Genomic DNA, 57,671 nt, shown 5'->3' with positions numbered 1-57,671 from the left:
TCAGTGGCACGTTGATGATGGTCGGGATCGCGGGGCTGCTGGTCGATGCCCGCATGCCCGCAAGGCCTGTGGATTGACAGAGGTCTCCGCAAGGACACGCACTTGCCATCATTCGCGGCGTGCCCGGGGCGTTCCGGCGGCCCGCCCGCTGGCCACGGCGAGCAGGGTCTGCACCACCTCGCGCGGCGCGGCGCCCTTACGGCGCACCGCGCGCAGGCGGCGATGCAGGTCCACACCGACGGTGGGGACTTCGACCAGGCGGCCGTCGCGCAACTCGGCCGCGACGGCGAGTTCGCTGAGCACGGCGGCCCGGCCGCCCGCCGCGACCATGATCTTCACCGCGGCATTCGTGCCGAGCGCCACCGACCTCGGGTTCGGGGCGAGGCCCACGCGGCGCAGGGCGACATCGAGGGCGTCGCGGGTCCCGGCGCCCGACTCGCGGGTGACGAGCAGCAGCTCCGCGAGTTCGGCGGCGGTGACGGGCCGGTCGTCGCGCCGCCGGGTGAGGACCTCGCCGGGTGCCGTCACGAGGACCAGCCGGTCGGTCCGGACGGTCCGCGCGGCGAGGTCGTCGGGCACCGTCGGGCCCTCGATGAAGCCGAGGTCGGCGACGTGGGCACGGACATCGGCGATCACCGCCGCCGAGTTGCCGACGGTGAGATGCACCGGCTCATCCGTGTGCTCGCGCAGCCGGGCGAGCCAGGCGGGCATGAGGTATTCGGCGATCGTCTGACTGCACGCGATCCGCACGGTGTGGTCGAAGCGGAGCGCCTCCGCCCCCGTCTGCAGGGCCGACATCGCGGTGACGACGGTGCGCGCCCACTCGGTGACGGCCGCCCCCTCGGGCGTGAGCTCCGCACCGCGGGTGCGCCGGTCCAGAAGGTCCAGGCGGAGTTGCCGTTCCAGGTGACGCAATCGCGAACTCGCGCTCGGCTGCGTGATGCCGCACTCGCGGGCGGCGGCCGAGATCGATCCGAGGTCCGCGACCGCGACGAGCAGGCGCAGCGACTCCACCGACGGCATGTCCATAGCTTCACTCTATGGGTAGATAGCTGATCCATGGCTACCGCCGGCCCGCGCTCCGCGCGAGAGTCGAAGACATGAGCATCCCCACCGCACCGTCGAACACCCGCACAGCGCGGCCCTCCCGCGTCCGTCGCGCTTTCCCCGGAGCGGCGCTGGCGCTGGCGGTGGCCGCGGTCGCGACGGCCATCGGTCGCGCGCTCCCCGTCCTGGGCGCCCCCGTCGCGGCCGTCCTGCTCGGGGCCGCGCTCGCCACCGCGCTGCGGCCCGCCCGGCGCTGGCGCAGTACGCCGACCGGCTTCGCACTGACCGGCGGCATCGCCCTGCAGGTGGCGGTCGTGCTGCTCGGGTCGCAGCTCTCGCTCGGGCAGGCATGGGCGGTCGGCCGGTCGTCGATCCCGGTGATGTTCGGGACGATGGCGGTCTGCTTCGGCGCCGCGGCGGTGTTCGGCTCGTGGCTCGGTGTCGAGCCGACGCTCCGCGCGCTGCTGGGCGTGGGTACCGCCATCTGCGGGGCGTCGGCCATCGCGGCGGTCACGCCCGTGCTGCGCCCGAGGCCCTCGACGGTCGCCTACGCGCTGTCGACGGTGTTCGTCTTCAACGTCGCGGCGGTGCTCACTTTCCCCTGGCTCGGCCACCTGCTCGGGATGGGGCAGCACGCGTTCGGCGTCTTCGCGGGCACCGCGGTCAACGACACCTCGTCCGTGGTCGCGGCCGCCGTGACCTACGGCGACGAGGCCACCCGCACCGCCGTGGTGGTCAAGCTGAGCCGGGCCCTGATGATCGTTCCCGTCGTCCTCGTGCTGGCCTACGCAGTCGCCCGGCGCCGGCCCGCGACCGCGGACGCACCCCGCCCCCGGGCGATCACGCTCGTCCCGTGGTTCCTCGTCGGCTTCGTCGCCCTCGCGGGCCTGAACTCGCTCGTCCCGTTCCCGGCCGACCTGCGATCGGCGCTCGGATCGGCGTCGACGCTGCTCATTACCTGGGCACTCGCCGCGATCGGGCTGTCGACGGACCTGAGCGCGCTGCGCCGCACCGGGTGGACGCCCCTGCTCTTCGGCGGGATCCTGTGGATCACCGTGTCCGGCTCCAGCCTCGGTATCCAGGCGCTGACCAGCGGGCTCCACTAGTCCGCAAGGCTAAATCCTTGCTATTGTCCATCGCAAGGATTTAGGCTTGACAGATGATCGTCATTACAGCGGATCAGCAGGGCAGTCGGCGGGACACGGACCGGGTCGACGATGCGCGGGAGCTGCTCGGTCCGCTGCGCTGGGTCCGGCCGCCGGACCGCACGGCCGGAGACGAACTTCAGGCCGTCACCGACGACGCCGCGGTCGCGGTGGACGCCGCACTCGCGCTCCTCGCGGACGGGCACTGGAGCGTCGGGATCGGGACGGGCACCGTCGAACTGCCGCTCCCCGACCAGACCCGCGCGGGCCGCGGCCGCGCCTTCGAAGCTGCGCGGGAGGCGGTGGAGGCAGCCAAGGGCGTCGCCGTCCCCGTGCAGGTCAGGGGTGCCGACGGTGCCGCGGCCGCACGCGCCGAGGCGATCCTGTCGGTGCTCGGCCTTATCGTGGGCCGCAGATCACGGGAGGGACGAGAGGTGACCGCGTTGCTGAACACGGGTATGTCGATCACGGCCGCGGCGGCGGAACTGGGGGTCTCCCGTCAGGCGGCGTCCCAGCGGGCAGCCGCGGCGGGGTGGTCGGTCGAGCCCGCGGGGCGCGCGCTGGCGGTCGAGTTGTTGGGTACGGCCGATGCCGCGGCGTCCGCAGGGGTCGCACGGTGACAGCGCTGGTCGTCGTCCTGCTCCTGGCGGCGGCCGTCGCCGGGGTGCTCGCCGCGCGCCGCGGCACGGCGGGCGTCGCCGGCATCGTGGCGGCGGCCGTCCCCGCCCTCCTCGTCGGGGCAGCCGCGGTCGTTGCGCTCGCGGCGCCCGCGGCCACCGGTTTCGCCCTCGCGGCCGCGCGCGTCGCGGCCGTCGTCGCCGCGATGGCGGGCGGTAGCGCCCTGGTGACCGCCGCGTTCACCCTCGCCGGTGCGGGCGGGCAGGACGCCCCGGATCCGGCGCCCGGCGGCGACGCCACCGAGGGCGAGCCGTCCGAGGATGAGCCCGTTCCCGAGTCACCGCTGCGCGGTGGGCTCGCGATCGGAGTGCTCGAACGGGCCGCCATCGCGGTGTGCGTCCTCGCGAACTTCGCCGCCGGGCTCGCCGTGATCGTGGCCGCCAAGGGGCTGGCCCGCTATCCGGAACTGCGCAATCCCTGCGCGGCCGAGCAGTTCATCATCGGCACCTTCGTGTCGGTGCTCTGGGCCGCGGCGTGCGCCGGTGTCGCGGTGGCACTGGGCCGCTGACCGGCGCCGGGTGCCCGACGCGGTGAGGCGTCAGCCCTGCGGCGGCGGCACCTGTCCCGGCTGCTCCACCTCGTGCGACGAGAGCTTCTGCCAGCGCGTGTGCCCCTGGCCCAGCTGCCCCTGAGCCTCGCCGACCGGAAGCTGGGCGGTGGCGTCCGGGGCGATCTCGGCGGTCGCCCCCTGGTTCGTCGGCGCGACCGGCGCGTCGGGCACCTCGTCCTTGGTGACCACGACGGGCGCCACCGGCTCCGGCGTCTCGAACCAGCCCGAGGTATCGATGTCCGGCGCGGTCGCGGGCGCGTCCTCGGAGGGCTCGAACCGGAACACGCCGTCGGAGCCCGGCGTGCCGAGGTTGCGCATGAAGCCCTGCAGCGCGGCGTTGAAATCGCTCGGCACCACCCACACCTTGTTCGCGTCGCCCTGCGCCATCTCGGGCAGGGTCTGCAGGTACTGGTAGGCGAGCAGCTCGGGCGTCGGGCGGCCGGACTTGATCGCCGAGAAGGTGGTCTCGATGGCCTTGGCCTCACCCTGCGCCTCGAGGTAGGCGGCGGCCCGTCGGCCCTCGGCGCGCAGGATCTCGGCCTGGCGATCGGCCTCCGCCGCGAGGATCGCGGCCTGCCGCTCGCCCTCGGCCAGAAGGATCCGGCTGGCCTTGTCGCCCTCGGCCGACTTGATGGCCGCCTCCCGGTGCCCCTCGGCGGAGAGGATGGTGGCCCGCTTCTCCCGGTCCGCCTTCATCTGCTTCTCCATCGACTCCTGGATCGACGGGGGCGGGAAGATCGACTTGAGCTCGACCCGCGCGACGCGCAGGCCCCAGCGGGACGTGGCCTCGTCGAGCACGCCGCGCAGCTGGCCGTTGATCTTCTCGCGCGAGGTCAGCGTCTCCTCGAGGGTCATGCCGCCGACCACGTTGCGCAGCGTGGTGGTGGTGATCTGCTCGACGCCGACCACGTAGTTGCTGATCTCGTACACCGCGGCCTCGGGGCGGGTCACCTGGAAGTAGACGACGGTGTCGATGTTCACCGTGAGGTTGTCCTGGGTGATCACCGGCTGCGGCGGGAAGGAGACGACCTGCTCGCGCAGATCCACCCGGGCTCGCACCGTGTCGATGAACGGGATGAGCAGCGCCAGTTGGCCGGACACCGTCCTCGTGTACCGGCCGAGCCGCTCGATCACCGCCGCCTGCGCCTGCGGGACCAGCACCAGCGCCTTCACCAGCACGACGACCGCCGCGAGGATCAGTACGACGAGTACGACCAGTCCGATTCCAATGCCGTCCATGCCTCTTCCTCTCCGTTGTGGTTCTCGGTCAGCTGTCGACCACGATCGCCACGGCGCCGTCGATCTCGACGACGGTGACCTCGACGCCGATGGGGATCGCGATCCCCTCGTACGGCGTGCGCGCCGACCATTCCTCGCCGCCGATCAGCACCCGACCGCCGTCGCCCCCCGAAACGGCCTGCAGTACGAGGGCCTTCGTTCCGGGCAGCGATTCCAGGTACGACGGCGCGTCGCCCCGCTTGCGCTCGACGTACCGCCGCAACGGCGGACGCACGAGCACCAGCAGCATGACCGACGACAGCGCGAACACCAGCCCCTGCGCCCACAGCGGCAGGTCGAACACGCTCGTGGCCCCGGCCGTGACGAGTGCGCCACCGCCGAGCATGAGCAGAGTGAACTCGCCGGCCGCCGTTTCCGCCACGGCCAGCAGGATCGCGCCGATGAGCCAGAGCGCAGCTGCCATACCCCGATCCTGCCAGAATCGGACAGTCCCTGCGAGGACCCTCGCTAGAGGGGGTACGGCGGGGTGCCGACGCCCACGAGCCGGTAGGTGCCCCACACCGTCTTGTCGGTCACCATCGCGGGCGACCCCGCGCCCCCGCCGACGGACACCGTCACGCTCCCGCGCGGCATCTTCTTCAGTGCCGCACCGATCTCCAGATCGTCGACGGTGCCGTACCAGTGGTAGTGGCCGTCGAGCGGCTCGAGGTGGCCGGCGAGCCGGACCGGCGAGACGGCCTCGTAGTCACCGGAGCAGAGTACGGCGGACCCGGTGTAGACGCCCTCGTCGCGGACGTGGTCGTTCGACAGGTCGACGGCGTCGCGATCGGGCCGCGTGGGCGTGCGCCGGCCGCGCTGGATCCAGCGGGCGGTGACCGGCGGCCGGGCCAGGATTCGCGTGGCAGCCTCGGCGTACATCCATTTCAGCCACGCCTGCAGCGTGTCGAGCTGGTCCTTCGAGCCATCGGTGAGGACGAGATTGGGCACGCCGTCGACCAGCATCCCGAGGTATGCGCGCTCCGCGTCCGTGGGTCCCACCGAGCTCGGCGCGACGACGCGGGGATCGAGCGCGGGCACGGCGATCTCGGCGGTCGTGCCCGGCAGGACCACCAGGTCGTAGTCCAACGCCCCGGCCGCGGTCGTCACGGTCCACACGTCCCGGTCGGGCCGGAACCGCAGGCCCAGCACGTCGGACGGTGCCACCGTGACGGTCCGGGCACCGTCGACGGCCGGGACACGCGCGCCGATGACGACGATGCGCGGCGCCTCCGCCGCCCTCACGCGAGGAACCCCGCCCTGCGCCACGACCACCGCGCGAGCGGGCCCATGAGCCCGACGGAGTCGAGGAACCGGCCGAGGTCGCGGAAGCCGTCCTGCTTGGCCTTGATGTGGTGCGGGTTGGTGATGGCGGCGCGGTAGGCGGCCCTGGCGTCCAGTCCGACGCGGGCGTACATGCGCGGATTGGCGAACAGCATCCGGAAACCGAATGCGGCCCCGGCGTGCAGGTTTCCCACCAGGAGGGTCTGCAGTCGGGTGCGGTCGGCTTCGCCGCGGCGCGCCCCGTCGCGGGCGTAACCGATGTGCCGCGCCTCCTCGGTGACATGGATCTGCATGAGCCGCGCGACGATCGGCTGCAGCTCCGGGTCGTCCTTGATCTGGCGCTGCTGCGCGTCGAAGATCTCCTCGCCGACGAGCGCGGCGATCCACACGGCTTGCCCCCGAATGACCGGCGCGAGAACGTACTTCACCACGCCGAGTTGCCAGCCGCGCAAGCGGTACGGGCGCTCGCCGACACGGTCGATGACCTTGCCGAACATCACCATGTGACGGCACTCGTCGCCCATCTCGGTGAGCGAGTAGAAGGCGTCACGCGACGTGGGGTCCTTGGAGAGCAGGTCCCGCAGGAGCAGACGGTTGAGCAGGTTCTCGAACCAGATGCCCATCGAGAGCAGGTTCACCATCTCCTGCTTGGACAGGGCGATCTGCTCCGCGCGCGACATCCCGTTCCAGATGTCGGTGCCGTACAGCGTGCACATGTGCGGCGGCAGGTAGAACTTGTCGGGATCGATCGGGGCGTCCCAGTCGATGTCGACGACGGGCGCGTAGGAGCGCTTGACGGAACCGCCGAGGAGTCGATCGGCCACGCTCTCGCGGGTGCGTTCGGGCAGAGTCGTATCGGTCATGTGGCGAACCTAACACCACCGGCAGACAGAGTCCAGAATTCTGTCTATCCCCCCAGGCTGTCGGGGTGTCTATCGCACGAATTGCGCCCGTGCGGGGAGGACGAAGGTCTCGGCGTACCGTCGGCCCGCCTCGATGTTCGCCGACGACGGTCCGCGGTGCTCGGGCCCGTCGACCAGGCCCTCGACGGGCGGCAGCGGGGTCAGCAGGAGCGAGTGCAGCTGCCGGACGAAGAAGTCGGCCATCGCCTCGACATCGGCGTCGTCGCGGTACTCGTCGCGCCGGATCTCGCGGAGGAAGAAGCGCCGCCCCTGCTGGATCTGCGGGGAGTCGCCGTGGATGTACGGGAGGATCAGCGCCGGGCTCATCGCGAGCACGCGCTGCAGAGCGCGATGTTCCCGCAGGTAGGCGTAGGCGTAGGCGAACCCGGCCGCGAGCCGCTCATCGTTGTCGGCGATCGGGTCGGCGTAGCCGTGGATGCGGCTGTAGAACTTGTCGAGCTCGCTGGAGACGACCGCCTCGACGAGGGCGTCCTTGCCGGTGAAGTGCTGGTAGAGCGTCGCACGCGCCAGCCGCGCCCGCTTGGCGAGCGCGCTCATCGAGATGCGGGTCAGCCCCGCCTCGTCCACCCAGTCGAGCGTGGCGCGCAGGATCTGCTGCCGGGTGTCCGGTTTCGTCGTCGGAGTCGATGCCACCTGCGGATTCTAGCCCGACCGCGTGGGTTCCCGCCCTCAGTCGTCCGGCTCGGTGACGAAGTCCACGAGACGCTCGACCGCACCGATCAGGGAGGCGTCGAGGTCGCGGAACGAGGTCACCGCGCCCTGCACCCGACGCCAGCCGTCCTGCGGCGTGCCCCAGCCGAGCCGCCTGCAGGTGCCGGTCTTCCAGTCCTCGCCCCGCGGCACGTCCGGCCAGGCCGCGATCCCGACGGCCGCCGGTTTGACCGCCGCCCAGATGTCGATGAACGGGTGACCGGTGACCATGACGTACTTGCCCACGGACTGCGTCATCCGTGACTCCTTCGAGCCCTCGACCAGGTGATCGGCGAGCACGCCGACCTTCCGTCCCGGCCCCGGCTGGAACTCCGCGAGCCGATCGCCGAGGTGATCGAGCCCCTCGAGCTGCTCCACGACGACACCCTCGACCCGCAGGTCGTGACCCCACACCCGCTCCACGATCGCGGCATCGTGGATGCCCTCGACCCAGATCCGGCTGGGCAGCGCCACGCGCGCCTTGACGCCCTCCACGCGGGTCGAGCCCGACGCGCTGCGTTGCGGGCCCGACGGTGCCTTCGCCGTCGGGCGGACCAGCGTGACCGGCGCACCGTCGATGAGGAACGCGGCCGGGCGCATGACGAACACGCGAACCCTGCCGCGCCCGTCCTCCAGCTTGACCAGGTCACCGTCGTAGCTGCGGTCGAAGCCGACGACGGCGCCGCAGAAGCCGGTCGCCGCGTCCTCGACCACGAGATCCCGGTCGGCCGGGACCTCGGGGACCACCCGCGCCCTCTTGCTCGCGTGCCCCGCGTAGATGTCGCCATAGCCGTGTCCCACGGCGGCTGATTCTACGGCGCGGGATCCACGTAGTGCTGGAAGCCGTAGCGCGTGTGCGGTCCGATCGCGCCGAACTCGAACAGGCCCTCGCCCTCCTCCGTGCGCCCGTCCGGGTGCCGGACGGTGCAGGTCGCGAGGTACTCGACCGGGACCAGCATGGTGAGGTTCACGTCCAGGTCGGGCACGCGGAAGCGCCGACCCTCGACCTTCTCCTCCCCCTGCCACATGCCGTGCCGCCAGTCCGCATCGAGGCCGTAACCGGTGCCGAAGCCGAAGTGGTTCGCCGTGAGGATCGCGATGTCGACCTCGGTCCGGGCACCGTCGGTGCCGGTGAACGCGAGCCGGGCGGCCCGGGCCTGGCGGGTCCCGGAGACGAACTCGATGTCGTGCGCGACGTGGCCGAGCCAGCGGGGCTCGGAGCCGTCGTGCGGGATCCAGGTGGCGTCCTCGACGACCGGCCGGCCGCGGACGTCCTCCTGCAGGACCACGCAGATCGTGGCCTCGGGCAGGCGCAGGACGGAGTAGATCCAGAAGAAGTTGCCCGCCTCGGTGACGCGGCGGCCGGGCGGCTCGGCCTCGCCGACGGGCCGCACGCCCCACGACCGGTCGCGGTTGCCGCGCCAGTCGCTCGCGTCGAACCGTTCGCCGTCGACGGTCAGCTCCCCCGCCCAGGACCCGACCTGCACGAACCGCTGCGTGTCGAAGGTGACCCGCTCGAGCTGCCGGTGGAAGTGCCGCGGCTCCAGGTGCGCGGGCCCGGTCGCCGTGAACGTCAGATCGAACGCGAGGTCGTAGTCCGCGCCGGGATCGAGCGCCACCCGGAGGCGCTGCAACCCGTCCAGCACCTCCAAGCGCATCGGTCCGACGACCGTGTCCGTGCGGTCCGCGCCGAGCGCCCTCGACGCACGGAAGACGATCTGGTCGTCGCGGTACCGGGCGACGGCGAAGCAGTCCACCACCCCCAGGTTCGGGTACACGCCGAGGCCGAGCACCAGAAAGGGTGCGCTCGCCGTACCCGAGTGCGCATTGAAGTAGTAGCGGTCGTAGAAGTTGCGGTCCGAGGTCGCGGGGTGTCGGATCACCTCGGCGACCTGGTGGATCGGGAGGTCGTCCGCCGGCGACAGCGGCGAACCGGCCCACTGCGCGGTCACGGCACCGCCTCCCAGTAGGTCCCGTCCAGCATCTTCTCGATGCTCGCGCGGTGCAGGATCATGTCGTCGGGGTTCTCGGGCGCCGCGGAGGCTCCGAAGTCGATGGCGCGGGTCTGGATCCGGTACATGATCACGCCGTGCACGATCGCGGCGTACGCGGTGTAGAAGTCCATGTCGCGCGGGACATGACCGGTGCGGTCGGCGTACCGTCGTTCCACGTCCTCGCGGCGGAGGAACCCGGGCAGGCCGGGCAGCCCCGCGAGCTCGGCGAGGTCCTGGAAGAAGCGGTGCAGGTACACGAACCAGCCCAGGTCCAGTTCGCACGGCCCGACGGTGGCCATCTCCCAGTCCAGCACCGCGACCGGGGTGTTGCCGGAGTACATCAGGTTGCCGATCCTGGCATCGCCCCAGATGAGGACCGCGTCGGCATGGCCCGGAAGGTGCTCCTGCGCCCACGCGAGCGCTCGGTCCAGGATCGGGGCCCGACGGTGCCCCTCCGCCGCCCAGTCGTAGAACTCCCGGACCCGGCGCAGGTGCGCGGCCAGAGCGCTCTCCCCCGGCTCCGGCATCGGGATCCCGCCGTCCGGCGGGGTGACGCCGTGGATCATCGCGAGGACATCGACCGACGCATCGCCGAACTCGCGCAGGTCCGCGTCGGTGGCGTCGGGTCGCCAGGCGCCGAAGGTGTAGGGCATGACGTCCGGCGGAACCTCGCCGTCGATCCGGTCCATGACCAGAAAGGGCGCCCCGATCACGGACGGATCCTCCTCGACCCACAGGCACGACGGCGCCGCCACCCCGTACGTCAGCACGTGGCGCATGACCGCGAACTGGGCCGGCAGGTCGTAGGTCGGGAACACCGGATCGGACTCGGGGCGGGGCGCGACGCGGATCACGAGACGCCGCTCGCCGTCGCCGAACCGGACGGCGGCGAGCAGGGTCTCGCTGGACATCCCGTTGCCCTCCGGCAGCTGCAGATCGAGGATCTCGGCATCGGCGTCCCGGGCCGCGAACCAGCGCTGCAGGCGCCCGCGCACCTCGTCCGGGGTGCGCTGCGACGAGGCCGGGCGGGCCTGCTCGGCGAAGGTGTCCGATTCGCTCATGTGGGTCAGGGTAGATCCGCGACCCCCTTGCTAGAACATGTTTCAGAATTTCGACGCGATCCGGCGCGTAAGCTGGCCGGGTCATGAGTACCGTCGCCACGCTCGCACGCCGCGCCACCGCCGGGCCCGCCCAGGGCTTCGCGGTGTGGTCCGCGGCCTGGCTCGCAGGATCTGCGGGCACCGATGAGTTGCTCGCCGCGCTGAGCGAATGGGCACCCGTGCAGTCCGTCGTCGACGGCGATCTCCCGGACCTGCTGGCCGAGATCCGCGGGCTCGAACCGCACACCGTCCGGCTGCTGCTGCCCGCGCCGGGCGACGCCCGCGGACTCCCCGCCGGGACCGACCTCGAACAGGCCGCCATGGCGCGAGGCGAGGTCGTGGTCTTCGACGGCGCGTCCTCGTCGATCGCCCTGGTTCCCGTGCCGGAGGCCGCGGATGTGATGCGCTGGCAGGCCTACCTGCACGAACCCGCCCTGGCGGACCCCGACCCGATGCCGCTGGGCGGCGCCGAACAGGAGCTGCGCGGCGCGGTCCGGGAGGCACCGTCGGCCCTGGCCGGCCTGCCGCCCGCGCCGGACTCGTCCGACGATCCCCGGCGCCTGGTGATGGAGCTGACCCGCTACCTCGGCGCCCACCGGCTGCCGCGCAGCGCGTCCGAGCGTGCGCACCGGGTGCTCGACAGCGCCGGAATGGTCGAGGCGATCCTACTGGTCGCCGGCGCGGAGAACCCGTACGCCGGCCTCACGCTGGCGTCCGCACAGGGCGGCGACGCGGCGTACCGGGACCTGTGGCGCACCGTTCGCGCCGCCCGCGTGGCTGCGGTCAACGCGGTGTGCCGCGACGAACTGCGCGGGTGAACCCGGACCACGCAGTCGCTGCTACGTGCGAGTCGGGCGCCGGACCGCAGGGCAACAGCCCTCCACGCAGGCGGCACCGTCGACGCTGACGCCGAGCCCGGCCGACCGGCCGGCATCCGCGTCCTCGACCAGGTCGGCGACCATCGCGGCGAACCGCGGGTCACCGATCGGGGTGGCGGCGCGTGCGAAGGGCAGGCCGAGCTCCGCCGCGAGATCGCGGGCCTCGGTATCCAGATCCCAGATGACCTCGAGATGGTCGGAGACGAAGCCGATCGGCACGACCGCGACGCCGGGCACCCGCTCGTCCCACAGCGACCGGACGTGGTCGCAGATGTCGGGTTCGAGCCACGGCACCTGCGGCGGGCCGGAGCGGGACTGCCAGACCACGTCGTGCTCGAGGCCGAGCCGGGCGGCGACGTTCGCGGCTGCCTCCCGGACCTGGCGGGAGTACAGGTTCGACACCCCGGGCGGACCGGCATTGACGTCCGCGGCCTCCGGGATGGAGTGCGCGGTGAACACCAGACGCGAGCCGACGGGCACCGTCGCCAACGCCGCTGCGGCGGCGTCCGCGAAGCACTCCAGGAACAGCTCGTGATCGTAGAACTGGGGCAGCTTCGTCAGCCTCGGCGCGCCGGCACCGACGGCGGCACGCGCGCGGGCGATGTCCTCGTCGTACTGGCGGCAGCCGGAGAAGCCTCCCCACGCGGACGTGGCGAAGACCAGCGCGTTCCGCACGCCGTCGTCCTTCATCCGCGCGACTGTGTCCTCGACCATCGGATGCCAGTTCCGGTTCCCGAAGTACACGGGTAGATCCCGGCCCCGGCGGCCGAACTCCTCGGAGACCGCCGCGATCAGCGCGCGGTTCTGCCCGTTGATCGGCGAGACGCCGCCGAACCGCAGGTAGTGCTGTTCGACGGCGTCCAGGCGCTCGGGTGGTACGCCACGACCACGCACGACGTTCTCGAGGAAGGGCCGTACGTGGTCGGGGTGCTCGGGCCCACCGAAGGAGAGCACGAGCAGCGCATCGTGGCTCACGACTGCGCGTTGATCATTTCCTCGGGGAACCAGGTGTTGTGGCTGGCGCCGCCGTCGACGTAGACGATGGAGCCGGTGGTGCCGGGCAGCCAGTCGGAGAGCAGCGCGCAGATGCTCTTGCCCACGACCTCCGGGTCGTCGACGTTCCAGCCGATGGGCGAGGCGCCGTCCCAGTACTGGTTGAGCATGTTGAGCTTCTTCGCGTCGTCCGTCGCGGTGCCCGAGATGGCCTTGGCCGCAAGAGTCTTGATCGGGCCCGCGGCCACCAGGTTCGACCGGATCTTCTTCGCGTAGCCGACCTCGCGGGCGACGTAGCGGTTCACCGACTCGAGCGCCGCCTTCTGCACGCCCATCCAGTTGTAGTCGGGCATCGCGGTGCGGGGATCGAAGTCCATGCCCACGATGGAGCCGCCCTCGTTCATGACGGGCAGCACGGCGCGCGCCAGCGAGGCGTAGCTCCACGCCGAGATCTCGAAGGACTTCGCCACGTCCGGGCCGGGGCCCTCGAGGAAGGGCACGGCGTCCGGGCCCATGAGGGTGCGGGGCGCGAAGGCGATGGAGTGCAGCACGCCGTCGATGCCCTCGGGCGCGAGCTCGCGGACCTTGTCGGCCAGGGTCCCGAGGTACTCCTCGTCGGTGATGTCGAGCGGGATCGCCGGCGGCACCTCCTGCGGCAGGCGCTTGGCGATGCGGTCGATCAGGCGGAGCCGGTCCGGGATGCCGGTGATGATCACCTTGGCGCCCTGCTCCTGGGCCACCTTGGCGGCCGAGAACGCGATGGAGGCATCGGTGATGATGCCGGTGATCAGGATGGTCTTGCCTTCGAGCAGTCCGGTCACGGACGTGCCTCCTTCAGGTTTTCGGGTGCTGCGTGGCTGGTTCGACGGTGCGCCGTCGGGGTGTCTCCGGGACGGCCTAGTGGCCCATGCCCAGGCCACCGTCGACGTTGATGACGTTCCCGGTGACATAGGCCGAGTCGTCCGAGGCGAGGAACGAGACCACCGCGGCCACGTCCTCGGGCTGGCCCATCCGCTTGGCGGGGATGGCCTGCTTGACGGCGGTCTCGACGTACTCGGCCGGGAGCTCGCGGGTCATGTCGGTGTCGATGAGGCCCGGGGCCACCACGTTCGCCGTGATGTTGCGCGCGCCCACCTCGCGCGTCACCGAGCGGGCGAGGCCGATGACGCCGGCCTTCGAGGAGGCGTAGTTCGCCTGGCCGGGGGTGCCCATGAGGCCGACGACGGAGCCGAGGTAGATGAACCGGCCCCACCGCTTCTTGAGCATGTCCCGGGTGGCGGCCTTGGTGACGCGGAAGGCACCGGTGAGGTTGGCGTTGATGACCTTCTCGAAGCTCTCGACACTCATCCGCATCAGGAGCGTGTCGTCGGTGACGCCGGCGTTGGCGACGACCACCTCGACGGGGCCCTGGTGCTCGGCGACGGCCTTGAACGCGGCCTCGACGGAGTCGTTGTCGGTGACGTCGCACTGGACGCCGAACAGGCCCTCGGGGGCGCCCGAGCCGCGGTGGGTGACCGCGACCTTGTGCCCGTCGGCGGCGAGGCGCTGTGCGATCGCGAGGCCGATGCCGCGGTTACCGCCCGTGACGAGGACGGACCGGGGCGTGAATTCAGATGTCGACATGGAAGACAACGTATCAATCGCCCGCGTGGGCGGGGAAATCTCCGGGTGTCCCGCAGCGTGTCACGGCAGCCGCCGGTTGTACGCCACGGCGCCCGCCGCACCCAGGACGAGCAGCACCGTGCCCCAGAGCACCCACACCCGGGAGTTGTCGCCCTTCTGCATCTCCCAACCGATCTCGTCGCGCAGCGTGCCGTAGGCCTGGTTGAGGTCGCTCAGCGACGACGCGGAGAAGAACTGCCCGCCGGAGAGGTCCGCGATCTTCTTCAGGGAGGCATCGTCGACGGGGACGGGGATGTTCTGGCCCTCGATGCTGACGGTGCCGCCCGGCGTGCCGAAGGAGATCGTGGAGATAGGGATGCCCTCCTCCTTGGCCTTGCGCGCCGCGGTGAAACCGCCGCGGGGATCGTCGAGGTCGGTCGGCACGGTCTGCTTGCCGTCCGATTCCAGGATGATCCGGGCGGGCGGCGCGTTGTCCTTGCCGCCCAGCACGTCCCGGATGTTCTTGATCGACTGGATCGCGGCGTAGATGCCCTCACCGGTGGCGGTCCGCTGCGCGAGGTCGAGGTGGTCGATCGCGTTGGTGGCCAGCGAACGGTCCGGCGTCGGCGAGACCAGCAGCTGTGCGGTGCCGGCGAACGAGACGATCCCGAGATTCATCCCGGTGGGCAGTTCGCCGACGAACTTCTTCGCCGCCTCCTTGGCAGCGTCGAGCCGGTTCGGGCTGACATCCGTGGCCTGCATCGACAGGGAGACGTCGATCACCAGCACGACCGTCGCCCGGCTGCGGGGCACCTTGCGCATGGCCTGCGGCCCCGACAGCGCGATCATCATGAGGATCAGCCCGATGCTCAGCAGCGCCAGGGGCACGTGCCGCCACCGACTGCGCCCCGGGGGCGCCACCGAGTCGAGCACCGTCATGTTCGCGAACTTCAGCGCGCGCTTGTCCCGGCGCCGCTCGTTGTAGACGTATCCGGCCACGATGGCCAGCACCACCAGGATGCCCAGCAGCCAGATCGGGTCGGCGAGCGAGGTCAATCCGCCCATCTAGGAAGCACCAGCCAATCCGCGTCGTCGGGCGGCGACGAACCGCACGATGTCGGCCAGCCAGTCGCGGTCGGTGCGCAGCTCGAGGATCGGCGCGCCCACCCCGCGCAGCGTCCGGGCGACCTGCGCGCGATGCGCCTGCGCCGCCGCGGCGAACCGCACCTGCAGGTCCGGCGTGACGGTGAGCTCCCGGACGGCGCCGGACTCGGCGTCGCGCAGCGCGATCTCGCCGACCGCCGGCAACTCGACATCGCGGGGGTCGAGGACCTCGACGGCCAGCACCTCGTGCCGAGCGGCGAGGCCCCGCAGCTCGCGGACGTAGTCCACGTCGCCGAGGAAGTCGCTGATCACCACGATCAGGCCGCGCGGCTGCTCGGGCCGGCGCAGCGCATCGAGCGCGATGCGCAGGTCACCGCGGGTGCCCTCGACGGCCCGGGGCGCCGTCGCGATCGCCTTGAGCACCTTCTGCCGCTGCGCGCGGCCCGCCGCGGGCTGCACCCGGACGAGCTGTGCGCCGTTGGTGACCAGGCAGCCCACGCGGTTCGCCGCGCCGCTGACCAGGTGGACGACGGCGGCCGACGCGGCCACGGCGAGGTCGCGTTTGGTGCCGCCGGTGGACCCGAAGTCCATCGACGCGGACAGGTCCACCACGATCCAGGTCTGCAGCTCGCGGTCGGCGATCATCTGCCGCACGTGCGGGTGCGTGGTGCGGGCGGTCACGGACCAGTCCATCAGCCGGACGTCGTCGCCCGGCGTGTACGGGCGCGACTCCCCCGGCTCGGAGCCGGGGCCGGGCAGCAGGCCCTGGTGATCGCCCTTGAGGACGCCGTCGAGCCGACGCCGGACCAGCAGTTCGAGCGTCTTGAGCGACGCCTGCATGCGGGACTCGTCGACCTCGCCGCCGGCGAAGCTCGGGAGCGGGGCGTGCGGCATCGTCAGCCCCTGGGCTGCTGCGCCGCCGCGAACTGCTGCTGCGCCTGGTGCGGTTGCTGCGGCACGGCCTGCCCGACGACCTGCGGCAGCGCGACGGTCTGCAGGACCCGGCCGATCGCCTGGTCGGGAGTCACCTCGTCGGCCAACGCGTCGTAGCTCATGACCAGACGGTGCCGCAGCACGTCCGGGATGATCTCGACGACGTCCTGCGGGACGACGTAGTCGCGGCCGCGGAGCAGCGCGAGGGCACGCGCAGCGGCGACGATGCCGAGGGTCGCACGGGGCGAGGCGCCGTAGGTGATCCAGGAGGCGACGTCGTCGAGCCCGAACTCGCGGGGCGTGCGGGTCGCGGCGATCACCCGGACCACGTAGTCGACGAGCGCGTGGTGCACGAAGACCTCGCTCGCGGCGCGCTGCAGGCGCTGCACGGTCGCGGGGTCGAGCACCTGGGACGGGGTCGGCGGGGTGGTGCCCATCCGATAGACGATCTCCCGCTCCTCCTCGATCGAGGGGTAGCCGACGACCACCTTGAACAGGAAGCGATCGCGCTGCGCCTCCGGCAGCGGGTAGACGCCCTCGTTCTCGATCGGGTTCTGCGTGGCGAGCACCAGGAACGGATCGGGCATCGGGTAGGTCTTGCCGCCGATCGAGACCTTGCGCTCGGCCATCACCTCGAGCAGCGCCGACTGCACCTTCGCGGGAGCACGGTTGATCTCGTCGGCGAGCAGGAAGTTCGCGGAGACCGGCCCGATCTCGGTGTCGAACTGCTCCTTGCCCTGCCGGTAGATGCGCGTACCGACGAGGTCGGAGGGCACCAGGTCGGGGGTGAACTGAATGCGGGAGAAGGAGCCCCCGACGACCGTCGCGAAGGTCTCGACCGCCAGGGTCTTCGCGACGCCCGGGACGCCCTCGAGCAACACGTGGCCCTTGGCCAGCATGCCCACGAGGATGCGCTCGACCAGCTGATCCTGGCCGACGATCACGCGCTTGACCTCGTACACGGCCCGCTCCAGCAGCTTGACCTCATCGGTCGAGGCGGCGCCGCCCGTCCCGTTCTCCAGCCCCTGAGAATGCGTCACGCAAGACCCCTTCGTCGTCGTTCCCCCGGCCCGCGCGGGCCCGTCCGATCCGGGCCGTCGCGGCCCACTCCCACGAGAGTACGCAATCGCCGGCGGTCAGCTGTTGATCACGCGGACGCCCTGCGACAGGAAGGTCGAGGCGTCGAAGGGCGCGATCCGCACGGCGCCACCGGACTGGGGCGACTCGAGGATCTGGTTGTTGCCCAGGTACATGGCGACGTGCTGCGTGCCGCCCGGACCGCGGAAGACCATGTCGCCGCGCTTGAGCTGGCTGATCGGCACCTTGTTGCCGGTCGTGTACTGGTACCCGGAGTACTTGGGCAGCGCGATGCCGACGGCCGCGTACATGTAGGCCATCAGGCCGGAGCAGTCGAAGCCGACGCGGTTGAAGTCCCCGTAGCTGTCGGCGACGCCACCGTCGCGAACGCCCTTGGTCGCGCCGTTCCAGCTGCCTCCGCCCCAGGCGTACTGCACGCCGATGACCGACATGCCCCGCTGGATCACGGTCTCGATCATCTGCGCGCCGGTCATGCCCGAGGCGTTGGTGGCCGCCTGCGCGGCGGGCGCGGCGGCGGCCGGGGCCGCCTGCCCCGTCACGGCACCGAACGGGTTGCTGAACAACGACGAGGCCTGGCCGACGATGCCCTGGGCGAAGGTCCGGGCCGCGACCAGCGGATCCGCGGACGCACCGGTGCCCGTCTGCACGGGGGCCGCTGCGGCCGGCGCCGCGGGGGCGGTGATCTGCTGGGTCTGCTGCTCGTCAACGACGTACTGCGCGTAGATCTTCTGCTGCGCGGCGCGGCCATCGGCGCGCTTGGCCTCGTCGAGGGCGTGCTGTGCGAGGGTGCGCTGGGCCGTGAGCCTGGTCTGCTCCTGCTCCTGCGTGCCGAGCGCGGCCACCGTCGTGGTGATGGAGTCCTCGGCCGTCTTCTTCCGCTCGACCGCCGCGGCGGCGGCGGAGTCGGCCTGCACCTTGGCGGCACGGGCGGCGGACTGGGAGGCCTCGGCGCGGACCTTCGCGGCCTGCAGATCGCCCAGGGCGACGCGCTGCTTGTCCGCCACGATCCGCAGGGTCGTCGCACGGTCCACGGCGACGCCGGGGTCGGCACCACCGAGGGTGTTGACCAATGCGCCGGCACTGTTGCCCTGCTCGTACGCGGCGCGCACGACGGTGTCGAACGTGTCCTGGGCCGTCTTGATCCGCGCGTTCGACTCCGTCACGGCGGTCTCGGACACCTTCACGGCGCCCGTCGCGGCGCGCGCCGCGTCCTGTGCGGACTGCAGGTCCACCACGGCGCGATTGACCGACTGGCGCTTGGTCGCAACGTCTCCGCGCAGGTCCGCGATGCGCTGGTCGGCCTGCGCGATGCGGTCGACCAGGGCGGCGACGACGTTCGCGGGATTCGCGTTGTCGCCGCCGGGCTCGGCCATGGCGGATCCGGTCGCCGCGACGGTCCCGACCACCAGCGAACCGGTGGCGACGACCGCGAGCAGCGACCGCGTGGCGATGTTCGTGGCGGGGTGTGCCGTACGCCTCAAGGTGTCTCCCTCAACTCAAGACTCGTTCATACCCGATGAGTACGCGTGTGCCACACGCACAACATTGGCTTCAGAAGTACCGTACGGCACTTTCGCAACAATAGAAAACAGTAATCACAAATTACATACGTGTGAGTCATCAAAAATGCACACTGAACTGCATCGACGATGCAAAGGGTGAACGATTCCGGATCGGACGTCCGTAGCGAATCACACAGCTGGAATTTCGAATGAATGTGCGCTATTCGTTCGACGGAGCTGCCGTGGCACCATTCTTTTCGACGGTGCCCGACGGTCCGGCGGGCGCGGTCGCGGACCGGCGGGCGGCGTCGACCGCGCGGCTGCGCGTGCGGGTCACGGAGCGCGCCACTCCGGCGAGCGCCGCGACGAAGAGGATCAGCGCGACGGTGACGGCCGTCCACGGGAAGGTGGCGTCGTGCGCGACGTCCACGAAGTCCTGGGTGGCCTTCGGCGGATTGTTGAGCGCGAGGCGACCGGTGTGGCCGTCCTGCGCCTTCTCGATCTGGAACCGGCTCAGCTGCGTCGAGTACCCGGCCACCTGATTGGGCGACATCACGAGAATCGTCATCGCGTCCTCGCCCTTGGCCTTCATGTCCTTGCCGACCTGGGTGCCGAGGTCGCGCAGCGAGGTGTCCGGGTTGTAGTCGTGCGCGAGGACGACCACCTTGAAGTTCTCGATACCCTTGGCCCGAGCGTCACGGACGACGGCGACGAGCTGAGGAACAGAGTCCTGGTGCGCCGGATTGAGCACGGCGACGCCGTCGTGCGCGAGGTCCGCCTCGAGGGCCGAGAGGTCCACGTCGGCGGGTACAGCGGTGATGATCGGCACGGGCCCCATGGCCCTCACAGTACGACACGCCCACGGCCGGACCCGGAACGAGGCACAATGAGCTGCGTCCCGGGAGGTTCAGCCCAATGACCTATCACAGGACAAGCGTACTGTATTATCGGTTTCAGGCACCGACACAGCCCGTCGGTGCACACCACAAACGTTGAGTGGAGCTGACGTGAGCAACAGCATCGATTCCTTCTCGTCGCGCGGCACGCTCGAGGTGGGCGATCAGTCGTACGAGATCTTCCGCCTCAGCGCCGTGCCCGGCACCGAGAAGCTGCCCTACGCCCTCAAGGTCCTCGCGGAGAACCTGCTGCGGACCGAGGACGGCGCGAACATCACCACCGATCACATCAACGCCCTGGCGAACTGGGACCCCTCGGCGGAGCCGAGCGTCGAGATCCAGTTCACGCCGGCGCGCGTGATCATGCAGGACTTCACGGGTGTCCCGTGCATCGTCGACCTCGCCACCATGCGCGAGGCCGTCACGGCGCTGGGCGGCGACCCGAACAAGGTCAACCCGCTCTCCCCCGCGGACATGGTCATCGACCACTCGGTGATCCTCGACGTGTTCGGCACGGCCGACGCCCTCGAGCGCAACGTCGATCTCGAGTACCAGCGCAACGGCGAGCGCTACCAGTTCCTGCGCTGGGGCCAGGGCGCGTTCGACGACTTCAAGGTCGTCCCCCCGGGCATGGGCATCGTCCACCAGGTCAACATCGAGTACCTCGCGCCGGTCGTCATGACCCGCAACGGTCAGGCCTACCCCGACACCTGCGTCGGCACCGACTCGCACACCACGATGGAGAACGGCCTGGGCGTCCTGGGCTGGGGCGTCGGCGGCATCGAGGCCGAGGCGGCCATGCTGGGCCAGCCGGTCTCCATGCTGATCCCCCGCGTCGTCGGCTTCAAGCTCACGGGTGAGATCCAGCCGGGCGTCACCGCGACCGACGTGGTGCTCACCGTGACCGACATGCTGCGTCAGCACGGCGTCGTCGGCAAGTTCGTCGAGTTCTACGGCAAGGGCGTCGCCGAGGTGCCGCTCGCCAACCGCGCGACCCTGGGCAACATGAGCCCCGAGTTCGGCTCCACCGCGGCGATCTTCCCGATCGACGGCGAGACCATCAACTACCTGCGCCTGACCGGCCGCACCGACCAGCAGCTCGCGCTCGTCGAGGCGTACGCCAAGGAGCAGGGCATGTGGCACGACGCGGACCACGAGCCCGCGTACTCGGAGTACCTCGAGCTCGACCTCAGCACCGTCGTGCCGTCGATCGCCGGACCGAAGCGTCCGCAGGACCGCATCCTGCTGTCGGAGTCGAAGACGGCCTTCCGCAAGGACATCCACAACTACGTCGAGCAGAACAACCCCGCGCCGCACACCCAGTTGGACGAGGCCATCGAGGAATCCTTCCCGGCCTCGGATCCGGCCAAGCTCAGCTTCGCGGACGACGGTGCCGTTCACGTTCATTCCGCCGCCAACGGCGCCGAGGGCCGTCCGTCCAAGCCGGTCACCGTGACCGGTGAGCGCGGCACCTTCGTGCTCGATCACGGCGCGGTCGCGGTCGCGGGCATCACCTCCTGCACCAACACCTCGAACCCCTCGGTCATGCTCGGTGCGGCGCTGCTCGCCCGCAATGCCGTCAACAAGGGCCTGACCACCAAGCCCTGGGTCAAGACCAACATGGCGCCGGGCTCGCAGGTCGTCACCGACTACTACGAGAAGGCCGGCCTGTGGCCGTACCTCGAGAAGCTCGGCTACTACCTCGGCGGCTACGGCTGCACCACCTGCATCGGCAACACGGGCCCGCTGCCCGACGAGATCAGCAAGGCCGTCAACGACGAGGACCTGACCGTGGTCGCGGTGCTCTCGGGCAACCGCAACTTCGAGGGTCGCATCTCCCCCGACGTGAAGATGAACTACCTCGCCTCGCCGCCACTGGTCATCGCCTACGGCCTCGCGGGCACGATGGACTTCGACTTCGAGACCGACTCGCTGGGCACGGACCACGACGGCAACGAGGTCTACCTCAAGGACATCTGGCCGTCGGCGCAGGAGATCGACGACACGATCAAGAACGCCATCAGCCAGGACATGTTCCGCAAGTCGTACTCGACCATCTTCGCCGGTGATCACCGCTGGCAGAACCTGGACACCCCCGAGGGCGACACCTTCCAGTGGGACCAGGACTCGACCTACGTCCGCAAGGCGCCGTACTTCGACGGTATGACGATGGAGCCCGCGCCGGTCACCGACATCTCGGGCGCCCGCGTCATGGCGCTGCTGGGCGATTCGGTCACCACCGACCACATCAGCCCCGCCGGCCCGATCAAGCCCGGCACCCCGGCCGCGCAGTACCTCGACTCGCACGGCGTGGCCCGTAAGGACTACAACTCGCTGGGTTCGCGGCGCGGTAACCACGAGGTGATGATCCGCGGCACGTTCGCGAACATCCGCCTGCAGAACCGGGTCCTGGACACGATCGGCCTCGAGGGCACGCAGGGCGGCTACACCCGCGACTTCACCCTGGAGGGCGGCCCGCAGTCGTTCATCTACGACGCGTCGCAGAACTACCAGGCCGCCGGCATCCCGCTGGTCGTCCTGGGCGGCAAGGAGTACGGCTCGGGCAGCTCGCGCGACTGGGCGGCCAAGGGCACCAGCCTCCTGGGCGTCAAGGCCGTCATCGTCGAGTCCTTCGAGCGCATCCACCGGTCGAACCTGATCGGCATGGGCGTCGTGCCGCTGCAGTTCCCCAAGGGCGAGTCCTGGAAGACCCTGGGCCTCGACGGCACGGAGACCTTCGACATCGCGGGCATCACGGAGCTGAACAACGGCGTCACGCCGAAGACGGTGCACGTGACCGCGACGAAGACGGACGGCACGAAGGTGGAGTTCGACGCGGACGTCCGCATCGACACCCCCGGTGAGGCCGACTACTACCGCAACGGCGGCATCCTGCAGTACGTGCTGCGGAACATGGTCAACAGCTGATCGACGATCGTCGACCACGAGTGACGGCGGGTCCGGCCCCTGCGGCCGGGCCCGCCGTCCCCGTTCCATCAGGAGCATCCAATGCCCAAGGTGAGCGATGACCACCTCGCCGCACGCCGCCGTCAGATCCTCGACGGTGCGCGGACCTGCTTCGCCGAGTACGGCTACGACGGTGCCACGGTGCGCCGCCTCGAGGCCGCTACCGGACTGTCGCGGGGCGCGATCTTCCATCATTTCCGCGATAAGGACGCGCTGTTCCTGTCCTTGGCCCGGGAGGACGCGGAGCGGATGGCCGATGTCGCGGCCGAGCAGGGCCTGGTCCAGGTCATGCGCGACATGCTGGCCCACCCCGAGCGTTTCGACTGGCTCGGTACCCGGCTGGAGATCGCGCGTCGGCTCAAGAACGACAACGACTTCCGCGCGGAGTGGACCGAGCACAGCACCGAGCTGACCGACGCCACCCTGCGCCGGCTGGAACGACAGAAGCAGCGGGGCCGGCTGCGGGACGATCTCCCGACGGGCGTCATCCTCGCCTATCTGGACCTCGTGCTCGACGGCCTGGTCACCCACCTCGCGTCCGGCCGGCCGACGGCGGGCCTCGAGGCCGTGCTCGATCTGGTCGAGGCGAGCGTGCGCCGGACGGAGCCGTAGCCCCGGCCGATCGACGCTCGCCGGCGCGTCACCGCCCTTCGGGCGGAGTGGCGAACAGGAACACGGCACCCCCGGGATCCGTGGCCGACCCCATGGTCCCCCACGGCGTCACCTCGGCCGACCGCAGGATCTGTCCGCCGGCATCGGCGATGCGCTTCGCCGCGGCATCGGTGTCCTCGACGGTGATGTAGACCTGCCAGAACGACGGCGTCCCGTCGCCGAAGACGCCCGAATCGAACAGCGGCGCGGCGTCCATGATCCCGGCGACGCCCGCCTGCGCGCCGGCGGGGCCGACGAGCACCTGGCTGTACCGGTCGGGACCGAAGGAGCCCTCCGTGCCGCCGCTGCCGATCTCCTCCAGCGTCCACCCGAACACCTTGCGGTAGAAGGTGAGGGACGCGTCGTAGCTGCGGCTCATGCAGTCGAACCAGTACGGCGTGCCCGGGGCGCCCCGCTCGACGAATCCCGCGTGGGTGCCCGGCTGCCAGACGCCGATCGCGGCGCCGACGGGGTCGATGACGAAGCCGAACCGACCGAGGTCACCGACATCGGACGCGGGGACGATCACCGACGCGCCCGCCGCGACGGCCGCGTCGAGCGAGGCCGCCGCATCGTCGGTGCGCAGGTAGGTGGACCACATGTCGCCCGGCCCGTCCCCACCGTCGACCGCGCCCATCAGACCCGCGACGCGATTGCCGTTCACGCGGAAGTTGCGGTACCCCCCGAACTCCGGGTTGGGCGGCTCCGCCTCCCAACCGAACACCGCGCTGTAGAACTCCACCGCGGCATCGACATCGGAGGTCATCAGGTCGATCCAGACGGGCGCACCCACCGGCGCCGTGTACTCGGTCATGAGGTCAACGCTCGCACACCGCACCGACAAGTTCCAGAGGCATCGCCGATCGAGTCTGCGATCGCGTGGCCCGCGTCAGATCCCGGCCACGCCCCGGGCGTCCCGGTACACCGCCGCGACGCCGCTCGCGGACATCGGCGCGGATTGGATCTTGGCGTCCGAGGCGACGACGGCCTGTAGCGTGATCCCGGCGACGAGGAAGTCCGCGACCGACCGCCGGGTGTGATCGGCAGAGGTCACGAGCACCGCGCCGTTACCGAAGCCGTTCTGCCGCATGAGCACGGCCGTGTTGATCGCATTGGCCTGCGTGGAGCCGGCGCTCTCCTCGGTGTAGATCCGGGTGCCGGACACGCCCTGCGCGAGCAGCCACTCCTTCATGGCGGCCGCCTCGGTCTTGCCCGCCTTCGGGGCCCCGCCCGTGACGATGATCGGGAACGCCGGGTACGCCTGCGCGACCGCGAGCCCCTTCGTCAGCCGCTCGACGAGGATCGGCCGCATCGCACCGTTGTCCTCGAGGCCGAAGCCGAGGATCACGATGGCGGTGCCGGCCGCGACGCCGCCCGGCACCTGATCGGTCAGCGGGAACGTGAGCGCCTTGTTCACGTTCGTCATCACGGCGACGACCTTCTGCGCCTGGTCGACGGGCATCTGATTGATGGCCGTCTGGGCACCGGCGGTGTCGCCGGCCGCCTGCCGCTCGAACGCCTGGTTCGTCAGGGCCGTCGTCGACGCCGTCGAGGTCGACGGTGCCGCCCCCGCCGGCCCGGCGGCCAGGGTGGCCGCCACCGCGACGGCGGCCGTCAACGAAACGATCGAACGAAGTAATCCAGAGACACGCATGTCTGCCCTCCGTGACAAATGAGTCTACCGGTGGGAAACTACACTACTGAGGTGTGTGATGCACGTGTGACTAGTTGGTCGATGACCTCCGCGACTACTTGACCTCCCAGCTGTCGGTCCCGTCCATCGGGCCGACCTTGAGAGTCAGCGTGCCTGTCGACCCGTCGGCGCCCTTCACCGGACAGGTGAACGAGGTGCCCGGCTCCGCGGCTTTCAGACCCGTCCCGCAGTCGATCGTCACGGACTGCTTGACCTGTTGCGTCACCTGCGGCGCGAGCTGCGTTCCGACCGTGGCGAGGTTGTACAGCTTCTTCGTCGTCACGAAATCGACGTTCATATCCTTGTCCTTGACAGTCACCTTGACCGGCACGGTGACCTCGCCGACCTTCGCGTCGCACGTGAAGGTCGCGCCGGGCTTCGGCTTGTCATCGGACTTGTCGCAGGTGACCGAGTCGACCTTCTGCCCCAGCTTCGAGTACTCGGTGTTCAGCTTGTCTGTGATCTTCGATTCCAGCTTCCCGAAGTCCACCTTCGTCCCGAACATCGAGCAACCCACCGTCAGGGGTGCGACGGCGGCGAGGGCGACAGCACCAGCGATCTTCGTCTTCATGAACCGGACACTAGTCGACCTCACCCCTGGACGAGCACAAGTCCGGCGCAACGCGCCGCGCGACGTAGCACCGACCGCGGATCTGTGCTTGAGTGAATCCTGTGGGGGTGGATCGCTGGACGCGTGAGCAGGTGCTGGAGCTCGCGCCGGACGTCTCGTCGGCTCGGGCGGGTGAGAAGCTGAGCGCGGCCGCGCCCTGGTCGGACACCGGAACCACGGCGACCGCGGTCTGGGGCCAGTGCCAGGGCAGCGGCAAGCGGCCGTATCAGACCGTCGTGGAGCTCGCGGAACCCGCGTACAAGTGCTCGTGCCCGTCGCGCAAGTTCCCGTGCAAACATGCACTCGGGCTCCTGCTGCTCTGGTCCGACGGCGGCGTTCCCGACGCGCGGGAGCCCGCGGACTTCGCCGCGACGTGGCTCGATTCCCGCAGCAGGCGGCGCGAGCAGGCCGTCGAACGGGCCGCCGCCCCCAAGGACCCCGAGCGCGCCGCCCGCACGGCGGCCCAGCGCACCGAGACCGTCGCGGGCGGCATCGCGGAACTACGGCTGTGGCTGCTCGACCAGGTGCACGGCGGGCTCTCGGGAATGGACGGCGACGCGTACTCGCGCGTCGATCCCCTGGCCCGCCGGCTCGTCGACGCCAAAGCTCCGGCCCTCGCCGCCCGCGTGCGGCGCCTACCGCAGACCGTCGTCGGCGCGGGCTGGCCAGACCGACTCCTCCGCGAGTTGGGACTGCTCTGGATGCTCACCGAGGCCCACTCACGCCTGGACTCGCTCCCCGAGGACATCGCCGGGGCGGTCCGCCGCCACGTCGGATACCCGGTGGCATCGGCCGACGTCCTCGCGGGTCCCGCGGTCCACGACGCGTGGACGGCCTTGGGGCGCACCGAGACCGTCGAGGAGAACGTCACGACCCGGCGGACCTGGCTGCACGGCGAGGAGACCGGCCGGTGGGCGGTCATCCTCGACTTCAAGGTCCGCGGCGGACCGTCGCTCCCCCGCCGCCCCGCGGTGGGTGCCACCGAGGTCGGGCCGCTGGCCTTCCACCCGGACGGTCTGCGCGCGCTCGTCGCCGGGGACATGTCGGGCCGCCGGCCCGCGGTTCTGAGAGCCGGGGTCACCTGCGAGCGGGCCCGCGCGGACCGCGCCCGACGGTGCGCCGCCGACCCCTGGGTCGTCGACCACCCCGTGCTCCTGGCCGGAACTCCCGCCGATTCGGTTACCCCGCACCTGGTCGACCGCGACGGCCTCGCGGTCCCGCTGCGGGTCACGGACGAGGCGTGGTGGACGCTGCTCGCCGTCTCCGGCGGGTCCGAGGTGGTCGTCGCGGGCCTCCTCGACGGTGCGGCACTGACTCCGCTGTCGGTCCTGGCGAACGACAAGGCGGTCGCACTGTGAGCGCCGAGCACTGGTCGGCGACGGTGTCCGCGGCGCTGCTCGGTACCGGGACCCGCCGCGCCGAACGCACGGATGCCGATCCCGTGATCGCCGGCGCGCTCGCCCGGGTTCCCGCGGACGCGGCGCCGAACACCCTCGTCCTGCACACCGCCGCCCTCACCGCGACCGCCGTCAACGCCGAAGGCGCCCCACCGATCCGGGGACTCACGCCGCTCCCGGCCGCCGACGAGGACCCGCGTCCGGCGATGCCGCGCGCGCTGGCCGGCACCGTCGTCACCGCGCTGCGCTACCCCGGCAGCGAGACCTGGTGCCTCGGACGCGTCGCCGACGCCGGGCTGCGCGCACCGACCGACCTCATCCCCCGGCTCCTGCGCTTCACGGCCGATCGTCCCCGCGCGGCCGCACCGGTGGCCGTCCTCGTCGGGCCGCGCGGCGCCTGGCTCGCGGCGGCGGCACCGTCGATCGGTGCCCGCCTCGACGTGGACCGTCCCGACCCCGCGGACTGGGACAGCGACTCCGACGAGGCGCGGGCGCGGTACGTGCGCGCCGTCCGTCGCACCGACCCGGCCGCGGCGACGGAGCTCGTCGACGCGGCCTGGAAGGACGCGCGGGTCGCCGGCCGCGCCGCGCTCCTGCGGGCACTGGCGGTGATCGCGGCCGGCCCCGGCGACGACGTACTCCTCGAGCGCGCGCTCGACGACCGGAGCAAGGAGGTCCGCGCGGCGGCGCAGGAGGCGCTGGTCGGCGGTGTCGGCACGTCGTACCACCGACGGATGTACGACCGGGCGCGCGAGCACGTCTCCGCGGGTCGCGGCCTGCTCGGCGGGCTGAAGCTCTCGGTCCGGCCGCCGGACGGACTCGACGCGGCCGACACGCGGGACGGCATCGTCGGGCATCGATCCGGGATGGGGTGCACGTGGCGCAGGCAGTGGGCCGACCAGATCACCGCGGCGCTGCCGCTGGCGGACTGGGAGGACCTGCTCAGGGCGGCACCGTCGGATCTCGTGACGGCGCGCGACGACCGGGACGACCTGCTGCCCGGTTGGATCGCCGCCGCCGCGCTCCGCCCGGACCCGCGCTGGATCGCCGCGCTCGCCACCACGGGCGCACCCGGCGCCCTGGCGCTGTTGCCCGGCCCGTGGCCGCCCGACCTCGCCGATCGGGTGGGCACGGTCCTGCACAAGGCGGGGCAGGGCACCGACTGGCAGCTCGACGAGGGGATCGAGCCCTTGCTCGACGCCGCTGCCGCTCGGCTCCCCGTGGGCCCGGGATCGCCCTGGCCGGACCGGGCCGCGCAGATCCTCGCCGCCGCATCGCCCGTGCGCGCCCGGTACTTCGCCGCCCTACCCGAGATCCTCCGCCTGCGAACCGCCATCGAACAGGAGCTGCCATGACCGCCACCCCGACCGGCGACACCACCGACCTGCTGCGCCCGCACGCCGAACAGGTGTACGCCGCCGAACTCGCGGCGCTCGCCGAGCAGGACTCGGCGGCGCGCCCCGCACACTGGCGCCTCTCACCGTCCGCCGTCGTCGACTACCTCTGCGGCACCACACTTCCCGACGGTGCCGTCGTCACTGCGAAGTACATCGGCCCGCGACGCCTGATGGAGGTGGCAGTGGCGACACTGGCCACCGACCGGGCGCTGCTCCTCCTGGGCGTGCCGGGCACCGCGAAGACCTGGGTATCGGAGCACCTCGCCGCGGCGATCAGCGGCGACTCGACGCTGCTCGTCCAGGGCACCGCGGGCACGCCGGAGGAGGCGATCCGGTACGGCTGGAACTACGCCCGGCTGATCGCCGAGGGGCCCAGCCGGGAGGCGCTCGTCCCGTCGCCGATCATGACTGCGATGGCGGAGGGACGCGTCGCGCGTCTCGAGGAGCTCACCCGCATCCCGTCGGACGTGCAGGACGCGCTCATCACGGTGCTCTCGGAGAAGACCCTCCCCGTTCCGGAGTTGGGCACGGAAGTGCAGGCCGCCAAGGGGTTCTCGCTGATCGCGACCGCGAACGACCGGGACCGCGGGGTCAACGAGCTCTCGTCCGCGCTGCGCCGGCGGTTCAACACCGTGGTCCTCCCCCTGCCCGCGACGGCGGACGACGAGGTGCGGATCGTCTCGCAGCGAGTGGCCTCCCTCGGCCGCGCGCTCGATCTCCCCGAGCTCCCCGCCGCGGCGGACGAGATCCGCCGCGTCGTCACCGTGTTCCGGGAGCTGCGGTCCGGGCTCACCGAGGACGGCCGGACGAAGGTCAAGCAGCCCAGCGGCACGCTCTCCACCGCGGAGGCGATCTCGGTCATCACCCACGGCACGGCGATGGCGGCCCACTTCGGTGACGGCGTCCTGCGGCCCGACGATGTCGCCGCCTCGATCCGGGGCGCCGTCGTCAAGGATCCGGTCGCCGATTCCGTCGCGTGGACCGAGTACCTCGAGTCGGTCGTGCGGGAGCGGCCCGGCTGGTCGGACTTCTACCGCGCGGCGCGCGAGACCCACTGACGCATGACCTCCGGGGCGCAGGAAGCGCAGGTGCACGTCCTCGGGATCCGGCACCACGGTCCGGGTTCCGCGCGGGCGGTCGTGGCGGAGCTCGAGCGGCTCCGTCCGGACGCGGTGCTCATCGAGGGGCCGTCGGACGCGTCGGAACTGCTCGCCAACGTCGTCGATCCCGACCTCGTGCCGCCCGTCGCGCTGCTGGGCTACGTGGCCGACGATCCCGCCACCGCCGCGTTCTGGCCCTTCGGTGTGTTCTCGCCGGAGTGGCAGGCCGCCCGCTGGGCCGTGGCGAACGAGGTCCCCGTCGAGTTCTGCGACCTGCCCGCGGCACAGTCGCTCGCCGCCCCCACGGAATCCGAGCCCCCGCACGCGGACGGCCTCCGCGCCGACCCGATCGCGGCACTCGCGGCGGCCGCGGGTTACGACGACCCCGAGCGCTGGTGGGACGATGTCATCGAATCCCGCGGCGAGGGAGATGTTTTCGAGTCGCTGGCCGAGGCGATGCGCGCGGTCCGCGAGCAGGTCGAGGCCGCGCCCGCCGACGATGTCGAACCCACCCGCGAGCAGCGCCGCGAGGCGTTCATGCGCAAGTGCCTGCGCGCGGCGCGCAAACGCGACGGGGTGCGCTCCGTCGTCGTGGTGTGCGGAGCGTGGCACGTTCCCGCGTTGACGGGCACCCTCCCTCCGGCGGCCGCCGACAACCGGATCCTCGCGGGGGCGCCCAAGGTGCGGGCCCGGTCCGCGTGGGTGCCGTGGTCGTACTCGCGCTTGTCCGCCGCGTCCGGATACGGCGCCGGCGTCACGTCCCCGGGCTGGTACCACCACCTGTTCACCACCGAACCCGACGAGGTCGTGGTGCGGTGGCTCACGCTCGTCGCCGAGCTGCTCCGTGCGGAGGACGTCCCGGTCTCGTCCGCGCACATCATCGAGGGTGTCCGGCTCGCCGAGACCCTCGCCGCGCTGCGCCGCCGGCCGCTCGCGGGCCTGGCCGAGGTCGACGAGGCCGTCCTCGCGGTGCTGTGCGACGGTGCGCCGGCCCTGGCCGAGCTGGTGCGGGAGCGGGCCGTCGTCGGCGAGCGGCTGGGCGCGGTGCCGCAGCACCTTCCCGTCGTGCCCCTGCAGGCCGACCTGGATGCGACCGCGCGGACCCTGCGGCTCAAGCCCGATGCGGCGGTCAAGCAGCTCGTGCTCGACCTGCGCAAACCGAACGATGTGGCGAAATCCCGTCTGCTGCATCGCCTCCGCGTCCTCGGGATCGAGTGGGGCGATCCGGCCGAGACCACCGGCAAGGGCACCTTCAAGGAGGGCTGGGCGCTGCAGTGGCGGCCGGAGCTCGCCGTCGACGTCGTCGTCGCATCCATCTGGGGCACGACGGTGCCCGACGCCGCCGTTCGGCGCCTCGAGGCCCTGGCGGAGGAAGCGACGACGCTCGCCGAGGTGACGGGCGCGCTGGAGGTCGCGCTCGTGGCCGACCTCCCACCGGCCGTCACTCGGTTGCTGCGCGCGATCTCGGACCGCGCGGCCGTCGCGCACGACGTCGACGCGCTGATGGCAGCGCTGCCCGCGCTCGGCCGGACCCAGCGCTACGGCGATGTCCGCGGCACCGACACCGCGGCACTCGCCGAGGTCTCCTCCGGTCTCCTGCTCCGGGCCTGCGTGGGCCTGCCGTCCGCCGTCACGGGGCTCGGCGACGAGGCCGCCGGCGCGCTGGCCGGACGGGTCGATCAGGTGGAGGAGGTGATCGGTCTCCTCGGCGACACCGACCGCGACCGCTGGTATACGGCGCTGCTCACCGTCGCCGACCGCGCCGACGTCCACGGCTCCGTCGTCGGCCGGGTGACGCGACTGCTGCTCGACGCCGGCGCGATCTCCGGCGAGGACGCCGCGCTGCGCCTGCACCGGGCCCTGTCCGCGGGCGCGGACACGACGGCCAAGGCCGCCTGGATCTCCGGCTTCCTCGGCGGCAGCGGCATCGTGCTCATGCACGATCCGGCGCTCCTCACCGTGCTCGACGGCTGGCTGCTCTCGCTCGGCGAGCAGGAGTTCGTCGACGTCCTGCCCCTACTGCGGCGGACCTTCGGCGATTTCGACGCCGGCGTGCGGCGCAACATCGGCGACCGCGTCGTCCGGCTCGGGGACGACCCCGGCACCGTCGACGCCGAGTCCGCAACGCTCGATGCCGCACTGGCCGGGCCGGCCGTCGCGACCGCGGCGCTGCTCCTGGGACTGACGGAGGTGCCCGCATGAACGAACGGGAACGGCGCTGGCGGCTGCTGCTCGGCTCGTCCGCGTCCGGGCTGCCCACGCCCGCCGGGACGGATGCGCGGATCGACAAGGCGCTCGGCGCGCTCTACGACAACGACGGCCGCCGCGGCGGTCTCGGTGCCTCCGCGCCGTCCGTCGTGCGCTGGCTCGGCGACATCCGGGAGTACTTCCCCTCGACGGTGGTGCAGGTCGTCCAGCACGACGCGGTCGAGCGACTGGGCCTGCATCAGCTGCTGCTCGAGCCCGAGCTGATGGAGGCCGTGGAGCCGAACATCGACCTCGTCACCACCCTCATCACGCTAGGCCGCGCGATTCCGGAGACCTCCAAGGCGACGGCCCGCGCCGTGGTGCGCAAGGTGGTCGAGGAGGTGGAGAAGCGGATCGCCGACCGGACCCGAGCCACCGTCGGCGGCGCCCTGAACCGGGCCGCGCGCACCCACCGGCCGCGTCTGCGCGATGTCGACTGGAACCGGACGATCGCCGCGAACCTCAAGAACTACCTGCCGGAACAGCGGACCGTCGTACCCGAACGGCTCGTGGGATACGGCCGGCGGTCCCAGGCCGTGTCGAAGGACATCGTGCTCGCGATCGACCAGTCGGGCTCGATGGCCGCGTCGGTCGTGTACTCCGCGGTGTTCGGGGCGGTGCTCGCGTCGATGCGGTCCGTGCGCACCTCGCTCGTGGTGTTCGACACCGAGGTCGTCGACCTCACCGACCAGCTCGACGATCCCGTCGACGTCCTGTTCGGGACGCAGCTCGGCGGCGGCACCGACATCAACCGCGCCATCGCCTACTGTCAGGGCCTGATCACCCGGCCGCAGGAGAGCATCTTCGTGCTCATCTCCGACCTCTACGAGGGCGGCGTCCGGGAGGAGATGCTCACCCGGGTCGCGCAGATGCAGGCCGCGGGGATCCAGGTGGTCGTGCTGCTGGCACTGTCCGACGAGGGCGCGCCCTCCTTCGACCGGGAGATCGCGGCGGCGTTGTCCGACATGGGAATCCCCGCCTTCGCCTGTACCCCCGACGCCTTCCCGGACCTGTTGGCCGTCGCCCTGAACCGCGGCGACATCATCCGCTGGGCGGATCGGAACGAGCTAAGCAAGCGAGGGATGTCGGACTGACCGCCGATCGCGTCACCACGGCGAGCCGAGGACCTAAGTCTCCTGGTCACCGCTGTCGCCGACCGCACCAACCGTGCGACGTGCGACACGTTCCTGTGCGGCGCGATAGATCTGCGTGATCCTGTGCTGCAGTTCCTCCTTCGGAGGTAGAGCCGTCCAGTACTCGGCGACTACGATGCCGTCCTTGTGCATCTCGAGCAGTTCGATCTGATCCCGGCTCGCCTCGGTGCAGAGGATCAGGCCGAGCGGGGCCTCCTCGTCGTCTCGGCGCTCGTAGCGATTGAGCCACTTGAGGTACAGGTCCATCTGGCCCTTGAATGCCGGACGGAACTTGCCGACCTTGAGTTCGACCGCGATCAGCCGGCGGAGCGGGCGGGAGTAGAAGAGCAGGTCCAGCGTGAAGTCGTCGTCACCGACCGTCATCCGTTTCTGCCGGGCGACGAAGGTCCACCCGTTGCCGACCTCGAGGAGGAAGGTCTCCATCTCGCGGATGAGAGCCTCTTCCAGGTCCCGTTCGGCGTGGACGTCCTTGAGGCCGAGGAAGTCGAGCAGGTACGGATCCCGGAAGCTGTCCAGCGGCACCGCCGACCCGCCCGCGGTCTGTGCGTTCGCGATCTCTCGGCGCTCGAAACCCTGCCTCCCGATCAGCTCTCGGAGCGCACGGACACTGAGTCGCGCATCGAGCGCCTGCTGGACGTAGAAGGCTCTCGCCTCAGCCGAGTACACGGGCAGGAGCACCTTGAAGTGGCTCCAGCTCAATTGTTGCCCCAGCGTGGCCACAATCTCCTGAGCGTATTCGGCACGTTCACCGGCGAGTACCTCCGTCTCGACGAGACAACCGATCTGCCAGTTCATCAGCGTCAGAGCTACGTTCGCCTGCGTCGCGACGCAGTGCGCGTGTCCTCGATCAAAACCGAGACTTGCTCGAACAGCTCGCCCGAGCCCCTCGCCGCTACCAACTCTCCCATGTCCCCGTCCCTCCGCTGCCGTCCTACGGACGACGCTATCGGGGACGTATGACATGTTTTGCCCGATCTCGGCGTGTCAGTCAGTCTTGATGAACGTGACAGTGGTGGCCCTGGCCCGACGGAACTCCTGGAAGCGATGGCGGAGGTCGAACCTTCCGGAGCCGCTGTACGGCTGGAAGATGTCGAGCCCACGCCCGAGCATGATCCGCCAGCCGGTGTCCGTAGTGATCTGGCGGTCGTGAATACCCGGCCGGAACTCGACGTCGAATTCCACGCCGCCGTCAGCCACAGCATTCTTGATCTCCAGTAGTCCCATGAGCTGGGCCCTGTTCCGGTCTTCGCTCGACTTCTCCTCCGCCGTGACCAGCTTGACGGACACTGTGTCCTCCGCGGCCTTCGCACCGATGACCTCGAGCAGCAGATCGTAGAGGTTGCGCATTTGGTAGGGCGCGCGGATGTACGGATCGATGATCTCGATCTTCGTCGCGCCGACCAGGTGCGGCAGAAGCAGATTTGCGTAGGAATGCCCGATCGAATCGTCGGGCACGTCGATGACCCCGGTGAAGAGCTCCTCGACGTACGGGCCGTCTGCGGCGGCCACCGTGGTCCCGCCGAGCGGCACCCTCCCGCCCGCGCTGTCCGACGGTGCCTCGCCCAGGTCCGCGTCATCGCCTACTGCGACCGCCACGTCGCGGTGGTACAGACGCGGATAGTCGAGTTCCTCGCGGGTTGCCACGTCGTGCCATGCGCCGCGGGCGTCTGTGTACCCGAAGGTCACGTCGTCCATCGTCGAATCGATGCGGAGGATCTGGTCCTTGACGCGCTTGCGGCCTTCGATCGCGAACCGCAGCAGAGTTTCGATCTCGGCGGGATCCGCCTCGCCGCCGGGGTGGATCAGCTTCATCAAGCCGGAGAAGGTCTTCCGCACGCCGTCGCGATCCCGTTGCGAGATCTGCTCACTGAGGGTGAAGTCACCGGCGTATCGATCGGAGAAGTCCAGCGAACGCAGATGCCGCAGCGCCTCCGCCAGGTAGTCCACGACGAATCCATAACCGCTGGTGAACAATTCACGGCGGATGATCTCCACCTCCCAACCTGGGAGGTAGTGATGGATCCGGTCGAGGTACGCGGCATCGTGATACGACTCGGGCAGCGCTTCGAACAGGTCGGAATGCGCGAGCATCGTCGGTACCGGCCGAGAAGTGTTGCCGATGAACACCATCGAAGCCTCGGCGGTCTGGGTGTCGGTGCCGCGCGAGAACGACTTGTTCGCCATGTAGTTCTTCATGATGTCGACCAGCGTCTTGTCGACGCGCTTCTGACCGGCGAACTCGTCGAATGCAACCACGTCCCAGTAGCCGACCAGGCCGATGGACTTGCTCGCGTTGTTGACGAAGAGCTTCGCCGCCGTCACCTCTCCGCCGGAGATGAGGGTTCCGTGTGGCGAGAACTCCGAGTACACGTGAGACTTGCCGGTCCCCTTCGGACCGAGTTCGACGAGGTTGTAGTTGCGTTCAACGAACGGCACCAGCCGCACGAGTTGCAGCAGTTTCGCGCGGGGCGACAGCTTCGATGGTTCGAAGCCGATCGTGGTGACCAGTAGGTCGATCCACTCGTCGGTGGTGAACGACTCCCGCGCGGCGATGTACCTCGTGGCATCGAACTGACCCAGTTGGATGGGCCGCAGCGCCGCGATCATCCATCGATCGTCCGTCGCCTCACCGCCGAGGTACTCGACGTCGACCATGCACCACACGCCCCCGGTGAGCAGCTTGCGGTTGTTTCGGACGGTGCCGTCATCGATCGGCACGCCGCGCAACCCGAGGTTGCCGAACGAGGCGGTGTGTTTGTCGCGCTTCTCGTCGAGCACCACCGAGATCTTGTCGATCACGCGGTGCTTACCGCGGTCACGAATGGTCGACTTGATCAGCTCCGCTTCGCCGCGATGCACGTAGTGCTTGGCGAGAATGTCGCGGACGGACTCGATGCCCGCCTCAATCGTCGCGGGATCATCGGTCGCGCAGTACTGCGCGAGGAGGAACTCGAGCACGTAGCCCGGCACGACCGCGTTGCCCTTGATCCGGCCGACCAGGTCCTTGCGCACCACGAAGCCGGGGAACTGCACGTTCGCCTTCGCGTCGAGTTCACTTGTGTCGGTGACGCCCACATCGGGTTCCGCTGAAGGATCGTCGTCGATCGGAACGTCACTCACTCGATCGTCCGCCCTCTCAGAATGCGTCATTGAATCCTCCGAAACTGCGCTGCAGTGTCGCGGTGGTGCTCTGGTAGGGAGTGGTCTGGCCGTTGATCCGTTCCTCAGCGCGGATCGTGATCACCTGGCCGTTGTACCTTCCGGCTTCCTCGTTCAACACCAGTTCGACAGTGCGCCCCCGGTCGCGGATGTCCGGTGCCTCGCTCGCCACCTCGACCGTTCGCTCTCCGGACAACAGCACGCCGTCGGGCGCGTACACACCGATAACGAGTTCGCGCCCGCGTGTCTTGCCCTGCACCGGGTCACGCTGCAACAGGGTCACCATGACCGTGCTCGTCGTGATCGTGGGAGTGCTGACGTTGACGTCCACCCGCACCTTGCTCACGGTCGCGTTGCGCCCGCGCGTGAGCGTCACGAGTGGCACGACCACCTCCTGCAGCGACGCCCCGCCGTGCACGTACTGGACGCCCTGTCCCTGCTTGCTCAGGCGATGCAGGCCGCGCGGGACCTGGAGCTCGTCTCCACTGTCGTATCCGAGCGCCTGGGGTGTCCACGTGCGGAAGGCCGCTTGCTCCTTGAGGCCCTCGCCGATCACGTGACGGCGACCGAACGCCACCACTTCACCCTGGGGCTTCTCGCTCAGGTACTCGGTGGGTTCGAGGTTCGAACGCTGATACAGGAATCCATGGTCCGCCGTGACCAGGACGCGACTCGCACGCATCTTCCCACTGCCGAAGCTCTTGATGATCCGCAGCAGATCGCCCACGGCGGTCGCACACGCGTCAGGGACCTGGTGCGGTGCCTTGTGTCCGGCCTTATCGATCGTGTCGTGGTAGACGACGAGCGCATCGTTGCTCTGCCACAATGCGTTCCGGTCCGCCGGACTCATCGACATCACCTCGTCGAAGTCGATCGCCGTGGCATGCACCTTGGCCCACAGCGCGTTCCGAGCGGGTCGTCCGGAGGTGGAGGCACCGTCGGCCCGGACGGACTCACCGTGGAGGCTCAGTTTGCTGTGAGGCAGCATCGCCGCCATCCCCGCGAACGTCAGGGAGGGCAGGGGTGCGAGCCGTGGTTCGACGGTGGCGTCGAACCAGTCGTTCTCCCGGTTCATGCGCTGCGCGAGCTCGAGACCCACCTCGTAGCGGAAAGCATCGGAGATGACGACGAGAGTCTTCGCCTTCGCCGGCAGGTCATGTGCGGCGAATCCGCGCAGCGGCTCGACTCCTGGCACGGCCCACTCCGTCAGCGCGTCGACCTGCTCCTGCCATGCGGCAGCGAGCGGGCGCTGGTATTTGAGGAGGTACTGTTTCTCGACCTTGTCCGCCAGTTCCGTGGGCAGCTCGGTCTCGGCGGTCGCGAAGTAGTTGCGAAATCTCCGGTACGCACCGTCGATGGGCGCCCACGACGAGGCATAGCTGCGGACACCGTCCGTGGCGTCGGCCATCACGGGAAGGAACGCTTCTATCCGCGTGAGGCACTCCGCAGCCGCCTCGAGCGCGGCGTACGAGGTCTGCTGGTCGATGAACCACGTGGTGGTGCGCCGCTTTGCGAGGATCTCGCGGACCGCATCAGGCGCGAGTTCACGCCTATGGATGGCGGCCGCAAGCCTGCCGATGACTGCCTCGTCAACGACTGGGAAGACGTTGGTCGCGGCAAGTTGGTCGAGCGCGTGGTCGGCACCTCGCAGCCGGTCGGCGATGTTCAGATCACGCTCAGCGGTCCGCGCCAAGTGTCTGAACAGCTGGTCGTACTGACGGCCGTCCCGCAGCCGCTCGAAGTCGATCCGAGCCGGGTTGCGGGCGTCGGGCCAGTGCTGCCATGCCTGGTCGAACATCCATGTCACCAGGCCGGCAACGCTCGGCGAGTCGGTTCGGTATCCGTAGATGTCGGCGCAACCGCTCCAGAGGAAGTCGATGAGGTCGGCATCCGCCAATGCCTGGTACCCGGTTTCCTCTTCGTCGGCGTAATCCACGAACAGCGCGGTCACGATCTCCTGCAGGCGGTGGCTGTCCTTCCCTTCCAGCCCCAGGACCTCCGCTGAGAGGAACGCCAACACCGTCTCGGCGAGCTTCTCCGACGAGAGCGTCGGATCGGCCGCTTCGAGTCGTCTGCGGATCGCTTCAGCCCGCCCCGCCACCGCGAACGCCGACGAGTGCCGCTTCACCAGGTGGTCGATGCCGCGGTCGGTCAGCCCCAGCTCATGGACCAGGATCGCTGCAGTATCGGCCGTGAACAGCCCGTACCCGGCTTCTAGATCGAGCAGCCAGTTGTCCGGCCGCGCAGGCCGCTCCCCAGTGCGGTACACGAGGTGACGGCGCCGCTTGTCGCGCGCGGGGTCGTCGAGGTCCGCGTACACCCGCGTCTTGATCCCCAGCTCGTTGCCCTCGACGCGATGAACCACCACGTCGTAGACGCCGACCCCGAGGACGCCCGCGATCTCGTCCAGGCTCGCGGCGTACTCCCCCGGTACGTCCCCCCATGTCACCACTGGGCTCGCTGCGAACCGTTCTGCGAGTAGCTCGGCTATCCGGTTCGACGGAGCCGCCGTCACGACAGGCCCTTCACAGACTTCAGGACCGCCCCGAGCTTGGGATAGTTCTGCTTGACGCCGTCGTCGAGGTCGAGCGCGATCTCCGCGGTGGAGAGCGGGAACAGCGTGGTGGTCACCCAGTCCTGCAGGTCCCGTCGCATCTCTGTCAGTGCGTCCCGCTCCTTGCGTAGCTTCGTTGCTTCAGCCTTGTCCGCGGTGTCGAGGGCGTGCTCGATGGTGGTGAGACGGGCCTCCTGCTTGTCCAGCATGTCGTTCGCGTAGTTCTCGCGGAGAATTCCCAGCGTGGCGGGCGTGTACCGGTGGAGGTAGATCAGCGCGTTGAAGCCCTTGCTCGGCTGCTTCGAGTTCGACGCCACCTGCCAGTAGATCGGCCGGTTCGAGTACATCTTGAGGTGGTCGTTGTAGAAGTCCTTGAGGAAGTACTGCCGCAGATCCTTCCGCTTGCCCGACCCGAGGGCATGCTCGATCCAGCTCACGTTTGCGGTGAGGTTCTCCGCGCCGAAAGCGATGGACAGGAACTCATGGACGCGCGAGACGATGTCGTCCTCGAAGTACGCGGTGGCCGTGATCGGGACAATCCCGTCCTCGTCCGGCCGGAACTGCGCGTTCGGCACCTTCGTCTCGAAGTCCGCGATCGTCGCACCCGCATCCGCCAGGATCAGCCCAGGCTTGTCCAGGCTGTACCGCCCCATGATGCATCCGACTGCATACGACAGCAGCTCCCGCGCGAGATCTTGATCGAACAAGGTCCGGTACTCCCCGTCGCTTCGAACAACATCCTTGTTCGACACATAGCGAAAATATGGGTTTCCGGTCAACGCGACATGCTCACGAGGAACGTCAACTTCCAGCACTTTACCTAGTTGATACAGGTCGACGAAGTGGCTATTGATTCGAATTTCTAAGTCACGAGCGTCTCGCGCGGAAGCCAATGACTTCAACCATCGCAAGTTCGCGAGCTCATCCAGATTCGTTCCGCTATCGTACTGAACAAGAACACTTCCGCGATAATCCCATGACCGCTCATACAAATCCCAGTCATAGCGGAATATCCGGATGAGTTCATCGACCCAACCGGCCACGTCCGATGACTCAACAGCATCAGAAGGAGTCGGAATGGCGAGAATGTGACCGAGCTTGAAATGCAGAGTCGATGCGAGCGCGCCAGCAATAGACGAGGCTACCGTAGAATTCAGCAATCCTAGCAATTGCTTGGCGTGACCTGGGTTACCTGGAAAACCCATAGGCCCTGTCGCGTCGAACATGAAGCCACCCGGTACCATCCGCACCGCTAGGCTCCCACTTGCAATGTCACTCCAGGTTAACCCGCACTTGAACGCATACTCGCCATTATAGTTATGAGAACGAATCCTACCAGATTCCGTCACATTCAGCTTTGCACGCACTCCGTCGCCCTGCCAATCAACCAGGAACGAGTGATTGCCGTACCACCTTCGGAACGCCCCGCCTTTCTGATATGGATACCAACGCTTTCGCCATTCATCGCGACCTGGCAGATTTTCCTCAGGTCGTGAGAAATGCACTGAACTCACCTCATGCCAACGTCGCACGAACGAATCATTATCGCCTGTAGTGAGACCTTCCCGGGTGGACAGGACAGACGAGAGCGGTTCGTTCATGTCAAACGTGTCAATCATCGCTGGAGGCATCCAATAGATGATCGGTCGATCTGGGATTGAGTTCAGCATGATCGGCGAACACTCATACTCGATCGAGCTTGCACCATCGACCGCTTCCAGGAAAGCCTGCGATTTTTCGACTTCGCTCCCGTAGTCCACTAGTCGAAAATACTTGCCATGAAAGTCACTGCGCGGCCCGCCGTCCATGACAAAGGCCACGACCTGCACAACTTCGCCGTCAATCGTATCGAAGGCATTCGCCCCGAGGTGCGCAGCGGAATTCACGTGCAATGTTGCCTCTAGCCATGCGCGCACAAGTTTGAACGACGGTAGGAACATCCAAGAATGCATCGTCAACATCGCCACTGATCCACCGCGAGTCATGATGCCTGAGTTCCGCTGCATAAACATCGCGTACAAGTCTGACTTTGCCGCGGAGAAATGCTTCTTGGCAAACCCCTTCAGCATCCCACCCATGTTGCCGCTGCCCAGGTAGGGCGGATTGGCGACGACCACGTGGTACTGATCGTCCTCGAGCGCATTCGCCTGCCGGTACAGGCGGCGTACCCGGGTGAGCACCTCCCGACGAGCCTCGACGGTGGTGTCGGCGCCGTCGGATTGCTCGGCGTCTGTGAGGATCCGGCGGAGGACGGCCATGCCGACCGGGTCGACGCGGATCAGCGAGCCGAAAGTGTCGGCGTGCACGAACGACTGGAGCAGTGACTCCAAAGCCGTACGGTCGTCGCGATCGAGGCCCTGGGTCAGAAGATCGACGTCGTCGCCGTCGAAGGCCAGGGGTTCGATCCGGACGATGTCCGGGCGGACGGGCGCACCGTCGTCGGTTTTCCGCGTGAGGAACCTGCGGTCCTTCTCCCGTGCCTTCATGGCCAGGGCGAACGAGGCGAGCTGTGCGGCGCGCGAGTCGATCTCCAGGCCGCGCAGGTTGTTCGCGAGAATCTTCCGCGGGATCTCGGTGCGCGCGTAACCCGCTTCCTCGTAGATGTGGAAGAGCAGGTCGAAGGCGTAGGTGAGCATGTGGCCGGAGCCGCATGCCGGGTCGACCAGGCGGATCTCCTCGGGCGATTCGACGGTGATGCCCGTGTCGGGTTGGCCCTCGATCGGCTCGACGAAGTACGGCATGTGCTCGCGCAGAGCGCTGTTCGGGCGAGAGCGAAGCCACAACCGCCCCAGGGAGTTCTCGACCAGGTACCGCACGATCCAGTGCGGCGTGAACAGCTGGGTGACGGCGGGAAGTTCCGCTGCGTCGATCGGCACCTTGGCCTTGTTGATCTCGTCCTTGAGATCGGAGTTGTAGAACTGGTACAGCCAGCCCACCACCTCAACGGTCGCGCAGGCATCGTCGTCCATCACGGCAACGGCGCGCTCGCGAACGGAGGTCGGCGCGAGTAGGTCGGCCGGCACCAGCAGGCGGATCCAGTCGGCAGGGCCGGTGAAGACCTCCGGCATCGACGGGTACCACGCCACGAACATCGCGCGCAACAGGAGCGCGTATGCCTCGAGCTCCGGATTCACGGAGGTGCGGCGCCCGCTGAGCAAAGCGGACACCTCGGAGCGCGTGCGCTCGGAGATCTCATCGCCGAACTCGCCGGACTGCGCCCGGAGGAGGATCTCGGGCAGGTTCGACGCGGAATCCGCCGCGGGCGAGACCACACGGTAGGGCCCGGAGAACCCGCGCACGTCCATGAACCGGGCCGCTGTGAGGCGGTTGAACCAGGTGTGGGCGGCGGTGTCCGCGACCCAGGTCTCGCCGTGTTCGGAGACCGCGGCGCGCAGTCCTATGACGTCGTTCGGGTACTCGGCGGCGATCTTCGGATCGTTCAACGCCTGGGTCACCAGGCCCGCCATCTGATCGAGGAGGGTGACGCGAGCCGCGGTGGCGAACTTCTCCAGCTTCGACGAATCCATCAGAGAATCACCGTCTTCCCTGCCTCGACGGCGGCGCGGAGGCCCGCGCCCAGCTGCTCGACGTAGCGATCGACGTCCGCGACTGTGCGCAAGGTGGCTTGCGCGCCGGGTACATCGATGTCCGAAACATGCACAGTGACCGTGACGGGCTTCTTGGGAGAACTGCCGCCGTCCCGCCGCTCGTCGGGATTTAGCTCGGCGTCTCCACCCCCGTCGTCCGCGCTCGACGCGCGCGCCGCAACGAGCACCTCGATCGCGACCCGGTACGCGGCCTCGAACGACTGCTTGGCCATTGCCACGGCGCCCCGCGTGTTGTGAGCGGCCACCACGTTCCGCGAGATCTGTAGAGCGCTGATCGCACGCTCGCGACCCGCCGGATCTGCGTCCAGGTACTCCTGCTTGGTTTTCAGCTCGGCGATGCGGTTGTCGATCGCCGAGGCGAACGCGTCGCGATCTCGCGCCACGGCACCGTCGACGTGCGAGAGCAGGCGCTCGTGCACCCGCTTGATCCGTGGCACGACCTCGCCGCGCAGAAAGTCGGGGTCGGCGAGATCAGCTCGCAGCTGGACCAGGTCGTCGGCGTCCGCGTCGTGCAGCTCGGCTTCCCGGTCCTGCAGGAACCGCTTCGCCGCAGCGATCACGGCTGGCTGTTGACCATTGAGGAATCCTCGAATCGGATCGAGCGTGTCCTCCTTGAGATCCAGCAGATCGTCTGCGTCGTCGAGGAACTCACCGAGGTACCACTCGGCCGGACGCCCGTCCACCAGCGCACGCAGCCGGGCGGCCGCTGCCTGGACCTTCTCGGTGAAGGGGTACGGCTCGCCGGCCCATCGCGCCACCTCGTCGGCGGTGCCGGCCAGCTCGGTCCGCACCTTCTCGATCAGGTCGTCGGTGTTCGAGAACGTGTCACTGCTGTCGGCGAAGTCCGCGAGGAATCGCTGCAGCTTGCGCACCTTGGCGGGGTCGTGCGCGCGCACCTCGTCCACATGGATCTGACGGTGCTTGTGCCGGTTCGTCAGCTCGCCGGCGATCTCGCTGCGGACGAGGGTCCGCGAGTCGAGCCGCAGACGCACCCGCCCTGTGACCACGGCATGCGCGATGATGGCGAGCACCGCCGTCGTGGACCACCCGAACGGCGGCTTCGCGAAGTGCTCCACGAGATGACCGACGGTCGCGTCCACCTGACGCGTCTTCGCGTACTGCACCTCGTTGACCACCGTGCGTGCCAGCTCGTCGAGCGACGAGGTCACGTCGAGATCGAGCGTGTTCTCGTCGCGCAGGATGCGGCCGACGTCGCCGTCCGTGAGACTCGAGGCGGCGCGCGCCTCGTTGATCCGCAGGTACAGCGATTCGATCGCCACCTGCAGCCCGGCGTTGACCCGATCCTTCGCGCTGCCGCCGCCGACCTGGATGATCGTCCCGTTGTGGACCAGATCGGCGTACGCGACGGCACGCGCCACCTCGGCACGTACGGCGCGTCCGCGCTCGACGTTCGCACGGCCGTGTGAGGCCAGGATTCGCTGGCGCGACTCGGGCAACGTCGACTTCATCTGCAGCTGCACATAGCTGTTGGTACGGACGAAGAGCTCGATGTCATCCCTCGTGCGATCCGAGAGGTCCAGCACCACGAACAGCGCACCGGCGGCCCCGATCGACTGCTGCTTCACATCGTCGAGGGTGCGGTACCCGTAGGGGGTGATGAACCGGACGCTCAGCGGTTCGGTCCGGCCCTGCCGCTCGTCGTCGAGCCAGCGCTCGAGCCCCAGATCCACCCCCGTGGCGTCGTGCCGGACCTTGCCGCCGACGCCCGTGGCGGCCACGATTTCGTCGTTGAGCAGCTTCTTGACGTCGGCATCGTTCCGGGCATGGTTCTTGATCGCCTTCTCGACGTCCTGTTCCTCGTTCGTCAGGTACGAGTAGGCGTTGCCGGAACGCTGCACATAGGTGGCCCGCTCGAGTTCCTTGAGCGCACGCTCCACGTCGGTGTGCAGGGCTGCGATGTTCGCGTCGATCTCGGGGGTCAGCAGCACCGACAGTGACTGCGGCGTGGCCTCGAACCAGTCGACGTACTTCGTCATGAGTAGCGCCTTGAGCAGCCGCAACTGCAGCTCGCGATCAGGGCCGGTGATGTTGCGCGACGCGCTGATCACATTCTGCTTGATATCCGAGTTGAGGGACTTCTCGATACCGTCGAAGAACATGTCGAACGTGGCGAGCTCGCCCACGCCGGCCGACTTCATCGACGAGCCGATGTCCTTGGTGACCCCCAGCAGCGAACGCTCACCCACCGACGAATGCTTCCCCGTGAACGCGTTGAAGTCCGAAAGGCCGCGCATCGCGTCGTGGAACAGCTCGAACTGGTAGTCCACGAACGGGTAGGTGTTCACGAAGTCGGACTCGTTCGCGTAGCTGCTCAGCGGGCGCTGGCTCTGCAGCGCGAACAGCGAACGGAACCGCTCGTGCTTGCTCTCATAGATCCCGGACAGCAACTCCGCGCCGTCCGCGGTCTTCTCCAGCAGGCGCCGCGAGACCACGTCCTTGACGTTGCGAGAGTCGAGTTTGAGCGTAACGGCGAAGCGTGCCTGGATCTTCGAGAAGTCCTGCTGCTGCTCCTTCGTGCGGTCACCCAGGATCGACTCGAGCACCTCCTGGGAGGTGACGAACACCCAGGCGCGACCACGGCACCGCGTGTGAAGCGACTCGGCGATGGTCTGAAGGCTCAGCATGAGTTGGGTGTTCTGCCCGATGAACTGCCCGATCTCGTCCACGAAGAAGGCCAGACGGTGCCCGGCAGGTTGCGCATCGAGCCATTGCGCCACCTCCTCGGTGAACGCCTCGATCGACGTGGCGCTGTGCGTCTGCCGGTAGGTGGCGAGCGGGGCCGAGATCGATTGCCCGGTGACCTCGGCGTACGCCTTTTCCGCCGCGGCATCGGCGAACACCGCGAGTTCGCGGCCCTGTTCCCACGGCTTGCCGTAGTGCCGCTCGAAGGCGCCCTTGAACTGATCGAGCACGCCCTGCGCCGCTAGGTCGCGCTCGAACCGCGCGATGTACGGGCTCTTCCCGTACAACCCGGCCGCGTCGTAGAAGACCTGCACGAACACGTCGAGCAGCGCGCCCGGCTCGTCCTTGTTGTTCTTGTCGACCTTCTCATCGATGTTGAACAGCAACGAAGTGGCGGGAACCGCAGCCGCGCGCCCCAGGGCGCCACGCACGATCGCGTCCTCCGCCGGCAGCTTCGTCTGGAAGTCCGCGACCACGTCCGAACGCGACACGTCCACGCCGGGCACGTCACCGAGGAGGTAGGCGAGCATCTTGAGCAGATGCGACTTGCCCGAGCCGAAGAACCCGGCGATCCACACCCCGTTCGACGGCGACTCGCCCGGGAACGTATATGCCTCCAACAGGTCTCGCAGGTGATCGGCCACCTCCGCGGTGATCACGTACTCGCGCACCTCATCGCGCAGCTTCGCCGAGCTGGACGCCTTGACCACACCGTCCAGAGGACGGTCGATGTCCTTCGCCAGGATCTGTTCCAGATTCGTCACGGGTTCCCCAGTTTCAGCAGGTCGAATGCGCGGTAGTAGTCGTCGTCGAGGAGTTGGCCGAACAGCACAAGAGACGCTCCCTGCGTAGGCGATTGCCGGTACTCGCCCGGGAAGACCAGCACCACGGGCAGATCTGATAGCAGTGGCTGCAGGGTGTTGAGGATGGTGTGCGCCCGGACCAGCGGGTACAGCCGTCCGACGTGGGTCAGCACCACCAGTTGGGGTGCGGGATCCTGCGCGCGGACGATGGACGTGATGCGCGGCGACAGGTACTTCTGCGGCGAGATCACGTTCCCCACGTCCGCGAACGAATCCTTCGGCAGAACGGACTCCTGCTCGAGGATCGCGTCCCACTGGCCGGTCTCGTCCCACATCGTCCGCGCGAGGGCCCACAGGTCCACCTCGCACACCTCGATGCCGTCCGCACGCAGCCGGCCCACGAGGCGCTTGACCTGCGCACCTACTTCCGGCTCGTCCGCGGCGGGATGACCGAGGATGAAGTACGGCACTTCGCCGAGCTGCCCCCGCATGTGCAGAAAGTCGTCCGAACGCATCACCGCGTACGCGCGGTCGAACCGCTCGGCCGGCGACGGGTCCTCGTGGATCGGCTCAGTCATGACGGCCCTCTACCTCGGCTCCGATGCCTGCCAGCTGTCCGTGGTGGAGCGGAAGACTCATCACCAGTGACGCGTCCAGTTCAGAGATCACCTGTGCCGTGTCCGACGTCAGCGCCGCCGCCAGGACCCGACCTGCTTCGTCCAGGAACCCGGCATCACGAGCCATCCGGAAGGTCGTCTGGCGGAGTTTCACCCTGGTCGACGGTGCCGCGTCCCGCAGCGCGTCCACCCACGCGGACTGCACGTTCCAGAACGTCTCAAAATCGTCGGGTTCGACGAGCGGGCGCTCCGCAAGAAGGCGGTCGCGGAGCACCTCGCGACCGAAATCCCGCAATAGCCGATAGCGTGCGCATGCCGCGACCCACAGCAGGATTCGGGACTGTACGCCGGGGCCATCAGCAATGATCCGCAGGCCGGCCCGCGGCACCGCGGCGAGACGCCGCACGGCTTCGCTCGTGACGCGGACCGTCGAACTCCGGATCCGCTGCTGGACGACATTCCGTTCCACCGCGACTGACCATGCGCGCGACGCATCGCCTTCGGAAAGCAGCAGCCCTGCCACCGCAGCGGACTCGTTCACCAACAATCCGCCGGTCGTGAAGGACAGGCGATAGGGCTCTCCAGCCATTGACCCTCACCCCCCTGCAAGCGACTCGAACCGGACGATTTTCCCATGTATACATGGTGGCCCCGACAACCGGCCGCCCGCACCCTTGACCAGTGCCGGAGTCCCCGTTCGAGGAAGAGCTGTCGCACCGGCTCGGATCCGAGATCGGACGACTGCGCGTGGATCGCGGACTCAGTCAGGAGGCGCTGGCCGCCGAGGTGGGGATCAGCACGAATCACCTCCAACTCCTGGAGAGCGGACTGTCCGATCGCCGCAAGGGCACGCCGGCGAATCCCCGCTTCACCACCCTCGTCGCCCTCAGCAAGGCGCTGGAGGTCGACCTCGCCGATCTGATTCGACGGATCGCCGAGTAGCAGGCGGCCCAGGCCGACCATCTCCCCGATACACTGGACCGTCGCTTACGCAAGGGGAGGTACACGATGGCGCAGTCGGCCGCGCAGCTGTACGCCGCGTTCACGGACAACGCCGACAACGATGTCGCGCTCCGCCTGCTCCGCTCCCCCCATGCCGTCGCCTACCTGGCGCTGATGGCGGCGAGGCTGGGCACGGGACCCGTCGACGCGGAGGAGCTGGGGGACGCGCTCACCGTCGACCTGCAGTCCCTCCAGAACCACTTCACGGAACGGGCGCGCCCCGTCCCTGCCGGCCCGGACGTCCTGGACCAGTGGGTCAAGCACGGGTACGTGTCCCGGAACCTCGATGAAACCGACCGCGAGGTCATCCAGCTCACCCGCGGTGCCACCACGGCCCTCGGTCAGGTCCAGGCCGTCTCACTGGACCGCAATGTCGCCACCGAGACCGCGCTCGAGCTGGTCACCGCGCGGCTGTCGGCGGTCGCGGTCACCGTCAGCGCCGATCCCGACGACCACCTGCGCGCCCTCGACGCGCAGATCGCCGAACTCACCCGCCGCCGCGAGGCCCTGCGTCAGGGCCTGATCCCCGAATACGACCGCGACAAGGTGGTCGACGACCTCAAGATCGTCAGCTCGCTGGCCGAACGCATGCCCGCCGACATCCTCGGCTACGGCGAGAAGCTCCGCGAGCACACCCGCGCCCTGCTCACCCACGGCCTGGACGCCTCCGAGTCCAGCGAGGCGGAGGCGTACGCCAAGACCCTGCAGCGCCTCTTCGACGGCCACGACGAGCTCGCGAACACCCCCGAGGGCAAGGCCTTCGACGCCTTCTACACATTGCTGTCCGACCATCGCCTGCGCCGCCAGCTCGAGACCTCGGTCGCCTCGGTGGTCCACGAGATCGACCTCCCGGACGACCTCAGGGACTCCCTCACCGGCTTCCTCGACCGCATGTGGATGCAGGTCCAGCGCGTCGACGAGATCCGCGGGCAGGTGTATCGCCGCATCAACACCTTCGTCAAGGACGGCGACTTCCTCCAGTACCAGTCGCTGCGCGCCCGCATCACCGAGGCGCAGCGCGCGGCCGTCGACGCCTTCGACGCGGTCTCGGCGAGCCGCGACACCGGCCTCGCCGTCCCCATGACCGCCGTCGACACGAGTTCCGTCGGCGCCCTGCGCTTCCACGACGGCATCGTCACCCTCCCGCCCGAGGTCCGCGAGACCTCCGGCGAGTTCAGCATCGACCCGGCCCGGCTCGTCGGCCGCGAGGCGATCGACTGGGACGCGCTCGCCTCCGCCATCAACGCCCAGGTCGGCATGTCCGACGGTGCCACGCTCGCGGAGGTGCTCGCCGCCATCGAGGCGCCCCGCGCGGGCGATGTCGTCGGCATCTGGTCGCTCGGCGCGCGGTACGGCACCGTCGACGCGGACCGTCCGGTCACCGTCGTCGCGCACACGGCCCGCGGGCCCCGCGAACTGACGGTGCCGCACGTCGAGTTCGCCGCCGCGCTCCCGCCCCTGACCCCCGCCTCGGCCGCGCCCGAGCCCACCACACTCTTCGAGCAGGAGGCCTGATGCCGGACGAAGCCCTGGACATCGAGACGCTGGACGTGCCGGCCGACGAGGTCCTTCCCGAGATCGACCTCGCCGATTTCACCATCGCCGACGAGGACGCGATCAGATCGTTGCGCGGCGCCGACACCGCGCCCCGCTTCGACGGCGACACGTCCGCGCTACCGAACTCGGTCTGCTACGCCCTCCAGGAGCTCATCGCGGCGCCGCACGTCTCGTCGCGGTCGAAGAACTGGGCCGTGATCGAGGCCGAGGAGACGCTGCTGCGCAGCCGGCTCTCCGAGCTGAACCTCCTGCTCGAGATCAACCGCGAGACCAAGCACGCCTTCACCCGGCAGGTCAGCGAGAACGATCCGCGCCAGCGCAATCTGCTGCGCGCGCAGAGCCTCTCGCTCGCCGCGTCGGTGCTGGCGCTGTTCCTGCGCCTCAAGCACCTGTCCAGCCCCGACGAGACGGCCGTCGTGGAGCGGCAGGAGATGATCGACCACCTGCTGACCTTCCGCCCCGCGCGCGACACCGACGAGGCCGGCTTCGTGAAGAAGGCCGACGCCGCGATCAACCAGCTGGAGACCCGCCGCCTGATCCGCCGCGTCGGCACCAGCGACCGGTACGCGGTGCATTCGGTGATCGCCTCCCTGCTCACCCCCGAGCAGGTGGACCTCTACACCGCCGCGTACCGCGACCTCGCAAGCACCGATCAGGACCTGGGCGAGGCCGCGGCGCCCGTCGACGGCGCGGACGGCGACGGCACCGTCGACCTCGATGAGCAGGAGGCCGGGGAATGACCGTGCACGGCACCCGCCATCACATGGGCCAGTACCGCCTCACCCGCCTGCAGGTGGTCAACTGGGGAACCTTCGACGGCTACAAGGACTTCCCCATCGACGAGCGGGGCGTGATCCTCACCGGCCCTTCCGGTTCCGGCAAGTCCTCGCTGATGGACGCGCACTCGGTGGTGCTGCTGCCCACCTACGACCAGTCCTTCAACGCGTCGGCGGACATGACCGCCAAGGGCGCCAAGCGCGCTGCGCGCTCGATGGCGGACTACGTGCGCGGCGCCTGGTCGGTCAACGACGACGAACATCAACAGTCCAAAGTTCAGTACCTGCGCGGGGATTCGGCCACGTGGTCGGCCGTCGCGGCCACCTACGACAACGGCGCGGGCAACGTGACCACCGCCGTCGCCGTCAAGTGGTTCCCCGGCAGCGGCACCGACGGAGCCTCCCTCAAGTCCTGGTACCAGATCCACTCCGGCGCGTTCGACCTGCTCGACCTCCAGGACTGGGCGACAGCCGGTTTCGACACGCGGGGCTGGCGCGCCCGGCACAGCGACGTCGAATCCTTCGACACCCAGGCCGCGTACCAGGACGCGCTGCGTCGACGCGTCGGCATCGGCACGTCGAGCGCAGCGCTGGCCCTGCTCGGCAAGGCCAAGGCGATGAAGAACGTCGGCGATCTCGACGCCTTCATCCGCACCTACATGCTGGACCGGCCGCAGACCTATGCGCGCGCGGAACGCCTGGTGGAGAACTTCACCCAGCTCGACGAGGCCTACCGGGCCGCAGCGCGGGCGGAGGCCCAGGAGAAGGTGCTGCGGCCGATGCCGGAGGCCTACGAGCGCTACCGGTCGGCCACCGTCGGGACGACGCGCGCGGCGGACCTGCTCGGCGCCCCCGTGCGGTCCTACCTGCGCGGCCACAAGCTGCGGTTGCTGCAGGAGCAGATGGACCGGATCGAGGGTGAGCGCGCGGGCATGGACGCGCAGATCGCTCGCTGGGAGGACCGGGCCGAGGAGCGCAAGATGCGCTACAACGACCTGCTGCACCGGCTCCGGCAGGAGCAGGGCGAGGTCGGGGTGCTCGAGGCCGAGCTGCAGTCCCGCGAGCTGCAGACCCAGGCCCGCCAGCGGGCGTACGAGCGCTTCGCCGCCGCGGTGGAGAAGCTCGGCGAGCGTGCGCCGGAATCGGCGGAGGAGTTCGCCGCTCTGCGCGAACAGGTTCCGGGCATCCGCGATCGGGCGACCGAGGCCGCCGAGGCCCTCGCCGGTCGCGTGCACTCCGCGTACACGGATGAGTCGGACGCCCGCCGCGCCGTCGAGTCCGTCGACGACGAGCTGTCCGTGCTGGACCGCCGCGCCTCGCTGCTGCCGCCCGCGCTGCTGGATCAGCGCGACGCGATCGCCCGCGCCACCGGCGTTCCCGCCGAGGAGCTGCCGTACGCCGCGGAGCTGATCGACGTGCGGCCCGAGGAACAGGCGAAGTGGGCCGCGGCCGCCGAGCGCGTCCTCCGGCCGCTCGCCACCACGCTGCTCGTACCGGCCGCGCATCAGCGCGTGGTCGCCGACCACGTCAACGCCACGCGCGTCCAGGGCGTCCTCACCTACCAGGTGGTCGACGGGGCCGACGGCACGCGCCCGGATCCGGGGTCCCTGGCCGAGAAGCTCGTCGTGGACGAGAGCGCCGCGACCGGACGGTGGCTGGCCGGCGCGGTCGCCCGGGCGGCGCGCCACACGTGCGTCGATTCCCCCGCCGAGTTGGAGCGGCACGAGCAGGCCGTCACCCCGGAGGGCCTGGTCAAGAGCGCGGGCGGCCGGTTCCGCAAGGACGATCGCCGCTCCGTCGCCGACCGCTCGCAGTGGGTGCTGGGCACCAACACCGGTAGCAAGCGGGAGGCCCTGCAGCGGCGTCGGGACGAACTGGCCGCGGTGCACGCCAAGGCGGCAGACGCGTCGGCCACGCTGCGCGACGACCTGGCCGAGCACAAGGCCGTCGCCGACAGTGCCGCAGGCGTTCTCGGCTACAGCTCGTGGGGCGAACTCGACCACTGGGCCGCAAAGGCGGAGGCGGAGGAGCTCGCGGACCGGATCTCCGACGCGCGGTCCGGCAACGCCGATCTCGGCGAGCTGGAGCTGCAGGCCGACAACGCCTACGGCGAGCTGGCCGAGGCGCAGACCCGGATCGGCGCGCTCACCGAGACCATGAACCGCGCCGGTACCGAATTCGACGATCTCCTGGCCGAATTCGAGAAGATCGACGGCGAGAGCGCCCCGAAGCTCACGAGCGAGGACGAGGATTTCCTCGCCACCGCGCTCTGGCACCTGCTCACGGCCGATGAGGGCCGGCCCCGCAGACTCACGCTCGACACCTTCGGCGAGGTGCGCGCCGACCTGCGCGCCGAGCTGGAACGCCAGCAGGCGGCCGCGACCGCCGAGCGCGACGCCGCGGAGTCCCGCATCGTCCGCACGGCGGAGCAGTTCCTGCGCGAGTGGCCGGACGCCTCGACGGAGCTGTCGGCCGAAGCCGCCTCCGCTCCGGACTTCGTGGCGGTGCACGAGAACCTCGTGGCGCACGGCCTGGCGGCGGCCACGGAGAAGTTCCGGCGGCTCATCACCACCGATGTCAGCCACTCGGTGTCGAACCTGTTCAAGGAGGTCGACGACACGCACCGCGCGATCACCCGCGGCATCGCCGATGTCAACGCCGGGCTGCGTCGGGTCGAGTTCAACGAGGGCACCTACCTGCAGATCGCCTACGCCGCGCGGCCGACGCCGGAGGCCACCGAGTTCGCGAAGCTGGTGGACGAGATGGTCCGTGACGCCCCCGCCGCCAAGCGCGCCGAGCCCGCGGCAATGGCGGCCCAGTTCAAGCGGATTCGCGGCCTGGTCCTGCGCCTGACGGGCGACGACCCCGAGTCGCGCCGCTGGACCGAGAACGTGCTCGACGTCCGCACCGGGTACTCGTTCTACGGTCGGGAGAACGCCGTCGGCGCGGAGCCCGATGCCCCCGCGGTGGTCACCTACCGCAACACCGCCACCAATTCGGGCGGCGAGCAGGAGAAGCTGGTCGCGTTCTGCCTCGCGGCGGCGCTGAGCTTCGCCCTGGGCAGCCACGCGGGCCACAGCGGCACGGGCGGCTCCGAGCCCGCGTTCGCACCGCTCATGCTCGACGAGGCGTTCAGCAAGTCCGACGAGCGCTTCTCAGCACAGTCGCTGCGGGCCTTCGAGCAGTTCGGCTTCCAGCTCATCATCGCCGCGCCGATCCGCATGGTCGGCATCGTCGAGCCCTTCATCGGGCAGGTGATCCTCGTCGACAAGCAGGTCACGCCCGACGGTGCCCGCTCCGACGCCCGGTACGCGACCTTCGGCGAGCTGACGACGACGCGCTGACCGGCCCCCATCCGGATTGCACACCGTTATGGAGAGAAAAACCGCAGGTCGCGTTCTCCATAACGGTGTTCAATCGGTGATATACAGGGGAGCATGGGCACCGTCGTCGCGCTGAATGCTCACCCGGACGATGAATCGATCTTCATGGGCGGCACGCTGGCGAAACTGGCGGCCGCCGGGCATCGGGTCGTGCTGGTCGTCGCGACCGACGGCATGATGCGCGGTGACGACGAGCCCGATCCACGCCGGCGCCTGCGCGAGTTGGACGCGGCCGCCGTCGAACTCGGCGCGGCGGAGGTCCGGTGGCTGGGGTACGCGGACAGCGGTCACGGTCGTGACCTCTACCCGGACCCCGCGGGCCGCGTACGCCTGGTGCGGGCGGACCTCGACGAGGCCGCCGAGGCGCTGGCCGCCGTCCTCCGGGAGACGAGGGCCGACCTCCTCATCGGATACGACCCCGCGGGCGTCTACGGCCACCGGGACCACGTCGCGGTCCACCACATCGCGCGCCGCGCGTCTGAACTGACGGGGGTACGCCTGGTGGAGGCGACGATGCCGCGCGAGGTCGCCGTCCGCCTGCTGACGGTGACCACCCGGCTACGACTCACCCGCGGACACGACCTCGAGGCGGCGCGAACCTGGTTCACCCCGGCCGAGGACATCACGCACCGGATCGATGTGCGCCCGTTCGTGGCCGCGAAGCAGCGCGCGCTCGGCGCGCACCGCTCCGAGATCAACGGGCCCGGCGCCGCCGCCCGCCTGATGCGCATCCTCCGCCGGCTCCCGGCGTGGCTGATCTCGCCGGTGGTCCGCACCGAGCACTTCGTCGAAGCCGGCGCCGAGCGTTCCGATCGTCTCCTCTAGCCCGATTAGATCGAGTGATCTATAGTTAGATCATGCGATCTAGTGAGACCTTCACCGAACAGGCGCGCCGCGCGCAGATCGCCGCGTGCGCGATCGACACCATCGCCGAGCTCGGCTACGGGAAGGCGTCCGTGCGCAAGATCGCGGACCGCGCGGGGGTGGCGATGAGCGTGGTGCTGTACCACTTCGGCGACAAGGACAGCCTGATCGCAGCGGTGGTACACGAGTCCTACTCCGCTCTGCTCGCCGAAATGGTGCCCGCCGTCGAGGCGGCACCCACCGCCGCGGCGAAGCTCGAGGCGCACATCCGCACCCACCTGCGGTACATGCGCACGCACCGCAACCACCAGCTCGCACTCATGGAGATCGCCGGCGGATTCCGCACCAAGGACGGCGGCCGCCTGCAGGACGTCTCCGTGGACGCGGGCCACGACGACGCCCGCGCCCGGGTCGAGCTCGACGTGATCCTCACGAGCGGCGTCGACTCCGGCGAGTTCCGCCCGCTGAACGTCGGCTCGATGGCGACGGCGATCCGCGGAGCCGTCGGCTCCGCGATGCTGAGCTCGCTCGCGGATCCCGCCTTCGACCTCGACGGCTACGCCGACGATCTCGTCGAAGCCTTCGCCCGCGCCACCCGCACCGACCAGGAGATGTGATGGTCCACGTCCTCATCGCCACCTACGGCTCCCGCGGCGACACGATGCCGCTCGCCGGCGTCGGGCTGCGGTTGCAGCAGGCCGGCCACGCCGTCACCATCACCACCAATCATGAACTCGACAGCGAGACAACAGAACTGGGGCTCGATGCCCGTGGCGTCCCGCTCGACCTCGGCGAGCCGGACGGCGAGCCCTCCCTCGCCGACGCGATGAAACTGATCAGGCCTGCGGGGATCCGGCAGTTGAGCCGCAACGTCCTCGAGGCGGTCGACGACGTCCCCGCCGATGTCGTCCTCACGACCCCTTTCACAGAGCCGGCCATGCACGCCCTCGCGGAGGCCCGCGGAATCCCGATCATCGGCGCCCGCCTGCAGCCGCTGTCCGCGACCCGCGAGTACCCGCCGAGCCTGCTCGGCGCCTGGTCGTCGGGCGGCACGATCAACCGGGCCACCGGGCGATTCGCCGAGGGCACCGTCGACCGGATGTACGCGGGCGTGGTCGCCGACCTGCGTCGCGATCTCGGCCTCCCGAGGCGGTCCGCCCGCGCCCTCCGTCGCGACCGCTCACGGGCGCAGTGGCCGATCCTGTGCGGGTGGTCGCCCGCCGTGCTCCCGCGCCCGGCGGACTGGCGCCCGGGCATCGAGGTCGTCGGCAGCTGGTGGGCGCCCTCGCCGCGGAACTGGTCGCCCGCTCCCGACCTGGAGGACTTCCTCGCCGACGGTCCGCCGCCCGTCCTCGTGGGCCTCGGCTCCCTGCTGGTGCCGGCGCAGGAACGCGACCGCCTGGCCGCGATCGTCGACGAGGCCCTGGCCGCCGCCGGTGTCCGCGGCCTCGTGCAGGCCGGTGGAGCCGGCCTTCGGGTTCCGGACCGCGAGGGCGTCCTGAACATCGACACGGTCCCGTACGAGCACGTCCTGCCCCGGGTCGCCGCGATCGTGCACTCCTGCGGCGCGGGCACCACCGCGGCCGCCCTCCGCGCGGGGATCCCGTCGGCGCCTCTCCCCTCTCCCGGCGGCGACCAGCCGTTCTGGGCCCGGCGGCTGCACGCGCTCGGCGCCGGCACCCTGCCGATAGCGCGGACGAAGGTCACGGTTTCCGCTCTCGCGAAGGCCATACGTGCCGCGGTGAGCGATTCGCGGTATCGGACCGCGGCGGGTGCGCTGAGCAGCGCGATCGCCACCGAGGACGGGGCCGCGACCGTCCTGCGCGTCGTGGCCGGCCAATAACGATTTCGTAACACCGCTAACGGAATCAGTGCCTGCTCCCGATCTTCCTCACGTCGAACGACATCGCCGATGGGGGAACGAAGAACAGGAGGACGCGATGACACACGCGACCAGGAACCGAATCCGCCGCGCGCTGCTACTACCGGTGGCGCTGATCCCGATGACGGGACTGCTGCCCGCCGTCGCGGGCGCCGAGCCGACGACGCCACCGGCGCCACCGACCACGACATCCGCGGCGCCGACGCCCGCCACGCCGACGACCACCAGCCCCACCACCTCGACGGTGCCGACCACGACGACGCCGACCACGGCACCGTCGACCACGACGACGATGCCGCCGCAGGGCCCACCCGGACTGCTCACCGTCGGTGCGGTGCGCATCGTCGACCCGCGGGGCGCGAGCGTGCCGGGCGCGACGGTGTACGTCCAGGGCTGCAAGGGCGGCCCCGGGGCCGCGCTCGCCGACGGTGGCGCGACCACGGTCACGGGCCGCTGCGTCAGCGCCCGGATGGATCACACGCCGACCAACTGGCGCCTGCTCTCGCCCGTCGTCCAGACGATCACCACGGACTCCGGCCGGGCCGAATTCCGGTTCGTGCTCGAGCGCGGTGGCATCGTCCCGCCGACCACCACGACGAGCCCACCGCCGACCGCGGGCGTGCGTTTCACGATCACCGCCCGCGACCAGAACGGGAACGGTGTCCCGTCCGAGTACGCCGTCGCCGAGTGCGACAGCTGGCGTCCCCTGGGCGGTGCCCGCACCGACAGCGGCGGCAACGGCGGCGGTGCCTTCCCGCGCGATTGCGTCAGCGTCGTTCCCACGGCCTGGCCGTCGTCGTGCGTCCTGCTCGGCCCGAACGCGTACTCCCGAGTGGAGGGCAACGCCGTGAACCGCCTCGCGTTCCGATTCCGGTGCGGCGTCACGATCCCGCCGGGCGAGGTGGAGACCAACGGCACCCTCGTCAAGACCGACCGGATCACCGGCGCCCCGCTGGCCGGAGCATCGTTCGTGATCTCCCGCTGCGGCAGCGACGAGGCCGTCCGCGCGGTCACGACGGGCGCGAACGGCATTGCGTCGTTCTCGCTCCCGTCGGGGTGCTACCGGGCCACCGAGACCGCGGCACCCGCCGGCTACGTCCGGGACGCCGCTGCCGTCGCCTTCGAGGTGCGCCTCACCCCGCAGTTCCAGGTCCGGGTGACCAACTCGAGGATCGGTGCCGGGCCCGTCGTCCGCAACCCCGGCGTCCGCGTACCGATCGCCTCGATCCCGTCCGGGCGGACCGCCTGATGTCGCGCCGCACGGCAGCGCTCGTCGTCTCCGCCGCCGCGGTGCTGTCCCTGCTGGGATGCGGCAGCACCGTCGACGGGGCGGCGAGCGCACCGTCGTCGAATCCGTCTGCGCAGAGCGACCTGCGGCCGCCGGTCGCCGCGACCGCGAGCGAGCCGACGACGCCGGTCACGGTCACCGTCGGCGGCGCGGACGCCCCGATCGACGCGGTCGCGACGGACTCGCAGGGCGCCCTGTACCCGCCGACGGACGTGAGCCGCGTCGGCTGGTGGGTCGACTCGGCGCTCCCGGGCTCGGGCGCGGGAGCGGTGGTGCTCTCCGGGCACGTCGACGACGCCCGGCAGGGCGTCGGGTACGCGAAGCGGTTCTCCGCCTTGAAAACCGGCGATCGGGTCGAGCTCACCGGCAAGGACGGCGCACGGATCGCCTACCGGGTCACTCGCACCGTCTCGGTGAACAAGGGCGTGCTGCCCACGGACGACCTGAACCGGCTCGACGGGCCCGAGACCCTGTTCATGGTCACCTGCGGCGGGCGATTCGTCGGCCCGCCGATGGGGTACGAGAACAACGATCTCGTCTACGCGGAACGCGCGTGACGGTGCGGGG

General features: G+C 69.7%; 48 protein-coding genes (1 of these 48 cut by a window edge). 21 read left to right on the top strand and 27 right to left on the bottom strand.

All coding sequences use genetic code 11. The annotated features are described in order from the left end of the window. Positions 1–77, top strand: partial view of a TVP38/TMEM64 family protein gene (locus tag HF999_RS01065; protein ID WP_312853965.1) — the final stretch only. The gene continues 610 nt to the left of window position 1, outside the view; 77 of the gene's 687 nt are visible here — the last part of the coding sequence; its start codon lies beyond the left edge, outside the window; the stop codon is at positions 75–77. A gap of 31 nt (positions 78–108) precedes the next feature. Here HF999_RS01065 and HF999_RS01060 read toward each other — a convergent pair whose 3' ends face one another. Further along, entirely contained in the window at positions 109–1,029 is a 921-nt protein-coding gene (locus tag HF999_RS01060; RefSeq protein WP_168544087.1) for a LysR family transcriptional regulator, read from the bottom strand. A gap of 71 nt (positions 1,030–1,100) precedes the next feature. Here HF999_RS01060 and HF999_RS01055 point away from each other — a divergent pair, with 71 nt between their 5' ends. Genes HF999_RS01055 through HF999_RS01045 form a run of 3 tightly spaced genes read left to right on the top strand, consistent with a single transcriptional unit; the run spans position 1,101 to position 3,378 of the window. Beyond that, the gene (locus HF999_RS01055) at positions 1,101–2,153 is read left to right on the top strand and encodes a YeiH family protein (RefSeq protein ID WP_168544086.1); all 1,053 of its coding nucleotides are present in this window, start codon (positions 1,101–1,103) and stop codon (positions 2,151–2,153) included. A 53-nt stretch (positions 2,154–2,206) separates the two neighbouring features. Then, complete coding sequence (locus tag HF999_RS01050) at positions 2,207–2,812, top strand: hypothetical protein (protein ID WP_168544085.1); 606 nt, start codon at positions 2,207–2,209, stop codon at positions 2,810–2,812. Then, positions 2,809–3,378: a hypothetical protein gene (locus HF999_RS01045; RefSeq protein WP_168544084.1), complete on the top strand. Its 570-nt coding sequence runs from the start codon at positions 2,809–2,811 to the stop codon at positions 3,376–3,378. Before HF999_RS01050 ends, HF999_RS01045 begins: the two co-directional genes overlap by 4 nt. 30 nt (positions 3,379–3,408) lie before the next feature. On the opposite strand, the gene HF999_RS01040 is transcribed toward HF999_RS01045, so the two are convergent. The 8 genes from HF999_RS01040 to HF999_RS01005 all read right to left on the bottom strand — a co-directional run bounded on the left by HF999_RS01040 (position 3,409) and on the right by HF999_RS01005 (position 10,647). Further along, the gene (locus tag HF999_RS01040; protein WP_246207003.1) at positions 3,409–4,659 is read right to left on the bottom strand and encodes an SPFH domain-containing protein; all 1,251 of its coding nucleotides are present in this window, start codon (positions 4,657–4,659) and stop codon (positions 3,409–3,411) included. A 28-nt stretch (positions 4,660–4,687) separates the two neighbouring features. Beyond that, complete coding sequence (locus HF999_RS01035; protein ID WP_168544083.1) at positions 4,688–5,122, bottom strand: NfeD family protein; 435 nt, start codon at positions 5,120–5,122, stop codon at positions 4,688–4,690. A gap of 44 nt (positions 5,123–5,166) precedes the next feature. Further along, the gene (locus HF999_RS22910; protein WP_168544082.1) at positions 5,167–5,940 is read right to left on the bottom strand and encodes a DUF4873 domain-containing protein; all 774 of its coding nucleotides are present in this window, start codon (positions 5,938–5,940) and stop codon (positions 5,167–5,169) included. Beyond that, entirely contained in the window at positions 5,937–6,842 is a 906-nt protein-coding gene (locus tag HF999_RS01025) for an AurF N-oxygenase family protein (RefSeq protein ID WP_168544081.1), read from the bottom strand. The genes HF999_RS22910 and HF999_RS01025 overlap by 4 nt, the downstream gene beginning before the upstream one ends. Before the next feature lie 69 nt (positions 6,843–6,911). Then, complete coding sequence (locus HF999_RS01020; RefSeq protein WP_168544080.1) at positions 6,912–7,535, bottom strand: TetR/AcrR family transcriptional regulator; 624 nt, start codon at positions 7,533–7,535, stop codon at positions 6,912–6,914. 36 nt (positions 7,536–7,571) lie between these two features. Next, a complete protein-coding gene (locus HF999_RS01015; RefSeq protein WP_168544079.1) occupies positions 7,572–8,393 on the bottom strand; it encodes a DUF3097 domain-containing protein in 822 nt (273 codons plus the stop codon). Positions 8,394–8,404: 11 nt separating this feature from the next. After that, a complete protein-coding gene (locus HF999_RS01010) occupies positions 8,405–9,544 on the bottom strand; it encodes an Rv3169 family protein (protein ID WP_168544078.1) in 1,140 nt (379 codons plus the stop codon). Further along, positions 9,541–10,647, bottom strand: coding sequence for a phosphotransferase family protein (locus HF999_RS01005; protein WP_168544077.1), 1,107 nt, complete (start codon positions 10,645–10,647; stop codon positions 9,541–9,543). Before HF999_RS01005 ends, HF999_RS01010 begins: the two co-directional genes overlap by 4 nt. 83 nt (positions 10,648–10,730) lie before the next feature. On the opposite strand from HF999_RS01005, the gene HF999_RS01000 reads away from it, so the two are divergent. Next, complete coding sequence (locus tag HF999_RS01000) at positions 10,731–11,504, top strand: Rv1486c family protein (protein WP_168544076.1); 774 nt, start codon at positions 10,731–10,733, stop codon at positions 11,502–11,504. Between the two features lie 21 nt (positions 11,505–11,525). Here HF999_RS01000 and HF999_RS00995 read toward each other — a convergent pair whose 3' ends face one another. The 8 genes from HF999_RS00995 to HF999_RS00960 all read right to left on the bottom strand — a co-directional run bounded on the left by HF999_RS00995 (position 11,526) and on the right by HF999_RS00960 (position 19,634). Continuing rightward, the gene (locus HF999_RS00995) at positions 11,526–12,539 is read right to left on the bottom strand and encodes a ferrochelatase (protein WP_168544075.1); all 1,014 of its coding nucleotides are present in this window, start codon (positions 12,537–12,539) and stop codon (positions 11,526–11,528) included. Beyond that, positions 12,536–13,378, bottom strand: coding sequence for an NADH-dependent enoyl-ACP reductase InhA (inhA, locus tag HF999_RS00990; RefSeq protein WP_168544074.1), 843 nt, complete (start codon positions 13,376–13,378; stop codon positions 12,536–12,538). Before inhA ends, HF999_RS00995 begins: the two co-directional genes overlap by 4 nt. Positions 13,379–13,454: 76 nt before the next feature. Continuing rightward, positions 13,455–14,180: a 3-oxoacyl-ACP reductase FabG1 gene (gene fabG1, locus HF999_RS00985; protein WP_168544073.1), complete on the bottom strand. Its 726-nt coding sequence runs from the start codon at positions 14,178–14,180 to the stop codon at positions 13,455–13,457. 60 nt (positions 14,181–14,240) lie between these two features. After that, a complete protein-coding gene (locus HF999_RS00980; protein WP_168544072.1) occupies positions 14,241–15,224 on the bottom strand; it encodes a VWA domain-containing protein in 984 nt (327 codons plus the stop codon). Next, positions 15,225–16,157 (bottom strand): DUF58 domain-containing protein, encoded by a 933-nt coding sequence (locus tag HF999_RS00975; protein WP_168544071.1) that lies wholly within the window; start codon positions 16,155–16,157, stop codon positions 15,225–15,227. Between the two features lie 2 nt (positions 16,158–16,159). Then, complete coding sequence (locus tag HF999_RS00970) at positions 16,160–17,323, bottom strand: AAA family ATPase (RefSeq protein ID WP_376766466.1); 1,164 nt, start codon at positions 17,321–17,323, stop codon at positions 16,160–16,162. 9 nt (positions 17,324–17,332) lie between these two features. Continuing rightward, entirely contained in the window at positions 17,333–18,775 is a 1,443-nt protein-coding gene (locus tag HF999_RS00965) for a C40 family peptidase (protein ID WP_168544069.1), read from the bottom strand. A gap of 241 nt (positions 18,776–19,016) precedes the next feature. Beyond that, the gene (locus HF999_RS00960; RefSeq protein WP_168544068.1) at positions 19,017–19,634 is read right to left on the bottom strand and encodes an Rv1476 family membrane protein; all 618 of its coding nucleotides are present in this window, start codon (positions 19,632–19,634) and stop codon (positions 19,017–19,019) included. 169 nt (positions 19,635–19,803) lie between these two features. On the opposite strand from HF999_RS00960, the gene acnA reads away from it, so the two are divergent. Further along, positions 19,804–22,620, top strand: a complete 2,817-nt coding sequence (acnA, locus tag HF999_RS00955; protein WP_168544067.1) for an aconitate hydratase AcnA — start codon at positions 19,804–19,806, stop codon at positions 22,618–22,620. A gap of 81 nt (positions 22,621–22,701) precedes the next feature. After that, positions 22,702–23,271: a TetR/AcrR family transcriptional regulator gene (locus HF999_RS00950; RefSeq protein WP_168544066.1), complete on the top strand. Its 570-nt coding sequence runs from the start codon at positions 22,702–22,704 to the stop codon at positions 23,269–23,271. A 28-nt stretch (positions 23,272–23,299) separates the two neighbouring features. Here HF999_RS00950 and HF999_RS00945 read toward each other — a convergent pair whose 3' ends face one another. From HF999_RS00945 to HF999_RS00935, 3 genes are all read right to left on the bottom strand, one after another. After that, positions 23,300–24,124, bottom strand: a complete 825-nt coding sequence (locus HF999_RS00945) for a VOC family protein (protein ID WP_168544065.1) — start codon at positions 24,122–24,124, stop codon at positions 23,300–23,302. A gap of 75 nt (positions 24,125–24,199) precedes the next feature. Next, positions 24,200–24,928: a YdcF family protein gene (locus HF999_RS00940; protein ID WP_168544064.1), complete on the bottom strand. Its 729-nt coding sequence runs from the start codon at positions 24,926–24,928 to the stop codon at positions 24,200–24,202. Positions 24,929–25,058: 130 nt separating this feature from the next. Beyond that, positions 25,059–25,574 carry a DUF4333 domain-containing protein gene (locus HF999_RS00935; RefSeq protein WP_168544063.1) on the bottom strand — a complete coding sequence of 172 codons (516 nt, stop codon included), beginning with the start codon at positions 25,572–25,574 and terminating at the stop codon, positions 25,059–25,061. 107 nt (positions 25,575–25,681) lie between these two features. Between HF999_RS00935 and HF999_RS00930 the strand changes: the two genes are divergently transcribed. Genes HF999_RS00930 through HF999_RS00910 form a run of 5 tightly spaced genes read left to right on the top strand, consistent with a single transcriptional unit; the run spans position 25,682 to position 32,848 of the window. Next, the gene (locus HF999_RS00930; protein WP_312853964.1) at positions 25,682–26,971 is read left to right on the top strand and encodes an SWIM zinc finger family protein; all 1,290 of its coding nucleotides are present in this window, start codon (positions 25,682–25,684) and stop codon (positions 26,969–26,971) included. Beyond that, entirely contained in the window at positions 26,968–28,365 is a 1,398-nt protein-coding gene (locus HF999_RS00925) for a DUF5691 domain-containing protein (RefSeq protein WP_168544061.1), read from the top strand. Before HF999_RS00930 ends, HF999_RS00925 begins: the two co-directional genes overlap by 4 nt. Beyond that, positions 28,362–29,465, top strand: coding sequence for an ATP-binding protein (locus tag HF999_RS00920; RefSeq protein WP_168544060.1), 1,104 nt, complete (start codon positions 28,362–28,364; stop codon positions 29,463–29,465). The genes HF999_RS00925 and HF999_RS00920 overlap by 4 nt, the downstream gene beginning before the upstream one ends. A 3-nt stretch (positions 29,466–29,468) precedes the next feature. Further along, positions 29,469–31,709, top strand: a complete 2,241-nt coding sequence (locus tag HF999_RS22140) for a DUF5682 family protein (protein WP_210733314.1) — start codon at positions 29,469–29,471, stop codon at positions 31,707–31,709. Next, a complete protein-coding gene (locus HF999_RS00910; protein WP_168544059.1) occupies positions 31,706–32,848 on the top strand; it encodes a VWA domain-containing protein in 1,143 nt (380 codons plus the stop codon). Before HF999_RS22140 ends, HF999_RS00910 begins: the two co-directional genes overlap by 4 nt. Before the next feature lie 33 nt (positions 32,849–32,881). Here the strand turns inward: HF999_RS00910 and HF999_RS00905 are convergent, their stop codons facing one another. The 7 genes from HF999_RS00905 to HF999_RS00875 are packed head-to-tail and all read right to left on the bottom strand — an operon-like array spanning position 32,882 to position 46,941. After that, the gene (locus HF999_RS00905; RefSeq protein ID WP_210733313.1) at positions 32,882–33,871 is read right to left on the bottom strand and encodes a PDDEXK nuclease domain-containing protein; all 990 of its coding nucleotides are present in this window, start codon (positions 33,869–33,871) and stop codon (positions 32,882–32,884) included. A 21-nt stretch (positions 33,872–33,892) separates the two neighbouring features. Next, positions 33,893–36,028 (bottom strand): BREX system Lon protease-like protein BrxL, encoded by a 2,136-nt coding sequence (gene brxL, locus HF999_RS00900; RefSeq protein WP_312853963.1) that lies wholly within the window; start codon positions 36,026–36,028, stop codon positions 33,893–33,895. 16 nt (positions 36,029–36,044) lie between these two features. Continuing rightward, complete coding sequence (gene pglZ / locus HF999_RS00895) at positions 36,045–38,582, bottom strand: BREX-1 system phosphatase PglZ type A (protein ID WP_168544057.1); 2,538 nt, start codon at positions 38,580–38,582, stop codon at positions 36,045–36,047. Then, complete coding sequence (gene pglX, locus HF999_RS00890; RefSeq protein ID WP_168544056.1) at positions 38,579–42,148, bottom strand: BREX-1 system adenine-specific DNA-methyltransferase PglX; 3,570 nt, start codon at positions 42,146–42,148, stop codon at positions 38,579–38,581. Before pglX ends, pglZ begins: the two co-directional genes overlap by 4 nt. After that, positions 42,148–45,696, bottom strand: a complete 3,549-nt coding sequence (brxC, locus tag HF999_RS00885) for a BREX system P-loop protein BrxC (protein WP_168544055.1) — start codon at positions 45,694–45,696, stop codon at positions 42,148–42,150. Before brxC ends, pglX begins: the two co-directional genes overlap by 1 nt. After that, positions 45,693–46,313 (bottom strand): DUF1788 domain-containing protein, encoded by a 621-nt coding sequence (locus HF999_RS00880; RefSeq protein ID WP_168544054.1) that lies wholly within the window; start codon positions 46,311–46,313, stop codon positions 45,693–45,695. Before HF999_RS00880 ends, brxC begins: the two co-directional genes overlap by 4 nt. Further along, on the bottom strand, positions 46,306–46,941 hold the full coding sequence (locus HF999_RS00875; RefSeq protein ID WP_168544053.1) for a DUF1819 family protein: 636 nt from the start codon (positions 46,939–46,941) through the stop codon (positions 46,306–46,308). Before HF999_RS00875 ends, HF999_RS00880 begins: the two co-directional genes overlap by 8 nt. A gap of 92 nt (positions 46,942–47,033) precedes the next feature. On the opposite strand from HF999_RS00875, the gene HF999_RS00870 reads away from it, so the two are divergent. The 9 genes from HF999_RS00870 (at position 47,034) to HF999_RS00830 (ending at position 57,661) form a co-directional block, all read left to right on the top strand. After that, entirely contained in the window at positions 47,034–47,294 is a 261-nt protein-coding gene (locus HF999_RS00870; RefSeq protein WP_168544052.1) for a helix-turn-helix domain-containing protein, read from the top strand. Between the two features lie 66 nt (positions 47,295–47,360). After that, entirely contained in the window at positions 47,361–48,869 is a 1,509-nt protein-coding gene (locus HF999_RS00865) for a DUF3375 domain-containing protein (protein WP_168544051.1), read from the top strand. After that, the gene (locus HF999_RS00860) at positions 48,869–49,651 is read left to right on the top strand and encodes a DUF4194 domain-containing protein (protein ID WP_168544050.1); all 783 of its coding nucleotides are present in this window, start codon (positions 48,869–48,871) and stop codon (positions 49,649–49,651) included. Before HF999_RS00865 ends, HF999_RS00860 begins: the two co-directional genes overlap by 1 nt. Next, positions 49,648–53,031: an ATP-binding protein gene (locus HF999_RS00855; protein ID WP_168544049.1), complete on the top strand. Its 3,384-nt coding sequence runs from the start codon at positions 49,648–49,650 to the stop codon at positions 53,029–53,031. Before HF999_RS00860 ends, HF999_RS00855 begins: the two co-directional genes overlap by 4 nt. Before the next feature lie 93 nt (positions 53,032–53,124). Next, complete coding sequence (locus tag HF999_RS00850) at positions 53,125–53,895, top strand: PIG-L deacetylase family protein (RefSeq protein WP_168544048.1); 771 nt, start codon at positions 53,125–53,127, stop codon at positions 53,893–53,895. A 32-nt stretch (positions 53,896–53,927) separates the two neighbouring features. Continuing rightward, entirely contained in the window at positions 53,928–54,551 is a 624-nt protein-coding gene (locus tag HF999_RS00845) for a TetR/AcrR family transcriptional regulator (RefSeq protein ID WP_168544047.1), read from the top strand. Then, entirely contained in the window at positions 54,551–55,777 is a 1,227-nt protein-coding gene (locus tag HF999_RS00840) for a glycosyltransferase (protein ID WP_168544046.1), read from the top strand. The genes HF999_RS00845 and HF999_RS00840 overlap by 1 nt, the downstream gene beginning before the upstream one ends. Positions 55,778–55,874: 97 nt before the next feature. After that, positions 55,875–57,065, top strand: coding sequence for a prealbumin-like fold domain-containing protein (locus tag HF999_RS00835; RefSeq protein WP_168544045.1), 1,191 nt, complete (start codon positions 55,875–55,877; stop codon positions 57,063–57,065). After that, positions 57,065–57,661, top strand: a complete 597-nt coding sequence (locus HF999_RS00830; protein WP_168544044.1) for a class F sortase — start codon at positions 57,065–57,067, stop codon at positions 57,659–57,661. Before HF999_RS00835 ends, HF999_RS00830 begins: the two co-directional genes overlap by 1 nt. The last annotated feature ends 10 nt before the right edge of the window (positions 57,662–57,671 follow it).

It is taken from the genome of Tsukamurella spumae, from assembly GCF_012396015.1.
Taxonomy (GTDB): Bacteria; Actinomycetota; Actinomycetes; order Mycobacteriales; family Mycobacteriaceae; genus Tsukamurella; species Tsukamurella spumae.
This window is presented reverse-complemented; position numbering and strand designations above follow the sequence as displayed.

Bases quoted from the DNA above. Each gene is read 5' to 3' on its own strand.
- HF999_RS00880 (WP_168544054.1), bottom strand. From the start codon at position 46,313: ATGACTGAGCCGATCCACGAGGACCCGTCGCCGGCCGAGCGGTTCGAC.
- HF999_RS00845 (WP_168544047.1), top strand. From the start codon at position 53,928: ATGCGATCTAGTGAGACCTTCACCGAACAGGCGCGCCGCGCGCAGATC.
- HF999_RS00835 (WP_168544045.1), top strand. From the start codon at position 55,875: ATGACACACGCGACCAGGAACCGAATCCGCCGCGCGCTGCTACTACCG.
- HF999_RS01055 (WP_168544086.1), top strand. From the start codon at position 1,101: ATGAGCATCCCCACCGCACCGTCGAACACCCGCACAGCGCGGCCCTCC.
- HF999_RS00935 (WP_168544063.1), bottom strand. From the start codon at position 25,574: ATGAAGACGAAGATCGCTGGTGCTGTCGCCCTCGCCGCCGTCGCACCC.
- HF999_RS00840 (WP_168544046.1), top strand. From the start codon at position 54,551: ATGGTCCACGTCCTCATCGCCACCTACGGCTCCCGCGGCGACACGATG.
- HF999_RS00950 (WP_168544066.1), top strand. From the start codon at position 22,702: ATGCCCAAGGTGAGCGATGACCACCTCGCCGCACGCCGCCGTCAGATC.
- HF999_RS01035 (WP_168544083.1), bottom strand. From the start codon at position 5,122: ATGGCAGCTGCGCTCTGGCTCATCGGCGCGATCCTGCTGGCCGTGGCG.
- HF999_RS00980 (WP_168544072.1), bottom strand. From the start codon at position 15,224: ATGGGCGGATTGACCTCGCTCGCCGACCCGATCTGGCTGCTGGGCATC.
- HF999_RS00860 (WP_168544050.1), top strand. From the start codon at position 48,869: ATGCCGGACGAAGCCCTGGACATCGAGACGCTGGACGTGCCGGCCGAC.
- HF999_RS00910 (WP_168544059.1), top strand. From the start codon at position 31,706: ATGAACGAACGGGAACGGCGCTGGCGGCTGCTGCTCGGCTCGTCCGCG.
- HF999_RS00850 (WP_168544048.1), top strand. From the start codon at position 53,125: ATGGGCACCGTCGTCGCGCTGAATGCTCACCCGGACGATGAATCGATC.
- HF999_RS01040 (WP_246207003.1), bottom strand. From the start codon at position 4,659: ATGGACGGCATTGGAATCGGACTGGTCGTACTCGTCGTACTGATCCTC.
- HF999_RS00830 (WP_168544044.1), top strand. From the start codon at position 57,065: ATGTCGCGCCGCACGGCAGCGCTCGTCGTCTCCGCCGCCGCGGTGCTG.
- HF999_RS01050 (WP_168544085.1), top strand. From the start codon at position 2,207: ATGATCGTCATTACAGCGGATCAGCAGGGCAGTCGGCGGGACACGGAC.
- pglX (WP_168544056.1), bottom strand. From the start codon at position 42,148: ATGGATTCGTCGAAGCTGGAGAAGTTCGCCACCGCGGCTCGCGTCACC.
- HF999_RS00975 (WP_168544071.1), bottom strand. From the start codon at position 16,157: ATGCCGCACGCCCCGCTCCCGAGCTTCGCCGGCGGCGAGGTCGACGAG.
- fabG1 (WP_168544073.1), bottom strand. From the start codon at position 14,180: ATGTCGACATCTGAATTCACGCCCCGGTCCGTCCTCGTCACGGGCGGT.
- HF999_RS01005 (WP_168544077.1), bottom strand. From the start codon at position 10,647: ATGAGCGAATCGGACACCTTCGCCGAGCAGGCCCGCCCGGCCTCGTCG.
- HF999_RS00855 (WP_168544049.1), top strand. From the start codon at position 49,648: ATGACCGTGCACGGCACCCGCCATCACATGGGCCAGTACCGCCTCACC.
- HF999_RS00945 (WP_168544065.1), bottom strand. From the start codon at position 24,124: ATGACCGAGTACACGGCGCCGGTGGGTGCGCCCGTCTGGATCGACCTG.
- HF999_RS01000 (WP_168544076.1), top strand. From the start codon at position 10,731: ATGAGTACCGTCGCCACGCTCGCACGCCGCGCCACCGCCGGGCCCGCC.
- HF999_RS00905 (WP_210733313.1), bottom strand. From the start codon at position 33,871: ATGTCATACGTCCCCGATAGCGTCGTCCGTAGGACGGCAGCGGAGGGA.
- HF999_RS00920 (WP_168544060.1), top strand. From the start codon at position 28,362: ATGACCGCCACCCCGACCGGCGACACCACCGACCTGCTGCGCCCGCAC.
- HF999_RS22140 (WP_210733314.1), top strand. From the start codon at position 29,469: ATGACCTCCGGGGCGCAGGAAGCGCAGGTGCACGTCCTCGGGATCCGG.
- HF999_RS01060 (WP_168544087.1), bottom strand. From the start codon at position 1,029: ATGGACATGCCGTCGGTGGAGTCGCTGCGCCTGCTCGTCGCGGTCGCG.
- HF999_RS00960 (WP_168544068.1), bottom strand. From the start codon at position 19,634: ATGGGGCCCGTGCCGATCATCACCGCTGTACCCGCCGACGTGGACCTC.
- HF999_RS00875 (WP_168544053.1), bottom strand. From the start codon at position 46,941: ATGGCTGGAGAGCCCTATCGCCTGTCCTTCACGACCGGCGGATTGTTG.
- HF999_RS01025 (WP_168544081.1), bottom strand. From the start codon at position 6,842: ATGACCGATACGACTCTGCCCGAACGCACCCGCGAGAGCGTGGCCGAT.
- HF999_RS00865 (WP_168544051.1), top strand. From the start codon at position 47,361: ATGGCGCAGTCGGCCGCGCAGCTGTACGCCGCGTTCACGGACAACGCC.